Here is a 55537-nt window from a genome sequence, read left to right on the forward strand (position 1 = left end):
AAGATCCTGCAGCCCCGGACCGGCTATCGCGCCGGGATCGACCCGGTCCTGCTGGCCGCCAGCATTCCTGCCAAGCCGGGCGACACCGTGCTCGACCTCGGCTGCGGTGTCGGCGTCGCAGGGCTCTGTCTGGCCCGGCGCGTATCCGGGCTCCACCTGACGGGTCTGGAACGTCAGCCCGCCTATGCCGACCTCGCCAGGGCGAACGGCGCGGCGAACGACCTGCCCTTCGAGGTGGTCGAGGGCGATCTGTTGGACATGCCGCGCACCCTGCGCGACCGCCAGTTTCACCACGTCTTCGCCAACCCGCCCTATTTCGACCGCGCCACCAGCACCGCCGCCACCGATCCGGGCCGCGAAGGCGCCATGGGTGAGGATACCCCCCTCGCCGCCTGGGTGGCCGCCGCGGCGAAACGCACCCGGCCCAAGGGCACCACCACCTTCATCCAGCGCGCCGAGCGTCTGCCAGAGCTTCTGTCCCACGCCGCAGACCACCTCGGCAGCCTCCAGCTTCTGCCACTGATTCCCCGCCCCGGACGCCCCGCGCGACTGGTCCTTCTGCGCGGACGGCGCGGTGGACGGGCCGCATTTCGGCTGCATGACGGCTGGTGCCTGCATAATGGGCAGCACCACGTTAACGATTGCGAAAACTACACACCGGCAACGGCTTGCATCCTGCGCGACGGCGGGGAAATGCCTTTCCCGGACTGATTTAGGCAAGTTGTAGCTAAATCCCGCCACCCGATTTTGCGTACGCAGCGTGACAGATTACATGTTTTGTGCTGCACTATCCCGTGCACATCAGAAAGAGGAGACGCATTCATGGCTTTGAGTTCGCACGTCGAGGAACTGAAAAAGAAACACCAGGCTCTCTCGGAACAGGTCGAAGCGGCACAGCGTGCCCCGGGCACACCAGACCTCGAAATCTCAAGCATGAAGAAACGGAAACTCCGGCTGAAAGAAGAAATCGAACGACTTTCCCATTAACATGTCACGCAAAGTCTGATCGGGATGCGCCCTCGCGGCGCATCTCGTGATCACGCTGGCCTCAGCGGGATCAACTCCAATCTGGCCGTGGTCTCGAACCCCTTGGCGGTTTCGGCCAGCATCCAGTCGCGGAACGCCTTGATCTGAGGCTTGTCTTCCGCACCCTTGCGGCAGACGAACCTGAATTCCGCGCCGCCGCTGATTGCCTTGCCATAGGGGGCCACCAACCGCCCTTCCATCACGTCCTTGATGACCAGCGCCCGGCGCCCCAAAACCACGCCCACCCCGGCCAGCGCAGCATCCATAGCGTGATCGCCTTGCGAGAACCTCGGGCCATGCGGCTCTACCGGGTCGACGCCAACCGCCCGGAACCACGCCGCCCAATCCGTCGGCGGGTCCAGGAAATCGATCGACTGGTCCACGATCAGCACCGCCTCGCGCAGGCTTTCTGGCGTCGGATATCGCTCGGCCAGCGCGGGCGTCATAACCGGCGTTACCCATTCTTCGGCCAGCGGCAGCGAATACAGTCCCTTGTCCGGCCCCTGGCCGAACCGGATCGCTACATCCACCTGGTCGCGGTCGAAATCCATCAGCCGCAGCGACGCCGAGAATCGCAGCTCGATCTCTGGATGCGCTTGCGCGAATTCATACAGCCGCGGCGCCATCCACTTGGCGGTAAAGGCCGGCCCCGCCGTCACCGTCAACGTGCTGCCGTCCAGTTCCCGCCGTGTCGCCGCCCAGGCCGCCGACAGCGCCGAGAATCCGTCGCGGCACCCCGGCGCCAGCGTTTCGCCTGCCTGCGTTAACTCCACCGCCCGGTTCAGCCGCCGGAACAGCGGCGCCCCCAGATGCTCTTCCAGCGACTTTATCTGAAAAGACAGGGCGGCCGGCGTCACGTTCAACTCCGCCGCGGCCTTCTGGAACGACATGTGCCGCGCCGCGGCCTCGAAGGCGCGCAAGGCGGTAAGAGGGGGCAGGCGATCACTCATGTCAATAAAGTATAACTTAACCGAAGACGTGAAAAGTCTCGTTTGTCGCCTGCACTGAAAAGGCTCATGTTGAACCCAGTCAAGTTTACCTGAAAGGTACGGCCATGATCGAGACCGCCTCTGATGCAAAGACCCGCGACGCTTACCGCGCCGCACACTACCAGCGCAGCCGTTTTTTCGGTGAAGTCTTCGGCTGGCTCGCCCGCAAGCCTTCTTCCAGGTGATCGTTGCAGGTCTCTGGAAACAGAAAGGGCCGGTTCCCCTGACCGGCCCTTTCGCATTCGATAATTTCAGCGCACTTCAGACGAAGAACTGCGCCCCGTTGGCCGAGATCGTCGAGCCGTTGATGAACCCCGCATCGTCCGACGCCAGGAAGGCCACGCAGCGCGCGATCTCTTCAGGCTCGCCCAGGCGGCCCGCCGGGATCTGGCCGATGATCGATTCGCGCACCTTTTCCGGCACCGCCATCACCATTTCCGTGGCGATATAGCCGGGGCAGACCGCGTTCGCGGTAATTCCCGCCCGCGCCCCTTCCTGTGCCAGCGACTTCACGATGCCAAGGTCGCCCGCCTTGGTCGCGGCATAGTTCACCTGCGCGAACTGGCCTTTCTGACCGTTGATCGAGCTGATAACGATCACGCGTCCGAACTTGCGCTCGCGCATCCCGGGCCAAACCGGGTGCACGGTGTTGAACACGCCCGTCAGGTTGGTGTCGATCACGTCCTTCCACTGGTCCGGCGTCATCTTGTGGAACGGCGCGTCACGGGTGATGCCGGCATTCGCCACCACCACGTCGATCGGCCCCAACTCGGCCTCGACCGTCTCGATCCCGGCCTTGGACGCGTCGTAATCGGCCACGTTCCACTTGTAGGTCTTGATGCCGGTCTCATCGGTGAACTTCGCCGCGGCCTCGTCGTTGCCCGCATAGGTGGCGGCCACTTCGTAACCTTCCGCCTTCAGTTTCTTCGAAATGGCTTCGCCGATACCGCGGCTACCGCCGGTCACAAGGGCAACTCTCGCCATGGGAATCCTCCAGTCTTTCTGTTCAGTGTTGGGTTGCTTGGAAACTTTGCTACTCATCTCACGCACAAATCGCAACATTGTTGCGCAATTCTTTTTGTCGCGCGGCACTCATCCGCCATTCAGATACGCCTCCGCGTCTTGTTGCCCCAGTGACCAGGTCTCGCGCAGCTTCTGCGGATCGGTAAAGTCGATCTTGTCGGCCGGCGTCTCCTCGGATGGCCAGACATAGACCCGCCCCGGCACATCGGGCAGCTTGCGGTACTGCCGCGTCAGCAGCACCAGCGTTTCGCCCTCATCAGGCTCGGGCAGGGGTGCCTGGTCGGCCATGCCGCCGTCAACCACGCGCCGGTCACCCCAAAGCGGCGGCTCGAACACCGGCGGAATCACCGCCGCCGCGTTCACCAGTTCCACCAGCCGGCCGTCCCGCGCCGCCTGGTTCGCATCCACCAGCTGCGCCGCCAGGCCCATCTTCTCGGCCCAGTCGAAATGTGGGCTGCCCTTCACGTGCAACTCCGCCTCGTAGGCCGCGGCCAGCGCGGTGCCCGTCATCGTTGGATTGCCCGTCGAAGGCGGATGCGCGATCTGGATCTGAAAGGCCGGGCCGTCCGCGACCCGTGCGCAGGCTGCCTTGTCCAGCACCGTTTCCACTACGTCGCAATAGATCCGCTGATGCGGCGTGATGCCCTCCTCATCTGCGGCGAACAGATCGAGATTGTGATCCCGTTTCTCGAACGCATCGCACATCTCGTCCAGCAGCCGCCGCTCGATCCCGGCGATCCATGCGGCACCGGCCAAGGCCCCGCCGCTGACCCCGGTCACGCGCTCGGGCGTGAACTTGCGCTCCTGTTCCAGCCGGGTGATGAACCCGCCCTGCCAGAAACACCGCAACCCACCGCCGGAAAACACGATCTGAGGGGGATTGTCGGGCAGCTTCATCAAGGATCATCCGTAGGCCTGGACAGAAAAACAGGCCCCACGGGGCCTGCTTCCTATTTTTAAATCAGCATCTTAGGGCCGCTCTATGCACATGGCCACGCCCATTCCGCCGCCGATGCACAGCGTGGCAAGGCCCTTCTTGGCGTCGCGGCGCTTCATCTCGAACAGCAGGGTGTTCAGCACACGGCAGCCCGAGGCGCCGATCGGGTGGCCGATGGCAATCGCGCCGCCGTTCACGTTCACGATCGACGGGTCCCAGCCCATGTCCTTGTTCACCGCACAGGCTTGCGCAGCAAAGGCCTCGTTGGCTTCCACCAGCTCCAGGTCGTCGACGCTCCAGCCCGCCTTTTCCAGCGCCTTGCGGCTGGCATGGATCGGGCCCACGCCCATGATCGACGGGTCCAGACCGGCAGTCGCATAGGACGCGATCCGCGCCAGCGGCTCGATCCCGCGCTTCTCGGCATTCTCGGCGCTCATCAACAGCACGGCGGCCGCACCGTCATTCAGGCCCGAGGCGTTGGCCGCTGTGACCGAGCCGTCCTGCGTGAAGGCGGGGCGCAGTTTCTGCATCGCTTCCATCGTGGCGCCGTGGCGGATGTATTCGTCCTTGTCCACGACCGTCTCGCCCTTGCGGGTCTTGACGGTGAACGGGATCACCTCGTCATCGAACTTGCCCGCCTTCTGTGCCGCCTCGGCCTTGTTCTGGCTGGCGACGGCGAACTCGTCCTGCTGGTCGCGCGTGATCTGCCACTTGTCGGCGACGTTCTCGGCGGTCTGGCCCATGTGATAGCCGTTGAACGCGTCCCACAGCCCGTCGCGGATCATCGTGTCGATGTATTTCATGTCGCCCATCTTGTGGCCCGAGCGCAGATGCGCGGCGTGGGGGCTCAGGGTCATGTTCTCCTGTCCGCCGGCGGCCACCACATCGGCATCGCCCAGCTGGATGTGCTGCGCGCCCAGCGCCACGGCCCGCAAGCCCGAGCCGCAGACCTGGTTGATGCCCCAGGCCGCGCTTTCGATCGGCAGGCCGGCATTCACATGCGCCTGGCGTGCGGGGTTCTGGCCCTGCGCCGCCGTCAGAACCTGGCCGAGGATGGTTTCGGAAACCTCGGATTTGTCGATGCCTGCGCGCTCGACGATGGCTTCCAGAACGGCCGCGCCAAGGTCATGCGCCGGGGTGTTGGCAAAAGCGCCGGAAAAAGAGCCGACAGCGGTCCGTGCTGCCGAGGCGATAACAACGTTGGTCATAGTGTCCTCCACCAATTCTTGCTGGCCGAGGATCGCAGGCCTGCACATCACGTGCAGGCCCCGGATTCCCCGCATTGCGCAGGGTGTACCGCAGTCGCCGCAGCGCGGCAACTGTAGCCGTTGTCACAGGTCAGGCGATCACCGCTTCCTGGGCAGTTTCCAGCCATGGCGGCTGCACCGTGGGTGCGCCGAAATAGTAGCCCTGAAGACAATCCATGCCGATGTTGTGCAAAAAGACGGCGTCGTTGGGGCGCTCCACGCTTTCGGCGACGGTCACCATGTCGAACTGCTCGGCAATCGAGATCAGCGCCCGCGTCAACACCTGGTTGTCCGGGTTGTCGGCGATCCCGCGGATGAACTGCCCGTCGATCTTGAGGATGTCGAAGTAGAAATCCCTCAGGTACCGGAACGAGGTGAACCCGGCACCGAAATCGTCCAGCGCGAAACTGATACCTTTCTTTTGCAGGCTGGCCATGAAGTTCACCACCAGTTCCGGCACCAGCATGGCAGAGCTTTCCGTGATCTCCAGAATCAGGCGCTCGCCCAGGGTCGGGTCGTGGCCCAACCCGCGCTTCAGCGTGCGCATCCAGCGCGGATAGCCGATCGACCGGGCCGACATGTTGATCGACAGGCGGATATCGGGATGCTCGCGCAAGGTGCGGATTCCCTTTTCCAACGACAGGCAATCGACGATCCGGCCCGTCTCCATGGTCTCGATGACATGAATGAACTCCCGCGCCGGAATGATCCGTCCGGTTTCATCCAGCACCCGCACCAGCCCCTCGTAAAAGGCCGGCCTGTCCTGCCGCCCCGACGGCACCACGGCCTGGTAGGCCAGCATCACGTGGCCGTGCCGCACCGCCGCCTCGACCATCCCGATCACCGACTGGTCCCGCCCCGACACCGCATAGGCCAGGGGGTTGTCATGCCCCGACGGGACATTCGCCCACTTCAATCTCTTGTCACCCATGAAACTCTCCGTACTCCACAGCCGCCCAATAAGCGCCACGCAAGCTAAGGAATTGTTAAACCGGGCATTTGAGTCATACTGTCCGCTACAGACGAAACCGGGGGCGTGAACCATGGAAAGATGCGGCTGGGTCGGCACCGATCCCATCTACGAGGACTATCACGACACCGAATGGGGCGTACCCGAGTGGGACAGCCGCGCGCTGTGGGAAAAGCTCATCCTCGACGGCTTCCAGGCCGGTCTCAACTGGATCACCATCCTGAAGAAGCGCGACAACTTTCGTGAAGCTTTCCAAGGGTTTGACCCGAATCTCATCGCCACCTGGGGCGAGGATGACGTGCAGCGTCTTCTGGGCGATCCCGGCATCATCCGCCACCGCGGCAAGATCGAGGCCACCATCGCCAACGCCCGCGCCTGGCAGACGATCGAGGCCGAACAGGGCTTTGACACCTACCTGTGGTCCTGGACGGGCGGCGCGCCCTTGCAGAACCGCTGGGCCAACCTTGCCGAGGTCCCCACCGAGACCGAAATATCCCGCGCAATTTCGAAAGATTTGAAGAAACGCGGCTTCAAGTTCTGCGGCCCCACCATCGTCTATGCCTTCATGCAGGCCGTGGGCATGGTCAACGACCACATCATCACTTGCCATCGCCACGCCCCCGTGGCCGCCATGGCAACCCCGCCACGCTGAACTTTGCCTGCGCGAAAGCTTGCCCCCGTCGCGGCTCTGGCCTAGACCGGATCCAACGATTTCAGGGGAGGCCCAGATGACCAAATTCGACAAAAGCAAACTGCCCAGTCGCCACGTGACCGAAGGGCCCGCGCGCGCACCGCATCGCTCGTATTACTACGCGATGGGCATGACCGAAGAGGAGATCCACCAGCCTCTCGTCGGCGTCGCCACCTGCTGGAACGAGGCCGCGCCTTGCAACATCGCCCTCAACCGCCAGGCACAGGCCGTCAAGGGCGGCGTGAAAGAGGCCAAGGGCTCCCCCCGCGAGTTCACCACCATCACCGTCACCGACGGCATCGCCATGGGCCACGAGGGGATGCGCTCCTCGCTCGCCTCCCGCGAAGCCATCGCCGACACCGTCGAGCTTACCATGCGCGGCCATTGCTATGACGCCATCGTGGGCCTTGCGGGCTGTGACAAGTCCCTGCCCGGCATGATGATGGCCATGGTCCGCCTCAACGTGCCGTCGGTCTTCATCTACGGCGGCTCGATCCTGCCGGGCAAGGCCCCCCAGATCGACGAGATCCCCGAGGAATTCCGCACCCGCGACCTGACCGTGCAGGACATGTTCGAGGCCGTGGGCTGGAACCAGAACGGCACCATGTCCGACAAGGCGCTCGACGCGCTCGAACGCGTCGCCTGCCCCTCGGCGGGCGCCTGCGGCGGCCAGTTCACCGCCAACACCATGGCCTGCGTGTCCGAGGCGATCGGCCTTGCCCTGATGAACTCCTCCGGCATGCCCGCACCTTATGAATCCCGCGACCAGTATGCCGAGGCGTCGGGCCGCGCTGTCATGGATCTGCTGGAAAAAAACATCCGCGCCCGCGACGTGGTCACCCGCAAGTCCATGGAAAACGCCGCGCGCGTCGTCGCTTGTACCGGCGGCTCCACCAACGCCGGGCTTCACCTGCCCGCCATCGCGCATGAGGCCGGGATCGAGTTCTACCTCGACGATGTCTGCGAGATCTTCCGCGACACGCCCTACTTCGTCGACCTGAAACCGGGCGGGCAATACGTGGCCAAGGATCTCTACGACGCGGGCGGCATTCCCGTGGTGATGAAGGAACTGCGCAAGGCGGGCCTCATCCACGAGGATTGCATGACCGCCACCGGGCGCTCCATCGGCGAAGAACTCGACCGCATCGAACGCGAGGCCGACGGCAAGGTCATCTACTCCATCGACGCGCCCCTCACCAAGACCGGCGGCGTCGTCGGCCTCAAGGGCAACATCGCGCCGCAAGGCGCCATCGTGAAGGTGGCGGGCATCGCGCCCGAGCATCAGGTCTTCACCGGCCCCGCCCGCGTCTTCGAATGCGAGGAAGACGCGTTTGCCGCCGTGCAAAAGCGCGAATACGAAGAAGGCGAGGTGATCGTCATCCGCAACGAAGGCCCCGCAGGCGGCCCCGGCATGCGCGAGATGCTGGCCACCACCGCCGCGCTCTCGGGGCAAGGCATGGGCAAGAAGGTCGCGCTCATCACCGACGGCCGCTTCTCGGGCGCGACACGCGGCTTCTGCGTGGGGCACGTGGGCCCCGAGGCCGCCCATTGCGGCCCCATCGCAATGCTGAAAAATGGCGACATTATCACCATCGACGCGATCAAGGGCGAGCTTTCCGTCGATCTCAGCGACGCCGAACTGGAGGCCCGCAAGAAAGACTGGCCCGGCCCGCGCGAGACGATCTACGCCTCCGGCGCGCTCTGGAAATACGCCCAGCTCGTGGGCGAAACCTACAAGGGCGCCGTCACCCATCCGGGCGCCAAGGCCGAGCGTCACGTCTACGCAGACCTCTGAGCCGTCCCGTGCGCGCGCTCCGAACAATCTGGCTGGCGGCCCTGCTCTGGCCGCTGGCCGCCTGCGATGATGTGGGGGGCACCTCCGACGCATCCAACGTGGTCAGGGCGCTGTCGCTCTATGACGGCGCTGTCGTGGTGCGCGGCCCGCGCGGCTATTGCGTCGACGCCGACAACACCCGGCGCCAGCCCTCCAACCGCCTCGTCTTTCTCGGCAGCTGCGAGTCGCTCAGCGGCGAACCCGGCGTCACCGTGCCCCTGGCCCTGATCGTGGTCAACGTGGCCGACCGGCAGCCGGGCCGCGCCCAGCCCACGGCCGCCACCATCGCCGCCAGCGCCGCCCCGAAAAAGCCGCTGGCCGCGATAGATTCCGACGGTCTCGCGCTGGTGCATCTCGACGCGGGCGGCGAACTGGCCCTGCCCGGCGGCGACCCGCGCTACTGGCGCGGCGGCATGGTCATCAACGACCATTTCGTCAGCCTCGCGGTCTACGCCCCGGCCGGCAGCCGCCTTGCCGGAGCGGCAGGCCGGGGCTTCATCACCGACCTCGCCCAGACCCTGCGGGCCGCCAGCGCGCAGTAACCCAAGGCAATCAATGCATTGTTTCCAAACTCTGCTTAATGCTATGACAATGTCTCAGGGGCAGAGTGCGGCGAAACCAACCGGAAACGATCCACGACAATGGGGCTGAAACGTTCAGGACTGGATTGGCTGGCCCATCGGCGCGACCTGCGGCGATGGCGGCAAATCGCGCGCGAGGCCACGTCGATGACGCTGGAACAACTTCGCGCCGAACGCTCCGAGGCGCGCAAACTGCGCTATCACCTGAACGAGTTGATCAGCCACGCCGACAATCGCCTCGCTCTCCCCATGATCGGCTCCCACGCCTTTCCCAAACCGCATGGCACCGACTGGTCCTGGCGTCCCGCGATCTGGCGCGAACCGCTGGCCGTACCGGGGCAATCCTCGGTCCTCAGCAAGACGCAGTTGGGCCACGAGCTGACGCTGTTTCACGACTGTCAGCATTCCGAGCTGTCGCTGCGCCAGTTGCGCAACACGCGCGAGGCCGATCTTGCGCCTTTCGGCCTGCGCATGGATGTGTTCAGCTTCGACGGCTCCTTCCTGTCCCTCGTGCTCGACCTGCCCGCGGCAGCAGTGAGCGGGTTGCAGTCCCGCCACCTCATCCGCATGGACACCATCGTCGAGATGGAAAAACCGCTGGAAATCTTCGCCCGGCTGAACATCAAGCACGGCCCGAACACCGAACAGATCGTGCGCGAATTGCCGCTGCACGAAGAGGATATCATGGTCGAATTCGACCTCGCCTATTCCAAGCTGAACGAAAAGCGGATCGAACGGGCCTGGGTCGACCTGATTTTCGAGAACCCGCAGATGAGCCAGGTCATCCTGCGCGACCTCACCTTCAGCCGCCGGCCCCGCGCGGAATTCTAGGAGGCCCCCATGCAAGAACTGACATTGACCAAGACGCGCCTCTTCGAAGGCGTCTGGGAAGGGGTCATCACCGGCGCCGGCGACCGCCGCCCGGACGTGTCGGTGACGCACCTGCAAGACACCATCGCCGGGGTCGAGGTGATCGAGAAACCCGAAGAACAGGCCTGGGTCCTGCGCGTCCCCATCCCGGCCGACCGCATCGCCGATGGGGTGCAGACCTTCCTGATTTCCGACACCGGAACCGGCGCGGCCCTGGGCAGCTTCTCCATCGTCTCGGGCGATGCGCTGGCCTACGACATCCGCGCCGAGGTGACGCTCCTGCGCGAAGAGCTTGACATGCTCAAACGCGCCTTCCGCCGCCACTGCCTGGAGACGATGTAGGTCCGCTGGGTGGGACTTAGCGGACGTTCTGTTCTGACGGTGAGGAGACGCACATCGACGGGCCGTGGTACGGCGAACCGACGATTGTGATGGGCAGTTTATGCCTGCAAAGCACATCCAACCTGAGAGCGTGGCACTTCACCGGCGAAATCGCCGTGCCGGGGGACGGCTCGGCGATGCGCGGCGGGCTTCGCCCTTGTTCCGCGCAGGCGCTTTGTGAGTGTGGCAGCTATGAGCTCGTTCCCGGCTTTCGCTGCCAGCCATAACCCCGACTAGCCGTCCTTGCCCAGCTTCACCACGTTCACCGGCTCGTCCGGCGCCAGCTCCTCGAAGTCGAAATTGTCCAGCTTCGCCGCGCGCTTGCCCGCACGCTCGGCCGCGGTTGAAATCCCCTCGACGTCCCGCCGCGCCTGGTCGAAATGCGTCTCCAGCTTGCCCGCGCGTTCCAGCACAAGTTCGACGTCGCGGTGCAGCTGCCCCAGCATCTTGCGTATGGCCCCCGCCTGTTCGCGCATCCGCGCGTCCTTCAGGATCGCGCGCATCGTGTTCAGCGTGGCCATGCAGGTGGTGGGTGACACGATCCAGACCCTCGCGGCGAACCCCTCGCGCACCAGTTCCGGGAAATTCGCGTGCAGCTCGGCATAGACCGCCTCGGACGGCAGGAACATCAGCGCGCCATCCGCCGTCTCGCCATCCAGGATATACTTGTCGGAAATATCCCTGATGTGCTTCTTCACCGAGGTGCGCAGGAACTTCGCCGCCTCGTTCACCTCGTAGTCGCTCTTGGCATTGCGCAGTGCTTCATAGGCCTCCAGCGGGAACTTGCTGTCGATCGCAATCGGCCCCGGCGGGTTCGGCAGGTGAATGAGGCAATCCGCCCGCCGCCCGTTCGACAAAGTCGCCTGCAACGAATAGCTGTCCGACGGCATCGCCTTGCTGACGATGTCGGTCAACTGGATCTCGCCAAAGGCCCCGCGCGTCTGCTTGTTCGACAGGATGTCCTGTAGCGTCAACACATCGCCCGACAGCTTGGTGATATTGTCCTGCGCCTTGTCGATGGCGCTCAACCGCTCCTGCAATGCCGTCAGGCTGGTCGCCGTCTGCTTGGACGAGCCATGCAGCGTTTCGCGCATCCGCTCCTGCATCTCGGTCAGCGCCCGCTGGCTGCGCATCGCGTTGTCCGCCAGCCGGTCCTGCATCTGCTGTTGCACGCCCGCCAGCCGCTGTTCCACCATCTGCGCCAGCTGGGTCTGCCCGCTGGTCGCCGTGTCGCTGACCATCTGGATCGAACTGCGCAGCCCCTCCTGCCCGTTGGCCAGGCTCTGCACGTTCTGCCCCAGGTGCCCCAACTGCTGCGCCAACGGCTCCGTCGCCCGCGCCGTCCGCGCCGCGGCCCTGAGCGCGAGTATCACCAGCAGCAGGATCAACAGCACCACGGCGCCCGCCGCCAATGCCGCCATCACCAGCGGATCGTCCAACGCGTAAGTCGTCTCGCCAATCGTAATCATGTCCGTCCGAACAGCCGCTCTATATCGCTCAGTTTCAGCTCCACGTAAGTGGGCCGCCCATGGTTGCATTGCCCGGAATGCGGCGTCGCCTCCATCTCGCGCAGAAGCGCATTCATCTCTTCCCCGCTCATCCGCCGCCCCGACCGGATAGAGCCGTGGCAGGCCACCCGGCTCAGGATCGCCTCGATCTTCGACTGAACGTGCAGCGCTTCGCCCATATCGGCCAGCTCGTCCAGCACGTCGCGCAGCATCCTGCCCGCGTCACAGGGCCCCAGGATCGCCGGCGTCTCGCGCACAGCAATGCTGCCCGGCCCGAACGCCTCGATCACCAGCCCCAGCCGCGCCAGCTCCTCGGCCATGTCCAGCAGCAACCCCGCCTCACCGCTACTCAACTCCACGATCTCGGGGATCAACAGCGCCTGGCTGGCCACGCCGTTCTCTGCCATCTGCCGCTTCAGCTTCTCGTAAACCAGCCGCTCATGCGCCGCATGCTGATCCACGATCACCATCCCGGTCTCGGTCTGGGCCACGATGTAATTCTCGTGCACCTGCGCCCGCGCCGCCCCAAGCGGCAGCGATTGCGGCGCCACGGCGTCTTCGGCGGTCTCCACCACGTCCGGCTCCACCCGCCCGGACCACGCGCCCTGCATCTCGGCAAAGCCCGCCTCCGGCGCCTGCATCCGGTAGCTTGCCGTACGCGCCGACGCCCCGGGCCGGTCCATCTGGTACACCCGTGCGCCGCCCACCTGAGGCACCGGCTCGGGCCGCATCGCCCCCAGAGTCGCCCCCGCCACGGTGGTCGACGCCCGGTGCCCAGCCTCCGCCAGCGCATGACGCAGCCCCGACACCAGCAAGCCCCGCGCCACGCCGGGGTCACGGAACCGCACTTCGGATTTCGCCGGGTGCACGTTCACGTCCACCAGCTTCGGCTCACATTCCAGGAACAGCGCCGCCGCCGGATGCCGATCGCGGCTGAGAAAATCGTGATACGCCGCCCGCAGCGCGCCATAGAGCATCTTGTCCCGCACCGGCCGCCCGTTGACGAACAGGTACTGCGCCACGCTCGACCCCCGCGAATAGGTCGGCAACGCGGCATAGCCCGTCATCGCGACCCCCTCGCGCTCGGCCTCGATGCGCAGCGCGTTCTCGGCGAACTCCCGACCCAAAACCTGGCTCAACCGCCCGTGCAGCGCATCGAACAGATCGCCAGTCTCTGCATCGGCGCGAAACACCGTGCGCGGCTCGCGCCCCTCGCTCACGTCGCGCAGGGTGAAACTGACGAAGGGTTCGGCCATCGCCAGCCGCTTGATCACGTCGCCCACCGCCTGCGCCTCGGCCCGGTCGGTTCGCATGAATTTCAGCCGCGCGGGCGTGGCGTAGAAAAGGTCCCGCAACTCCACCACCGTGCCCCGGTTCAGCGCCGCGGGCTTCACCGCGCCGATACCACCACCCGCGACGGAAATCTCGACCCCGTCAAAGCCGTGCGCCCGGCTGGTGATCGTCAGCCGCCCGACCGCCCCCAGGCTGGGCAGCGCCTCGCCCCGGAACCCGAAGGAATGGATGTTCAAAAGGTCCGACCCGTCGATCTTCGACGTCGCGTGCCGGCTCAGTGCCAGCGGCAGGTCCGCTTCCGTCATTCCGCAGCCATCATCCCGTACGCGGATCAGGGTCTTGCCCCCATCGGCAATATCCACCTCGATCCGCCGCGCGCCTGCATCCAGCGCATTCTCCACCAGTTCCTTGACCGCCGAGGCCGGGCGCTCCACCACCTCACCGGCCGCGATCCGGTTGATCGCCGTTTCCTCAAGCTGCCGGATGACAGGCCGCTCCTGGCTTATATTGGGGCTGATTTCGTTCATACCGCTATACCTAGCATGGCCTCGCACGATTCTGCTAGGTCCGACTGCATCATCCAAAGCTTCCGACAGAGCTTTTCCTACGATCCGGTCAGTCCCGGCATTCAAACGACAACCACGCCGCGGGAACCCGTGCGGTAACCCCGTGGTTTTCCCTCAAACGCCAAGCCCATGAAAGGCCATCCCATGAAATCCGAAACCATCGGCGCCGCCACGTTTGAAACCTGGAGCATCGACGAGGTCGCCGACGCCTTCGCCGCGAACGAAATCGTCCTGATCGACGTCCGCACCATTCCCGAATACGCCTTCCAGCATATCGAGGGCGCCATGCTCTTCCCCATGCCCTTCTTCGACGCCAACAAGCTGCCCGGCCAGTCCGACAAACGCATCGTCCTGCACTGTGGCTCCGGCCTGCGATCCGAAAAGATGGCCCGCGCCGCGATCGAGGCCGGCATCGACCGCATCGCCCACATGGAGGGCGGCTTCGGCGCGTGGAAAGAGGCCAGGAAGCCCTATATCGGCACGTCCATGAGCACCGGAGGGCCAGAGCGGGTCAATACCTGATCCGGGCGGGTCTCCGCCATGCGGGCAGGCTTTGCGCTTGATGCCGCGCCGCACCTCGCCTATGCCCGCCGAAAAGATGTGGCACGAGGCGTACCATGACACTATCCACTCTCCGGCTACTCGACAAACTGATCCTCGGCATCGTCGTTGCCGTTCTGGTGCTGACCGTCGGCGTCTACGTCTACAGCACCGATTATTTCTCGCTCACCTATGCGCGCGAGGACGGCTTCGTCGAATACGGCACCGCGATCTTCCTGTTGTTCGCCAGCTTCGTGCTGATCGGAAACGCCCGCTCTCTCAAAGCCCGCGGCGCAGTGCTCGCCTTCGCCTGCACCCTGTTCTACGCCCTGCTCTTCTTCTTCGCCGCGGGCGAGGAGATTTCCTGGGGCCAGCGCATCTTCGGCTGGGAAACCGGCGAGACCTTCCAGCAGATCAACAAGCAACAGGAAACCAACCTGCACAACCTGATCGTGCCCACCCCGTGGGGCGATTTCCACCTCGCCAAGACGCTCTTCGGCCCGATTCTGACGCTGATCCTGCTGGTCTACCTCGCCGTCCTGCCCTTGCTCTACCCGCGGGTCGGCTGGATCAAGCGCACCGCCGATCGCATCGCGGCCCCGGTCCCCGGCACCCGTCACGCCGTGCTCGCCATCGCCGCCAGCCTCGTGATCGCCGCCATCGACGTTTCGCGCAAATGGGAGGTCTACGAACTCGTGTTCAGCCTGCTGGCCACCTCGATCTTCCTGCTGCCCCAGAACCGCGAGCACACGACCTGAGCCAGCCAATCAGATGATCTCGTCCTCGTCGTAAAGCGGCGCGGCGTCCATATACGCCGCCGCGCCCTCCGCGGCATGTTCGGCCCGAGGGGTCTCGGCGATGTGGAATAGCGCCTCGCCCTCGTAGACCGCCGGCATGTTCGACCGCCCGATCACGATGCCCACCTCCGCGCAGACCACCTCCCGGTCAGTCTGTCCCATCGGGTCGCTGACCGCACCCAGCACCGTGCCCGGCTCCACCGCGTCGCCGATCGCCTTGTAGCCGCGGAAAACGCCGCCCACCGGCGCCCGGTACCAGTGCGAGGTATTGGCCACCACCGGCACGCTGCGCCGCTTCGGCACGCCCTTGGACCCGATCATGCCCAGCCGCCGCATCACCCGCAGACAGCCGCTCACCCCGGCCCGCACCGCCAGTTCGTCGAACCGCAGCGCCTCGCCCCCCTCGTAAAGCAGGACGTCGACGCCCTCCTCCTCGGCCGCCAGCCGCAAGCTGCCCTCGCGCAGCTTCGAGGCCATCATCACCGGCGCGCCAAACGCCTCTCCCAGCGATTTCAGCCGCTCGTTTCCCGGCGTCAGGCGGATCTGCGGCAGGTTCGTCCGGTGGATCGCCGCCGAATGCAGGTCGATCCCCACATCCGCGCGCCGCACCACCTCTTCCATGAAGATATGCGCCAGCCTTGACGCCATGCTGCCTTCCGCGCCTCCCGGGAAACAGCGGTTCAGGTCGCGCCGATCGGGCAGATAGCGGGAATGATTGTGAAACCCGAACCCGTTGACGATCGGCACTGCCAGCAGCGTGCCCGCCATCCCCTTCAACGGCGCGGCTCGCAACAACCGCCGCACGATCTCCACGCCGATCACCTCGTCGCCATGGATCGCCGCCGACACGAACAGAACCGGCCCGGGCCGTCGCCCGTGGATCACGTGCACCGCCAGGCTCACCGGCGTGTGGTCCGACAGCGTGCTTACCGGCACGTCCACCGTCATACGGGCGCCGGGCTTCACCACCTGCCCGCCGATCTCGAAAGGGTCTCGCTTCGCCATGCCCGGCTATGTCGCCCAAAATCCGGGCCCTGTCCATAACCGACAGGCCGGGCAACCGCCGAGGCGCACAGCGCAAGTCGGTACCGATCTGCCCGTTCCATGCTAATGTGATCCCGGCAATGGGCGAAAGGGACCACATGACCGGCAACATGAACGGCCTTTACGGCAGCGCGGCCCAACAAAAGTTGCAGGCGGCGACACTGGCGGCAGCGGACAGGCTGCGCGACACACCCGGCGCGGTTTTCGCCGCCCGCATGGCCGGCACGGACGACCCCGACCACTTCGGCTGGGACAGGATCGAGCAAATCCTGCGCGACCAGGGCGCGATCACGTTCCGCATGACCCCGACGGAAGACTGCCCTGACATCGAGAGCCGCCTGGCCGAGATCGGCTGCACCATAAGCTGGTGGGACGTGTTCGACGGCCCGCGCGACAGTATCCGCGCCGCCTGCGACGACGCGCTCGGCCAGGCGCGGGACGATCTGGTGCCGGCCGCGCCATCCGGTCCCGACGATTTCGCGTTCTTCGAAAAGGTGCAGGATTTCATCGCCCGCTGCGGCATCGCGCCCTACCCTGCGCAGGTGCTCTCGGGTCAGACGGGGCCTGCCGCGCTCGCCGTGCTCACCGACCCGGCAGACGGCGCCATCGCTGCCACCGCCTTTGCCTACTTTCCCTACAACGCCCATGGCCCGCATCACGCCACCGCCTGGGCCGGGCTCGTGGCGGTGCACGAGGATCAGCGCAAACGCGGCATCGGCGTCCGGGTCAATGCCCTTGCCCTGCGCGCGGCGGTGGACGATCTCGGCGCCGAGCGGGTGCAGCAATTCGCGCGCACCACCAACCTTGCCTCCTGCCGGATGATCGAACGCTGCGGCCTGCGCCTGCGCCGCGACGTGCGCTCGGGCATCGCCCAGCCCGAGGGTGCTCAAAGCTTCACGCGCTGACCTGACTAACCCCCGCAGCTTCTTCCTCTGGCCGGAAATATCCCGGGGAGGAGGTCGAAACCCCGGTTTCGATCGGAGGGGCAGCGCCCCTCCGACCCAATATCCTGCGCGGCGCAGCCGCACATTTTAGTAGCGCCCGGCCGGATCAACCCGGCAGCTTCGCCATCCGCAGATACGGCAGCACCGTGTTGAACTCCCCGAACTTGGCCTTGGCGTCCTCGTCGCTGACCGAGGTCGGGATCACCACGTCCTGCCCCACGGTCCAGTCGGCGGGCGTCGCCACGCCCTGCCCGGCGCTGGTCTGCAACGCATCGAGCGCCCGCAGAACTTCGCCGAAATTGCGGCCCACCGTCATCGGATAGGTCATCGTCAGCTTCAGCTGCTTGTCCGGCCCGATAATGAAGACCGAGCGCACCGTGGCGCTGTCAGCGGGCGTGCGGCCATCGGGCAGGTAGGCCTCGGCGGGCAGCATGTCGAAGGCCTTGGACACCTCCAGCCCGTCATCGGCAATGATCGGAAAGCCCGCCTTCGCGCCGCCGGCGGTCTCGATGTCGCCCTTCCATTTCTTGTGATCCTCCACACCGTCGACGCTGACGCCGATCACCTTCGTGCCGCGTTTCTCCCACTCGTCGGTCAACCGCGCGACGGCGCCGAACTCGGTGGTGCAGACCGGCGTGAAATCCTTGGGATGCGAGAACAGGATCGCCCAGCTGTCGCCGATCCAGTCATGCAGGCTGAACTCGCCCTGGTCGGTGGTCACTTTCAGGTCGGGAATGGTGTCGTTGATCCGCAGTGCCATGAGGCATCTCCTTCGTGTTGAAAAACGGCTCTTCGCCATCAACATAGGAAGGCGGCGGCGAAAACAACACCCACCTCTTGCGGCATCCCGCCCCCTATGGTCATCTGCGCGGCAATTGACCGGCGGAAATGCCCGGTCCGAAAGGAAAAGCAATGATCGAGAAGAAACAGTTCTACATCGACGGCGCCTGGGTCGACCCTGTCGCGGGCACCGATCACCACGTCATCGACCCCTCGACCGAAGACCCCTGCGCGGTGATTTCATTGGCCGGCGAGGCTGATTGCGATGCCGCCGTCGCCGCCGCCAAATCCGCCTTCCCCGGCTGGATGGCCACCCCGGTGTCCGAACGCATGGCCCTGGTCGAGAAACTGCGCGAGATCTACAAAACCCGCTCCGAGGACATGGCCCGGGCCATCAGCTTGGAAATGGGCGCGCCCATCGACCTCGCCCGCGCCCAGCAGGTCGGCGCCGGCGCGTCGCACATGAAGGCCATCCTCAAGGCCGCGTCGGAATTCGACTGGATTGAACCCCTCGGCGATCACGCCCCCGACGACCGCATCATTCACGAGGCCGTGGGCGTCGTCACCATGATCACGCCGTGGAACTGGCCGATGAACCAGATCTCGCTCAAGGTCATCGCCGGTCTGCTGGCGGGCTGCACCATGATCCTGAAACCGTCCGAGGAATCGCCCCTCTCGGCCCTGCTCTTTGCCGAGATGATCGACGAGGCGGGCTTTCCCAAGGGTGTCTTCAACCTCGTCAACGGCGACGGTGCGGGCGCGGGCACGGCGCTCACCGGTCACGCGGACGTCGACATGGTCTCCTTCACCGGCTCGTCGCGCGCCGGGCGGCTCATCTCCAAGAACGCCGCCGACACGCTCAAGCGGGTTTCGCTGGAACTGGGCGGCAAGGGTGCCAACCTGATCTTCGCCGATGCCGACGACAAGGCCGTCAAGCGCGGCGTCCTGCATTGCATGAACAACACCGGCCAGTCCTGCAACGCGCCGACCCGCATGCTCGTGCAGCGCGAGATCTACGACCAGGCCGTCGAAACCGCCGCCGAAACGGCGGGCAAGGTCACCGTCGGCCCGGCGTCCGAGGAAGGCCGCCACATGGGCCCCGTGGTGAACGAGACCCAGTTCAACAAGATCCAGGACCTGATCCAGAAGGGCATCGACGAAGGCGCGCGCCTCGTGGCCGGCGGCACCGGCCGCCCCGACGGCCTCAACCGCGGCTTTTTCGTCAAGCCGACGATCTTCGCCGACGTCACCAACGACATGACCATCGCGCGCGAGGAAATCTTCGGCCCGGTCCTGTCGATCATCCCCTTCGAGACCGAAGAGGACGGCATCCGCATCGCCAATGACACGCCCTATGGCCTCACGAACTACGTCCAGACCCAGGACCCCGCGCGCGCCAACCGCTGCGCCCGCGCCCTGCGCTCGGGCATGGTGGAAATGAACGGCCAAAGCCGCGGCCTCGGTTCGCCCTTCGGCGGCATGAAACAGTCCGGCAACGGCCGCGAAGGCGGCAAATGGGGGCTCGAGGACTTCCTCGAGGTCAAGGCGGTTTCCGGCTGGACCGAAGGCGCCTGAGGCGCATGGAGGTCCACGTCTTCGTGTTGCACCTCGTCCGGGCTTCGGCCCGGCGGGACAACGCGCAGGCGCTTCTGGCCGACGCCCGCGAGATCGGCGGCATGAAAGGCCAGATCTGGCCTGCCGTCGACGGCTCGGCCATGTCCGCCACCGATCTGTCGGCCAGCGTCGGAGCCGCGCTCTTCGAGCCAGGTTACCCGTTCCCCCTCAAGGCGGGCGAGATCGGCTGCACCCTGTCGCACCGCCAGATCTGGGCCGAGCTTCAGATGCGCGACGCCGGCGCCGCCCTGATCCTCGAGGACGACGCCGAGATCGCCCCCGACACGTTCGAGGCTGCACTCAACCTTGCCAGTACCCATATCGACAAGCTCGGCTATATCCAGTTCCAGACCCGCGCCCCCAAGGGCCCGTCGCGCCTCGTCGACACGTCCGGTGACTGCCGCCTCGTGGTGCCGCAACAGGCCGGGCTGCGCACCACCGGCCAGATGGTCAGCCGCGCCGCAGCCGCGCACCTGCTGGCGCTGTCCAACCCGTTCGACCGCCCCGTGGACACACTCATTCAATCGCACTGGCACACTGGTCTGCGCCCCGCGATGATCTACCCCTCGGGCCTTGCCGATATCGGGGAAGAGCTCGACGGCTCCACCATCCAGGCCGGCGACAAGCCCTGGACGGAAAAGCTCGTGCGCGCGTTGCACCGCACCCGCTACCGCGCCGCAGTCGCGCGCCTCTCACGCCGCAGCGCCGCGCCCGCCAGGGGCGGTTTTGCGCCGAAGGATGCCCATGACGACTGACCGCATCATCACCCGCCTCTTCGGTGGCGCCGGCAACCAGATGTTCCAGTATGCGGCCGCCCGGGCGCTGGCCGACAAGCTCTGCTGCGACTTGCAGGTCGACAACCGCTACGTCGCCGGCTCCGCCGACCGCGGCGACTGCTTCACGCATTACGCCGATGCCCGCTTTACCCGGCAAGGGCCCCTGCCGCCGGCCAAGTCCGATGGCTGGCTGCGCTATGGCCTCTGGCGCGCCTTCGGCACGTCGCCGAAAATCTACCGCGAGAAAACGCTGGGCTTCGATCCGGGATTACTGGAATTGACGCCGAATGTTTACCTGCACGGCTACTGGCAGTCCGAACGTTATTTCACCGACATCGCCGAGCAAATACGCGCCGACCTCACCTTCACCACTCCGCTCGATGGCCCCAACGCCGACATGGCCGCGCGCATCGCCGGGGCCGCCAATCCCGTCGCCCTCCATGTCCGGCGCGGCGATTACATCGCCACCGGCGCCTATGCCGCCATGACGCCCGACTATTACCGCGCCGCCGCCCGCCACATCGCCGACACCACCGGCCGAAGCCCTACCTGCTTCGTCTTCTCCAACGATCCCGCCTGGTCGCGCGACAACCTCGCCCTGGGCTTCGAAACCGTGGTGGTCGACCTCAACGACGAGGCCACCGGCCATTTCGACCTGCACCTGCAAACCCTCTGCGCTCACAACGTGATCGCCAACTCCACCTTCTCGTGGTGGGCCGCCTGGCTGAACGCCAATCCGGACAAGATCGTCGTCGCTCCCAAAACCTGGTTCACCTCGCCCGCGCTCTCCAACCCCGACCTCATCCCCGACCGCTGGACACGTCTGTAGGGTGGGGTTCCACCCCACCTTCCCCCACAGGACGAAACCCTCTACACACCCCACATGACAATCACCCCCGATATCGCGCAGGCCACCTTCGTGCCCGAGACCGTGCATAAGCGTGATATCTTCTCGGAAACCATCTCCGGCCACCTCGGCGGCCACCCCGATTTTCCGGTCGTCCTGCGCAAGCTCGACACCGTGCCGCTCTACGCCCGTCCCCTCTCGCGCTGGCTGGCCGCCAAGGAAACCCGCGGCCTCCGCGCCGTACAGGGCATCGAAGGCTGCCCAACGCTGATCCGCGCCGATCGCGTCGGCCTTTTGCGCAGCTGGACCCAAGGTACGCCCCTCCAACTCGCCAAGCCCACCGACCCGGAATGGTACCGAGACGCCAAGCGCCTGCTTCGCCAGATGCGCCGCGCCGGGGTCGCGCATAACGACATCGCCAAACCCCAGAACTGGCTGATGACCCCCGACGGCCGCGCCGCCGTCATCGACTTCCAACTCGCCTCGGTCCACGCCCGCCGGGGCAAGCTCTTCCGCCTCCAGGCGCGCGAGGACCTGCGCCACCTGCTGAAACAGAAACGCGCCTACGCGCCGCATTTGCTGACGCCCTCCGAGCACCGCATGCTCGCGCAGAAATCCCTGCCCTCGCGCCTCTGGATGGCCACCGGCAAGCGGCTCTACAATTTCATCACAAGGCGGCTCATGAACTGGTCCGACGGCGAAGGCACCGAGGACCGGCTGGAGCGTGACGGCCCCGCCCTGCGCAAGGCCCTGCTCGACCACCCGCAGATCACCGACATCGCCCTTTGCACCTTCGCCCTGCCGGCCAAGGGCGTCGGCCTCTACGCCTTCGTCGAAACCCCGCTTTCGGCTGCAGAGGTCACCAAACTGGCCCCCGCACCAAAGCCCGAGCACATCCAGACCGTCCCGGCCCTGCCCCGCCGCCCCGACGGCACCGCCCGCCTCGATGCACTCACGCTCATCGCCACCAACCGGCTCGACGAACTGGACCGGCTTCTAGCCGACGACCCCGATCTCGCAACCACGCTGAAACCCATCGTCGCGCAGCGCCTCAACCTGACCGACCGCGTCCTGCGCGTCTGAGTTTCAGAACACTCGCAATCCGACCGCCCGGCCAGGCGAACGCCGCGCCTCAGAACGGCGCCTTCCGGCGAAAGACCATCCCCGCCCCGCCATCCGGGTGCCGCAGCCGCAACTCCTCCGAATGCAGCATCAGCCGCTCGTGCTCCAGCGCCGCGCCCTCGGCATAGAACGGATCGCCCAAAATCGGATGCCCAAGGGCCCGCATATGCACACGCAGCTGATGGCTCCGCCCGGTCTTCGGCATCAGTCGCATCCGGGTCTCGCCCTGCCCGTATCGCTGCACCCGCCAGTCCGTCACCGCCGCCTTGCCGGTCTCATGGCATACTTTCTGCCGGGGCCGGTTCGGCCAGTCCACGATCAACGGCAGGTCGACCGTCCCGGTCCGCTCCTCCACCCGGCCCCAGACCCGCGCGGTGTAGATCTTCTTCACCTGACGTTTCTCGAATTGCAGCCCAAGATGCCGCTGCGCGTGGGGCGTCAGGGCAAACACGATCACACCCGACGTGTCCCGGTCCAGCCGGTGCACCAGCAAAGCCATGGGAAACGCCTCCTGCACACGCGAAAGCAGGCAATCGGCCAGGTGCGGCCCCTTGCCCGGCACGCTCAACAGGCCGGACGGCTTGGCCACCACCAGGACCTCGTGATCCTCGTGCAGCACCTCCAGCGGCGTCGTCGGCGGGTCATACTCGGACATGGCCGCCGCATACACCAGCCCCGCCAGCCGCGCCAGCCCCGTCGCTGACCCGGGGCCTCCTGGCCCTTTTCCTCTGGCAAAAAATATCCCCGCCGGAGGCTCCGACACCTCCCATCTTCACCCCGGGCGAAATATTCCGCGTCACCACCTTCACCCTTCCGCGCCCCGGCGCTAGGTTGCCCCCATCTGATACGACGAAAGCACCCACCTTGGCGGAACTCATCCTGGTCCGGCACGGGCAGGCCAACAGCCATGCCACGGACGAAGACAGCTACGACCGGCTCTCCCCTCTGGGCACCGACCAGGCCCGCTGGCTGGGCGAGCATATCGCCGCCACCAATCCCCATTTCGACCGCGTCCTTACCGGTACGCTGCAGCGCCAGGTCGACACCGCCCGCCACATGGGCGTCACCGTCACCACGCGGGACCCGCGCCTCAATGAGCTCAGCTATTTCGCCCTCGCGCAGGCCGCCTTCGACGCCCACGCCATCCCGGTGCCCACCGACCCCTCGGAATTCGCCCACCACCTGCCGCGGGTCATCACCCTCTGGACCCAAGGCCACCTGCCCGGCGTCCCGGAAAGCTTCGATGATTTCGCCGCCCGCATCACCGATGTACTGACCGAGCAATGCGCCGACGCGGGCCGCACCCTGCTGGTCACCTCGGGCGGCGTCATCGGCATGGCCATGCGCCACGTGCTCGACCTCGACAACACCGCCATGGCCCGGGTCATGCTGCAGATCAACAATTCCTCGATGCACCGTCTCAGCTACGTGCACGACACGCTGATGGTCGCGGGCTTCAACGGCATCCCGCATCTCGACCGCCCCGACCGGGCCCATGCCCGCACCTATGTCTGAAGGACCCCGCGCATGAAATTCTACTACGCCCCCGGCACCATTTCCGTTGCCACCGGCCTGCTTCTGCAAGAGGCGGGCGTGGACCACACGCCCGTCGCGCTCAGCTTCGCCGATGGCGACCAGACCAAGCCCGACTACCTCGCGCTCAACCCCAAGGGCCGCGTGCCGGCACTGGTGACCGATCAGGGCATCCTCACCGAGACCGGCGCCATCGCCGAATATATCGCCACCCTCGCCCCGGACAAAAACCTCGTGCCCGCCGACCCGTGGCAGGCCGCGCAGATGCGCAGCATCTGCTATTACCTCGCCGCCACCATGCATGTGAACCACGCCCACGGCCCCCGCGGCATCCGCTGGGCCGACAGCGACGCGGCGCTGGCCGACATGAAGGCCAAGATGCCGCAAACCATGACCGACAGTTGCACGTTCATCGAAGATACCTGCGCCTTCGCCCCCTTCGTGATGGGCGAGACCATGACCATCGCCGACCCCTGGCTGTTCGCCATCTGCTGCTGGCTCGAGACCGACAATGTCGACGTGGACCGCTTCCCCAGGATCAAGGCCCACCGCGCCATGATGGCCGCCCGCCCCTCGGCGGCCGCCATCCGCGACTATGGCCTGCTGACGAAGGACTTCGCATGACCCATCTCTGGCTCCGCGCCGAACAGCGCGACAACGAAGACCGCACCGGCCTCACCCCCGACGGCGCCGCTGCCCTCATCGCGCAGGGCATGAAAATCAGCGTCGAGGACAGCCCCGACCGCATCATCCCCACCGACCGCTATGCCGACGCGGGCGCCACCATCGTGCCGCAGAACTCGTGGCCCGACGCCCCGCGCGACGCCATCATCTTCGGGCTCAAGGAACTGCCCGACGACGGCACGCCCCTGCTGCACCGCCACATCATGTTCGGCCACGCCTTCAAGGGTCAGCATTCCGGCCGCCGCCTGCTGGACCGCTTCAAGGCAGGCGGCGGCACGCTCTACGATCTTGAATACCTGGTGGATGAGCAGGGCCGCCGCGTCGCCGCCTTCGGCTACTGGGCGGGCTATGCCGGCGCCGCCGTCAGCCTCTTCGCCTGGGCCGCGCAGCAACAGGGCCAGACCTGCGGGCCCGTGTCCGCCTATCCCGACAAGAACGCGCTTCTGGCCGATCTGGCCCAAACGCTCGACGCCACGAACCACGAACGCCCTTCCGCCATCGTCATCGGCGCGCTTGGCCGCGTCGGCACCGGCGCGGCCGACCTCTGCACCGCGATGGATGTCACCCCCACCAGATGGGACATGGACGAGACCGCCCATGGCGGCCCCTTCCCGGAAATCCTGGATCACGACCTTTTCCTCAACTGCATCTTGGCCCGCCCCGGCACGCCGGTCTTTGTTTCGAAAAACGCCCTGAAAGCGCCCCGCCGCCTGACCGTCATCGGCGACGTCGCCTGCGACCCCGACAGCGATTACAACCCCGTGCCGGTCTATTGCCAGGCCACCACCTGGGACGCGCCCGTGACCCGCGTGCACGACGCGCCCCCGCTTGACGTCATGGCCATCGACAACCTGCCCTCGCTCCTGCCGCTGGAATCCTCGCAGGACTATGCCAGCCAACTCTTGCCATCACTGAAAACACTGGACAAACTGGACGCCGGAGTATGGGCGCGCGCGGAACAGACGTTCCGCGCCCACGTTTGAAGGGGGCACACACATGACAATCCACTGGTGCGGCACCGGCCTTTCGGCGGTGCCCGGCCTGCGCAGGCTGATCGAGGCGGGCCACGAGGTCACCGTCTGGAACCGCTCCCTGGACAAGGCCGAAGCGGCGGTCGGAGACCTGACGAACCGCATCCGCGCCTTCGATTTCGACATGTTGTCGGCCGAGGTGCAGGAGGGCGACATCACCGTCTCCATGTTGCCCGGCGACTGGCATGTGCCGATCGCCGAGATGTGCATCAACAAGGGCGCACACTTCGTCTCAAGCTCCTACATCGCGCCCGAAATGCGCGCGCTCCACGCCAAGGCGCTCCTGCGCGGCGTTTCGGTGGTCAACGAAATCGGCCTCGATCCCGGCATCGACCACCTGATGGCCCATCACCTGATGGCCGACTACCGCGCCTCGCACGCGTTCAACCCGGAAAACGACCTCTCCTTCCTCAGCTATTGCGGCGGCATCCCGAAAAACCCCAACCCGTTCCGCTATAAATTCAGCTGGTCCCCCCTGGGCGTGCTCAAGGCCCTGCGCTCGCCCTCCCGCTCTATCCGCAACTTCTCGGAACTCAACGTTCAACGCCCGTGGGATGCGCTCGGCACCTACACCGCCCCCCTGCCCACGCCCGAGACGTTCGAGGTCTACCCCAACCGCGACAGCCTGCCCTTCCTCGACGATTACGGCTTCGAACCAGCCTGGCGGGTCAAGGAGTTCGTCCGCGGCACGCTGCGCCTCGACGGCTGGTCCGACGCCTGGTCGGATGTCTTCGCCGAGATTGAAACGCTCGAAGGCCCCGAAGGCGAGGCAAGGCTCAAGGAAATGTCAGGCCAGTTCTGGCGCGACAACGCCTATGGCGAGGACGACCCCGACCGCGTCGTGCTCTGCGTCGACCTCAAGGCCGAGCGCGGCGGCGAAGCGGTCTGGCACAAGACCTATGTGATGGATGCCTGGGGCGACGCCCGCGGCACCGCCATGTCGCGCCTGGTTTCGATCCCCGTGTCCCTCGCAATCGAGGCCGTGGCCAACCGCGAAATCCCCGCCGGCGTCAGTCCGGCCCCCAGCGACCCGAGACTCGTGGAACGCTTGCTGCAAGAGGTCGACCGCCTCGCCCAGCATCTTCAGGTGGTCGACCACCTCGCCTGAGGCGCCCGCGACACGCGTAGGGTGGGCGAAAGCCCACGCGTCCTCCGCCGTCCCGAAACCCGCGCGTCAGAACTGGTAAGATACCCGCAGCCGGTAGGTCATGCCGTCGACGCTGCCGGAAGGCGATACGTCGTCGAACTCGTGGTACAGCGCGTCCGCGCCCGCGACCCACGTTTCGCTCAGCTTGAAATCGACCCCGGCACCGGCCACCCAGCCCCAGCCGTCCAGGCTGACGCCGCCGCCGCCACCGGTCATGTGCGCGGCACCCGCCGTGCCATAGACAAAGGCGCTGCCGGTATCCACACCCGCCCGCAGCCGCAGACGCGCGATCGTGTCGACATCGGTCGTGTTGAAGGAAATGTCGGTAAAGTCGATATCCCCCTCGACGCCGTAAACCAGCGTGCCGCGATCCCAGTTGTAGCCAACATGCAGACCACCCAGAAACCCGTCATCGCTCTGACTCGGCACGTTGGCCCCGGGCACAGCGATGCCGCTCAGATCAAGATCGCCGAAACCCAGCTGCACACCGGCATAGGGTCCGGCCCAGTCCGACACCGGCACGGGCGGCGGCGGCACGTAGGGATCCGCCGGCGGCGTAAGGTTGCCCGCCAGTGCGGGGGCGGCCGTGATTGAAACGATGGCTGCGACGACGACAGATGCTTTCATTTCATCCTCCTGAAAACGCCTTTGCCCCGGACCATATCACATTCCGCGCCGTTTCGGGCGCTCTCCGGGCTGCCGGCTGCAATTTCCCGGCCCCGCGGGCAAAGGCGCAACACCGCGTAGGGTGGGTGAGAACCCACCTCTGGTGGGTGAAAACCCACCTCTGGTGGATGCAAACCCCACCACGCCGCGAAAATCACCCGCCGCGCACCAGGTCGTCCTCGTCGTCCTGCGCCGACAGGCCCAACTCGTCCAGCCCGTTTTCTAGATGATCCGACACATGCGGCGTACCCAGCAGGTAATCCGCCGTCGGCGTCGTCGCCTCGTCCCGCGCGGTCGCCTTGGCCTCTTCCAACTCGTCGGCCCCGAAACTGCCGCGCCCAATCCACATCAGCGCCACCAGGCTCGCCTGCTCCTCCTCGGCCAGCCGCTCGATGAAGGCCCGCAATTCTCCCTCCGCGCGGTCCAGTTCGCGCGACATAAGGATCACCTGGGCCACCTTGTAAGTGCTGATATCCAGCATGTCCCGACCTCCTTTTCCGGCTATCAGTCTACCGGAAACATGGTCTCATAGACAGGCCGCGACCTTGATCTCACGCAAACAGGCGGAAATACAGCCAGTTGGGCAGGAACCGCGCACCGCGGAAGACCAGGCTGAACCAGCTGGGGAAATTCCGGTCGAACGCGTTCTCGTCGTTCATCAGTTCGAACATCACCTGCGCCGCGCCCTCGGGCTCCATCAGCCCCGGCATCCTGAAATCGTTCTTGTCGGTCAGCCGCGTGCGGATGAACCCGGGATTGGCGCATTGCACCACCACGCCCGTCCGCCACAGGTCCGCGCGCATGCTCTGGGCCAAGGACATGATCCCGGCCTTGCTCGCGCCATACCCGATCGCCCTCGGCAACCCGCGAAACCCCACCAGCGAACCGGTCATCACGATATGCCCGTGATCGCGCGCGACCATCTTGGGCACCACGTGGTTCAGCACGCGCACCGTGCCGGTGAAATTCACATCCGCCATGGCGGTAACCTGCTCGGGCTCCCACTCGGTCGCCTTCATCGGCCAATAGACCCCGGCCAGCGTCACAACCCCGTCGATCTCTCCCACCTCTTCCACGGCGGCCTTCACGCTGTCCTCGTCAGTGACATCCACGGTCACGCAACGCGCCCGTCCCGGCAGCATCTCCGCCACCTCTTTCAGCCGGTCCTCGCTGCGCGCCGACAGGATCACTTCCGCCCCCACCGCGCTCAGTTTCCGTGCCAATGCCGCGCCCAGCCCTTCGCTGGCGCCCACCAGCCAATAGCGTTTTCCAGTCCAGTCCATTATGCCGCTTTCCGAATGTCCGTGTCGTCCAACTTTTGCAAGGTTGCCACAAGCTCGGCGACCTTGATCCCATACTTGCGAAACTGACTGCGGTTCACAATGGTTCCTCCCGGCGTCAGGTACATCCAGTCCTCGACGCTCAGAACATGACCACCCGCCGCGTCCGGCAGACGAATATCATAGCACAGCTGCACCGCCGCCCCCGCGTGCCGGCCCTGCCCGGTGCCGATCACGTCGTCGGCCTCGGCCCGGATGCGCCCGTCATTGCCCAGCTCCAGCCGCCACTCACGCTCCTGCACCGTGCCGCTGTCATAGGTGAACCGCTCGGCCATCACGCCCCTGTTGCCCTCCCAGCGCGCATCGAACCGGGCGGAGAACCGCGACGCCACGCGCCCTAGCGGCCCATAGATCACGCCTTCACAGCGCATCGCCCCGTTCAGATGCTGGCGCAGGTCGAACCGCGGCAGCGTCTCGGCGTAATCCTCGACGCTCTGCGCCCGGAACCCGGCGAAACGGTTACGCAGCACACCGATCCCGGTCGCCAACGCCGCGCCGCACATGATCAGAAATCCTTCGAACATCATCGCTGTCTCCCCGCTTCAACCATCGTCCCCACGGGCGCGTCCCCGCCCCCGGGCACCGTTGCCAGCAGCGCAATCGCCGCCACTTTCAGAACACAGGGCACCGCCCCGTAAAGCAGGCTCAGCGCCCACAAGGCTTCTTCGGAGTTCTCCTGCCCCGAGACATAGCCGACCGTCTCCAGAAGCGGCAGCAAGCCCACCGCCGCGATGGCCAGCGTGATCTTCGACACGAAAAACCACAGGCTGAACCCTTCGGCCGCGCCCGGCGACACCTCCGCCATGCGGTCCGCGAACAGCGCCGGCAACAGCGTCATGTCTGCCCCCAGCGCCACGCCGGTCAGCACGCAGATCACCGCAAAGGCCCAGACATCCCCCGCGCCCAGCATCACGGCAAAGCCGAAGGCCGCAATCGCCAGCACCATCGCCCAGATCAGCACCCGCCGCGCGCCATAATTCTCGGCCAGCTTGCCCCACATCGGCGCCGCCGCAGCAGCACTCAGGAAGAACACCAGCAGCAGCGGCCCTTCCCAGCCCGGCGCCGCCAGCCGGTCCTCGACATAGAACAGGAACAAAGTGCTGCTCACAGCCACCGGCGCCGAGTTGGCCAGCGCCACCAGCAAAAGACGCCGCGCCTTCGCATCGCGCAGCACCGTCCCCAGTTGCGAGGTCACGCCTTCCTCGGGCGGCCGCCCGCGCCACTCGGTCCCCATCGCCCACAGCGCCACCAGCCCCAGCCCGGCGAACGCCACCGCAAAGGCCGCGTACCCGCCCACCGCCACGGGGGCCACGGCGGCGGCACAGATCCCCAACAGCGCCCCGGTCTCGCGCCACCGCGCCACCCGCAGATGGCCGCCCTGGCCCATGTGGCCCGCCACCGCCACGCCTTGCGCGTAGAAACAGATCGTCAGGTAGCTGAACGCCGAAAAGACCAGCGTCAGCATCACCGCGAACCACCACAAGGGCGGCAGCATCGGCTCCACCGCGAACAGCCCCAGCATCCCCGCAATCATCGCGGCCCCGGCGATCAGCACGGTCACTCCGCGATAATGCGAGGTCATCGCAGAAACCCGCCCCAGCAGCGGGTCCTGCACGAAGTCCAGCAACCGCAGCACACCCAGGACAGTGCCCAATGCCGCCAGCGACACGCCGTATTCGTCGACGAAAAACTTCGGCGCATGCATATAAAGCGGAAGCCCCGCCGCCGACAGCATCGCCGCGAAGAGCGCAAAGGCCGGCAGTCGCGGCGCTTTGCCCACGTCGCTCATCGGCTCACTTCCTGCGCAGGCGGCTCGGGCCGGTTCTGGAACCTGGCCCCCTTCCACCACAGCTTCAGCGCCTGCCAGTGGATCAGCGCCAGCACCCTGCGCGAGCCCAGCGGCCGCCGCGCCAGCGCCTTCAGCACACCAGCGGTCGTCAACGGCTTGCGATCCCCCACCAGCGTCGCGATCACCCCGCCCTTGCCCCGGCTCAGGTCGATCCAGATCCCGATCCGGTCGGGCCGGATGTCGAACCGAAAGGTATACTCCCCTTGAATCGTCTGGAACGGCGAGACGTGAAACACCTTCCTCGCCCGCAGCCTGTCCTCGGGGCCGATGGGACTGCGATCATCGTGGTGGCACAGATAGGAATGCCGGTCGCCATAGGTGTTGGTGACTTCCGCGATCACCACCATCAGGTCATCCGCCGCGTTATAGCACAGCCAGAACGCCACCGGGTTGAAGATATGCCCCAGCACCCGCGGCTGGGCCAGCAGCTCGATCCGCACCGGCGCCGCGAACTGGTGCGCCTCCAGCACCTCGCGCACCCAGGCCGCGCCGCGCCCCTGCCCGGGCGGACCTCCATGATCGCGGTCGCGCAGGCTGAAGAGGCCGGCCCGGTTGCGCCCGAACACCCGGCTGGGCGGCAGCGCCGCCTCGGCATCCACCATCACGTAATCTATGCTATAGCGAAACGCGTTGCGGATATCGCCCTTGCGCCCGTGCCACGTATGGCCTGCGATATGATCCGCACCGCTCAAGCCGCCAGCGCCGCCTCGCGCGCCAGCATCGCGTCCGCCACGTCGCAGGCGCTCGACAACCCGTCCTCGTGAAACCCGTTCTTCATCCACGCGCCGCAGTACCACGTGCCGTTCGCGCCGTTGATCCGGGCCACCTCGGCCTGCGCGTGCAGCATGTCCATGTCATAGACGGGGTGCCGCAGCACGCAGCTGTCATAGATCTTTTCCTCCCTGATCGGCCGCGTGCTGTTCAATGTCACGAAATGCGGGTCGTCCATCGGGATGGGCTGCAGGCTGTTCATCCAGTAGGTCAGATCGATCTGCCCATCCCGCCGGGCCGGGCCCTCCATGTAGTTCCAGGACGACCACACCGCCCGCCGCTTTGGCATCACCGACGTATCACAATGCAGCACAACGTCGTTGGGCTGATACTTGACCCGGCCCAGCGCGCGCTGCTCTTCCGGGGTCGGGTCGGCCAGCATCTTCAGGCTGTCATCGCCATGGGTGGCGAAGATCACCTCGTCGAATGTCTCCCATACGCCGCCCCGCGCCCGCAGCTCGACGCCGCCATCGAACCGCCGAACGGCGGCGACCGGCGCGCCGGTCCTGATCTCCACCCCCGCGCGTTCCAGCCATTTGGCCAGGCGATGCACATACTGGATCGAACCGCCATCGACCGTGTACCACTGGTGCTGCCCCTCGTACCCCAGCAGCGCATGGTTCTCCATGAACCGGATCAGCGCATGGGCCGGGAAATCCATCACCTTCTCCGTCGGCGTCGACCAGATCGCGCCGGTAAAGGGGCTCAGATACCGTTCGCGAAACCACCGCCCCATCCCCATCGTCCGCAACAGTTCACCGATGCTGGCCTCGGGATAGGCCTCGGCGGTGCGGACAGCCCGGGCATTGAACCGGAAGATATCGCGCAGCATCATCCACATGCGCGGGTCCAGCACGTTGCGCGTCTGGGCAAAAAACGCCTGCGCCCCGTCCAACCCATATTCGAACCGCGAGTTACGAAACGATGCGCCAAAGCTCATCTTGCTCTTGACCACCGGCACGTCCAGAACGTCGAAAAGGTTCGCCAGGTTGGGATAGTTGGCATAATTGAACACAATGAATCCGGTATCCACCGGCTGCGTTCCGTGCTTCCCGGCCATCTTCGTGCGGGCATGGCCGCCCAGCCGCGCCGCGGCTTCGAAAACCGTGACATGGCAGTCCCCGGCCAGCCGCCACGCGGCCCCCAATCCACTGATCCCCGCGCCGATAACTGCGACTTTCTTGCGCGTCAGCGCAACTTTCTTGACTGGCATTCCGTGTAGTACCTTTGATTACCCCTGTCTAAGGTACGACCGTGCGCCGGAATCGGATGCAAAGAAAATGTCTGAATTTTTTGATCCGACCCGTCAGCGGTCGCGTAGCAAGGATATGTTCAGTGACGCTGACGCCATCGAGATCACCGGCGCCCGTGCCGACGCCCCGCCTCAAGCGGGCGTGCTGTCGTCCTTGCGTGGCAACGGCAAGAGTATTGAAGCGGTGATCGAGAAGACGGAAGAGCATACCCAGGACTGGGCGCACATTATCGCCCGAATCCGCGATCAACGCGACCGGGCCGCCTTCCGGCGCCTGTTCGCGCACTTCGCCCCCCGGATAAAGGCCTTCCTGATGAAGTCGGGCACCGATGCGTCACTGGCCGAAGAATGTACGCAGGAGGTCATGGCAACCCTCTGGCAGAAGGCCCACATGTTCGATCCAACCCGCGCCAGCGCGGCGACCTGGATCTTCACCATCGCGCGGAACCGCCGAATAGACGCGATCCGCAAGCAACGACGCCCCGAGCCCGAGGATCTGCCCTGGGGCCCGGAGCAGGAGCCGGACCAGGTCGATGCCCTGGCCCTGCAACAGGAGAGCGAAAAACTGGGCGCCGCCATCGCGCAGTTGCCCGAGAAACAGAAGGACCTGATCGAAAAGGCCTATTTCGGCGACCTCTCCCATACCGAGATCGCCGAGCAGACGGGCCTCCCGCTCGGGACCATAAAATCGAGGATCAGACTGGCGCTGGATCGCCTGCGCCACCAGATGAAGTGAAACCGACGATGACAGACACGATCAGACACCACCTGAGTGACAAGTTGCTCATGGGCTATTCCGCAGGCACCCTGCCCGAGGCGTTCAGCCTCGCCGTGGCCTCGCATGTCTCCATGTGCGACGAATGCCGCGCACGGCTCGCCGCCTTCGATGCGGTTGGCGGCGCCCTGATGGAAGGCTGTGGCGATGCCGACCTGTCGGATACCGCCTTCAGTGACACGCTGGCTCGCATTGACGCGATCGATCTGCCCGTCCCCGAACCCACCGTGCATGCGACCGGCACTCTGCCCCGTCCCGTGCAGGAGTACATTGGCGGCGACCTCGACGCGGTCAAATGGAAATCCGTCGGGATGGGCGTGAAACAGGCAATCCTTCCCACCTCGAAAGAGGCCACCGCCCGCCTGCTCTACATCCCCGCCGGTGCCGCCGTGCCCGACCACGGCCACCGCGGCACCGAACTGACGCTGGTGCTGCAGGGCGCCTTCGCCGACGAGGTCGACCGCTTCGGGCCCGGCGACATCGAAATCGCGGACGAGGACCTCGACCACACCCCCGTGGCCGAGATCGGTGCCGACTGCATCTGCCTCGCGGTCACCGACGCGCCCCTGCGCTTCCGCGGCCTCATTCCACGCATCGCGCAACCGTTCCTGCGCATCTGACCTGTCGAGCCGGTCAGCGTCGCCGATGAAATCATTGGCCTGCCACTCCACCAGGCCTTTCGGTTTTAAGGTGGTACCTCATTCGGGCCTTGATGGAAGCCTACTTTGGAATCGCAGTGTTCGATGCCGCCGAACATCGAAGATCGGTTTTGCGCAACTCCTGTGCTAATGTTCCCACATGTCGAAAACAGAAAAACCAACTCATTCCTCGAGCACAAATCCCTATATTCCGAAGGGTGATGGGGACGAGGCCGTGCAAGCTTATATTTCCGCTATGCCAGGCTGGAAGAGTGCCCTCGGCAAGCAGATCGACGAAACAGTAGAGAAGGTCTTTCCAGAGGTCCGCAAGCAGGTGCGATGGAACACGCCGTTTTACGGGAAAGAAGACGGATGGTTTCTTGCGATGTATTGCTACAAGAATTACGTGCAAATTACCTTCCTGACAGGTTCGTCGCTCGACCCTGTGCCGCCCAAGGCATCCAAAGACGAAGGCACCCGGTATCTTGATATTCACGAGGACGAAGCTTTCGATGCCAGGCAACTTGCAAGCTGGGTTCGGCAGGCCCTGACGCTCCCTGGTCGGAATCTATAGACTGCACCGTTTAGGTCTAAGCCCGATACGCCCGCTACCTGTTCGTCTGGTCGGCTCTTCGCGCTTTCAATCATGCCCGCTCAACGCGGAACATGGCCGATCCGGGCCAATGCTACTGGATGCTGCGACGTTGGGACGGACAGCAGGCCCCGAACCCGCGCAGAGCGACATACGGTGACTGACTCTACGTCATTAACCGCATTAAATTCGCGATGGGTGAACATGACACCGACGCGATGCAACCCGAATACCGACGCGATACCGACATGGCTTTTAAGACCGTCAGAGGCATTAATTCTTCGCGTATCTCTGCACGAAATTCCGCAGGATCATCTCCGGCGCGAAGACGTCCGCCGCCCGGCACATGGCGATCAGACCATCGGCATCCTCGGGCGGAAAATAGCCCCGGTCGCGGTAGATCCTGATACGCGTCTCAAAGCCGTCCGCATCCGCCTCCGGGTGGAACTGCGTGGCATAGACATGCTCTCTGTACCTCACCATCTGGTAGGGGCACGCCTCGGACCTCACAAGATGTACGCATCCGTCCGGCAGGTCCTGCAATGCCTCCTTGTGACCCACGAAGGCATCGAACGCCGTCGGCACACCGGCCAGCAACGCGTCCTCCCTGCCGTCAGGCGTGACTTCGCAGGCCGAGGTGCCCACCGCCTCGCCAAACGCCCGCTTGTCGACATCGCCCTTCAGGTGCGCACCCAGGATACCGATCCCGTAACAGCATCCAAGGAAAGGAAAATCCCGCGTCGTCACCTGTGGCATCAGCCCCAGCACATCCGCCTCGATCCGCGCCTCGACCTCGGATTTGTCTTCCGGCGCGTCGCTGACACAGCCGGGCCCGCCGCCAACGATCACGCCAGAAAAATCATCAAGTTCAATATCTTCCGGCAACCTCTCCTGATCCATCCGGATCCGGCGCGTGTCGCCCGCCTTCAGCCCGCCCTTGCGCAGGATCGCGGCAAATTCATCATCCGCGGCCTCTGTCTCGGGCCGTAATTGCAGGATCAGGAAGGGCTTGATCATCGAGCTTTCTCCGGTCTCTCTTTGTCCATTGGCCCCATTCCGGCCCCCGGGTCAACCCGTCGCCCTCCCTTGACCCCGCGCGGCAATCCAATACCCTGCGCAGACCCCGGCCCGCCGCGAAGGACCCAATGGTGCAGCGCCCCTACAGCCCTGTTTTCAGGCACTTATTCACGCAATCCTGCGGGAGGCGGTCATGAGCCGTTCGCTCAGTCTCGCCGCCTATCTTGCCTATGCAAGGCGCGGCCCCGCGCGCGGTCACTCACCCACGGCACCGCGACCGCCGGGCCGGCTGCTCTGGGCCCACGCTGCTGACACCGGCCATACCGACGCGCTCCTGCAACTCTTCGACCGGCTGCGCCTGCACCGGCCCAACCTGTCGCTTCTGCTCACCACCGCCGGCCCCGTGCCCGACACCCCCTTCAAGGCCCGGACCGAGGTCATGGTCGAGCAACTCCCCGAGGACACCGTCGCCAACGCCACTTCCTTCCTTGACCACTGGCAACCCGACCTCGCCCTGTGGACAGGCGGTGCTCTGCACCCCGCGCTGATGGACTGCGCAGCCGAGCGGGGCATCCCCATGGCCCTGATCGATGCCACCGAAACCGCCATGTCCCGCCCGGCCTGGCGCTGGTTTCCCGACCTGCCCCGCGCCCTTCTGCGGCAGTTCGAGTTCGTCATGGCCCGCGACGAGGCATCGGCCCGCTACCTGCGCCGCATGGGCGTGCCCGAGCGCGCCCTCTCGGTCACCGGCCCCCTGCTCGAAGGCACCGTCTCGCTGCCCCATAACGAAACCGACCGCACCGATCTCGCTGCCCTGCTGCTCGGCCGCCCGATCTGGCTCGCCGCCATGCTCCGCCCCGAGGAGATCGGCACGATCCTCGCCGCCCACCGCGAGGTCAGCCGCTTTTCCCACCGCACCCTTCTGATCGTCGTTCCCGACACGCCCGAAGTCACGACGCCCTTCACCGACGCCCTGGCCGAGGCCGGGATGCGTCATATCGCCTGGTCGACCGGCACCTTTCCCGACGAAACGACACAGGTCATTCTCGCCGACACCCATGGCGAAATGGGCTTGTGGTACCGCCTTGCGCCAATCACCTTCATGGGCAGCTCGCTGGTCTCCGGCGCCCATGGCTGCGACCCGAACGAGCCTGCCGCCCACGGCTCCGCCATCCTCTACGGCCCCAATATCCGCCGCTACCTGCCCAGCTATTCGCGCTTTGCCGAGGCCGGCGCCGCCCGGATCGTGCGCGACGCCGAAACGCTGGCCGCCGCCGTCAAACGCCTGATCCCTCCGGATCAATCCGCTGCCATGGCCCATGCCGCCTGGGAGGTCGCCTCGCGCAGCGCCGAGTTGACCGACCGGATCGCCGATCTTCTGAACGACCGGCTCGACCGGCTGGAGGTCCGCTGATGCGTGCGCCCGCCTTCTGGGACACCCCGCCAGACCGCCCGTCCCTGCGGGCCCGCCTGCTGTCGCCCTTGGGCGCGCTCTATGCCCGTGCCACCGCCCGCCGCGTGGCCACGGCGCCCGACTACCGCGCGCCCGTCCCGGTGATCTGCGTCGGCAACATCAACGCGGGCGGTACCGGCAAGACCCCCACGGTCATTGCCCTCGTGCAACACCTGCAGGCGCGCGGGCGCACCCCTGCCGTCATCTCGCGCGGTCATGGCGGCAGTCTCGACGGTCCCGTCGAGGTGAACGAGCGCAGCCACACCGCCGCCGAGGTCGGCGACGAACCCCTGCTGATCGCTGCCTTCACCCGTACCTGGATTGCCCGAGACCGGGCACTTGCCGCCGAGGCCGCAGCCACGTCCGGCGCCGACGTGATCATCATGGATGACGGCCTCCAGAACCCGTCAGTGGCCCGCGACCTCTCGCTCGTCGTCGTCGACGCGGTCAAGGGCTTTGGCAACGGCCGCTGCATGCCCGCCGGCCCCCTGCGCGAACCCGTAGAGGTCGGCCTCGATCGCGCCGATCTGCTGCTGTCCATCGGACCCGACGCAGCCCAGATCGAGTTTCGCAAGACATGGGGCCACGTCATCCTGATACCCCATGTCGCCGGCAGGTTGGAGCCGCTGCAAACCGGAATGGACTGGACTGACACCCGATTTCTCGCCTTCGCCGGCATCGGCCACCCCGAGAAGTTCTTCGCCACGCTCCGCGGTCTTGGCGCGACGCTCTCGCGGGCCGAGGCGCTGGACGATCACCAGCCCCTGACCGAAGCGCTGATGACCCGGCTAGAAAACGAGGCGGCACTCATCCATGCCCAGCTTGTCACCACCGAAAAGGATGCAGTCCGCCTGCCCCCGGCATTCCGCCGCAAGGTGTTGACCCTGCCGGTTCGCCTCAGCCTGTCGGATTGGTCACCGCTGGACAAGAAACTCGACGCCCTCGGCCTGTGACCCGGCTTCTTCTTGGCCTAAACACTCAAACCAAAGAATAAAGCGTGTCGAAGCCACACGACCGGATCACGCCGGATCATCCTCGCCAAGCTTGGGCGAGGGCCGCACCAGCGACAGGTCCGCGTCCGAAAACCGGATCGGGCTGCGCACGCCCGGCACGCCGTCCACCTCCACCCGCATGCCGCGCGCCTGCACCTGGGGATCGGCGAACACTTCCGCCATGTCGTTGATCGGTCCGACGGGCACACCTTGTGCCTCACATGCGGATTGCAGGTCGGCCTTGCTCAGACGCTTTGTATAGCTGGTCAGCGCTTCGGTCAGTGTGTCGCGATGCGCCACACGGTCAGCGTTGGTAGCATAGTCCGCTGCCGCCTTCACCTCCGCCGCGCCCAGCACGTCGCAGAACCGGCCGAACTGCGCGTCATTGCCCACCGCCACGATCAGGAAACCGTCAGAACATTCGAACACCTGGTAGGGCGCCAGGTTCGGATGCTGGTTGCCCAGCCTTTGCGGAGGCGTGCCCGTGGCAAGGTAGTTCATCGCCTGGTTCGCCGTCACCGCCACCGCCGTATCCAAGAGCGCCATGTCGATATGCTGGCCCTTGCCCGTCGCCTGCCGCTGGTGCAGCGCGGCAAGGATCGCGGTGCTGGCATAGACGCCGGTGAAGATATCGGTCACCGCGACACCGACTTTTACCGGCTGGCCCTCGGGCTCGCCCGTCATGCTCATCAGCCCCGACATGCCCTGGATGATGTAATCGTAGCCGGCCTTGCCCGCGTAGGGCCCATCTTGCCCGAACCCGGTGATCGAGCAGTAAATTAACCCCGGGTTTACTTTCGTAAGGCTAGAATAATCCAGCCCGTACTTGGCCAGCCCGCCAACCTTGAAATTCTCGATCAGGATGTCGGCCCCGGCTACCAACTCACGGACACGGGCCTGCCCCGCCTCGGTGCGGAAATCGGCCGTGACACTCTGCTTGCCGCGGTTGCACGAATGGAAATAGGCGGCGGAGCGGTCGCCGTCGCGCTCGATAAAGGGCGGTCCCCACTGGCGTGTATCGTCACCGGCGGGGCTTTCCACCTTGATTACGTCAGCGCCCAAGTCGGAAAGCACCTGCCCGGCCCACGGGCCGGCCAGGATCCGCGCCAATTCGACGACCTTCAGCCCGGCCAGCGGCGCGGGCTTCATTCGGCCAATTGTTCGTCGATCATCGCCTTCAACTCGTCATAGGACATGTTGGAATGCGTCTCGCCGTTGATCACCAGCGTCGGCGTCGAGGTCACGTCGTCGGCTTCGGCGTTCTTCTGGAACCATGCCACCAGCGTCTTGGCCTTGTCGGCGTCGTTCAGACAGGAATCCAGCTGATCGTCGTCCAGCCCCGCGACCTTGCCGATCTTGCGCAGCCGCTCGGCAATCGCCACAGGGTCCTGACCGTCGCCGATCCAGTCCTTCTGCTGGTCATAAATCATCTCGGTGATGCCAAAGAACCGTTCTTCGCCGCCGCACCGCGCCACCATCGACGCCCACAGGCCGTACCGATCGAAATAGACGTCGCGATAGGTGAAATGCACCTTACCTTCGTCGATATACTCGGATTTCAACTGCTTGAACTGGTTCTCGTGGAAATTCGCGCAGTGCGGGCAGGTGAAGGATGCGTATTCCACGATCTTCACAGGCGCGCTTTCCTCGCCCAGCGTCATTTCCACGATCGAGGACGTGTCGATCTCTTCGGCCGGCGCGTCCGACGCCTCTTGCGCATTGGCGGCGCCCGGCAGGTCGATCACACCGCTGCTTTCGGTGGGTTTTCCGGTCTGCCCGCTCAGCCACCAGCCGCCGCCGGCCGCCAGGACAAGGGCCGCGGCCCCGGAAAGAAGCACGTTTTTCATCTCATCACCTTACGATTTCTGCGTGTTGCTTTTCGATAGTACGTTCCGACCCAGCTTTTCCAGCGCATCGCGCAGCCCGTCGTCGCCGACCGGCTGCGCCAGCCTGGCGGCGGCGGCCACAGTCATCTCGCTGGGCGCGGGCTTTTCGACCGCCTTCGGCCGGTGCTCGAAACTGGCCTGCCCCTCGGCAAAGCCGGTGGGCGCGGTCTGCGTGATCTGCACCCGCGCGATGGCGTTATAGCCATAGGCGGTGTTCACCCGCGCGCGCAGCGTTTCCTTCTGCATCTCCAGCATCGGCGCCTGTGCGCCCGTGGTCAGCACGACCAGCGTCGCACCGAACCCTTGCCGTGCATAGCTCACCTTGACCGGGCGGCAGATGGCGGCGATCTCTTCGCCCGCGATCTCGGGCCAGTGGGTCACCACGCGCGACACGGCAAAGCCCCGGCTTTCCGAGGCTTTCCGGATCTGCGCCCCCAACAAGGCGCCGCTGCGCTTGAAGCCTTTCGTCGTGCCCCGATATGCGGGCATGGCTGACCTCCCGTTTCCTCGCCCTAATGTAGGGGGTAAGAGGATGAACGACAAACGCAAAGCTGGCAAAGGCAGTATAACAGATGCGTGACAGCGAGATGAGCGCCAAGCTGCTGGAGTGGTACGACCGCCACGCCCGCCAGATGCCGTGGCGCGTGCCTCCCGATGCGAAAAAGGCCGGCGTGCGCCCCGATCCCTATGCCGTCTGGCTGTCGGAGGTGATGCTGCAACAGACCACCGTCGCCGCGGTCAAAAGCTATTTCGAGCGGTTCACCGCCCTGTGGCCCACCGTGACCGACCTCGCCGCGGCAGAAGATGCGCACGTGATGGGCGAATGGGCAGGCCTCGGCTATTACGCCCGCGCCCGCAACCTGCTGAAATGCGCCCGCGTCGTGGCGTCCGAGCATGACGGGCAATTCCCCGGCACCGCCGCCGAGTTGCTGAAACTGCCCGGCATCGGCCCTTATACTGCCGCCGCTATCTCGGCCATCGCCTTTGATGAACCCTCCGTCGTGGTGGACGGAAATGTCGAGCGGGTCATGGCCCGCCTGCACGACATTCACACCCCTCTGCCCGCCGCCAAGCCCGAACTGACAGCGGCCGCGGCCTCACTCACGCCGCATACCCGCCCCGGCGACTATGCCCAGGCGGTGATGGACCTTGGCGCCACCATCTGCACGCCCCGCTCGCCAGCCTGCGGCATCTGCCCGTGGCGCACGCCCTGTATTGCCCGCAAGAACGGCACGCAGGCCGACCTGCCGAAAAAGACTCCGAAAAAGGCCAAGCCCACCCGCCTCGGCATCGCCTATGTCGCCCGCCGCGCCGATGGCGCCTGGCTGCTGGAACGCCGCCCCGACAGCGGCCTTCTGGGCGGAATGCTAGGCTGGCCCGGCAGCGACTGGTCCGACGCGCCCACCCCCGCCCCGCCGCTCGACGCCGACTGGCAGATGCTCGGCGCCGAAGCGCGCCACACCTTCACCCATTTCCACCTGCGCCTGAAAATCGCCTGGGCCTGCCTTGGCCCGGGGGCGGGCAATCCCTCCGACTCAACCCAATTTGTCCCCGCCCATGCGTTCAAGCCCGGCGAGTTACCCACCGTCATGCGCAAGGTTTTTGACTTGGCCCGCGAACCCCTGCAAAACTGCGGCCAGAACCCGCGCTGAGGCGATTTGCGCAATCGCCCGCCCGCGCGCCGCTTTATAATCGGGGGGCAAAAAGGCGAAGGCCATGCAGACCACCACGCCCAAGTATCTTCCCGCCGAGAAGGTCGAGACGCTGAAGCGCGCGTTGCCCTTCTGGGCCGCCTTCTCGCTCGTGCCGCTGGCGATCATAAGCGCCACCCAGGGCGGCTGGACCGTCATTCTGCTGCCGCTCTTTACCTGGTACTTCTTCGCTGCGCTCGATGCCGTTATGGGGCTGGAGCTGGACAACCTGAACCCCGAAACGCGCGAGCGGCACATTCGCATGTACACCCTCGTGACCGTGCTCTGGCCGCCGGTGCAGTTCTGCCTGCTCTACTGGATGATCTGGTACGCGACCGGCCCCAGCGACGCACATCTGAATGCTCTGGAAACCATCGTGTTGTTCTTCGGCATGGGCGTGATTTCCGGCACGGTTGGTATAAATTTCTCGCACGAACTCATGCACCAGAAGGGCAAGGGCGAGCGCTTCCTCGGCGATACGCTCCTGTCGATGGTGCTCTATTCGCATTTCCGGTCAGAACACCTGCAAGTCCACCATCGCCATGTCGGCACCCCGCGCGATCCGGTGACGGCCCGCTATAACGAAGGCTTCCACCGCTTCTTCCCGCGCGTCCTGCGCGAAAGCCTGGTCTCGTCGTGGGAGGCCGAAAAGGCCATGCTGGCCCGCAAGGGCAAACCGTGGTGGGCCCTCAAGAACCCGTTCTGGAAGTATTGGGCGCTGCAAGGCTTCATGCTGCTTCTCGCCGCGCTGATCGGCGGCTGGATTGGTCTCGCGCTCTTTGTCTGGCAGGCATTCATCGCGATCTGGCAACTGGAATTGGTGAATTACGTCGAACATTACGGCCTCACCCGCAAGCACCTGGGCGACGGCAAGTACGAGCACGTCAAACCCCAGCACAGCTGGAACGCCGCGCAGAAGGCGTCGAATTGGCTGCTGATCAACCTGCAACGCCATTCGGATCACCACTACAAGCCCAACCGCCGCTTTCCGCTGTTGCAGAATTACTCCGAGGACGAGGCGCCGCAATTGCCCTTTGGCTACCCTGTGATGACCGTGGCCGCGATGATCCCGCCGCTCTGGCGTCGGGTGATGAACCCGCGCGTCCGCCGCTGGCGCGAGAAATATTATCCGGAGATCACCGACTGGAAGCCCTATAACAAGGCCCTGAACCCGCTACCGCGGTAGCATCTCATTTCCGCGGCGCGCGGCCTTTCCTGTCACCCCAGACGGTTCTGCGTCGTCGCCATCGTATCCACCACGCCATCCTCGATCACCACGCCGAACAGCCGCTCAGCTTCTTCAACCGAGTACCGGCCCAGCCGCACATCTTCGACCACAAGCTGCGTGTCACGCTGCATCGGATCGCCATACCCGCCGCCGCCCGGCGTTTTCACCCGAACCCGGTCGCCGGGGCCAAGCGGAATGTCCTGCTCCTTCGACAAGTGCGCGGGCGTATAGGGCACGCCCGCCTGCCACACCGTCACCTCGTTGGGCGCGCCGTCGCCGCCGCCCATCGCGCCCTGCGGTCCGAACCGACCGTGATCCATCACAAAGCTCGCCTTGGCCTGCCCGCGCCGTAACTCCACCTCGTAATCGAGGCCGAACCCGCCGCGCATCCGCCCGGCCCCGCCCGACCCCTCGCGCAGCGCGTAGCGGTGGTAGAGCACCGGAAAGGCCTGCTCCATGATCTCCACCGGCGGCGCCTTGGAAATGCCGATTGTGGAACAGCCGTTGGTGATCCCGTCCCCCTCGGCCCACCCGCCATAACCGCCGCCCGACAGCTGGTACATCACGAAATCCCGCCCCTTTGCCGGGTCATGTCCGCCCAGCGCGAAGTTACCGCTGGTCCCCGCCGGCGCCGCCGTCACCCGCTCGGGCAGCGCCTGAACCAGCGCGGCGAATACCGCCTCCGCGATCCGCTGGCTCACTTCTGCGGCGCAGCCCGACACCGGGCGCGGATACTGCGCATCCAGGAACGTGCCTTCGATGCCCGTCACCTCCAGCGGCTCGAACGCTCCCGCGCTGATCGGCACGTCGGGAAAGATATGCCGCATCGCAAGGTAGACCGAGCTCAGCGTCGTCGCCCGGACCGAATTCATCGGCCCAAGGCATGGCGGCGCCGACCCGGTGAAATCGAACACCAACCCCTCGGCCTCCCGCGTGACCGTCAGCCTTATCGCCAAAGGCTCATCGACCACGCCGTCGCTGTCGATCCACGCGACGGAGTCGTAAGCTCCGGCCGGAATCTCCTGGATGAACCGCCGCATCTGCTGCGCAGCGCGGTCCCGCAGCGCGTCAATCGCCGCCTCGACCACCTCGTCGCCATAACGGTCCATCAGTGCGTCCAGCCGCTCGGCCCCAAGGTCCAAAGCCGCGGCCTGCGCCCGCACATCGCCGATCCGCTGATCGGCCACGCGGATATTGGAGCAGATGATGCTGTAGATCTCCGCATCCATCTTCCCCCGCTTGAACAGCTTGACCGGCGGCAGGCGCAGCCCCTCCTGTTCCACCGCCGTGGCACTGGCGGAAAAGCCTCCGGGCACCGCACCCCCGGTGTCGGGCCAATGCCCGGTATTCGATAGCCAGCAGAACAGGCGATCGCCGCGATAGAAGGGCCGCGCAAACCGCACGTCCATCAGGTGCGTGCCACCCAGATAGGGATCGTTGACGATATAGATATCCCCCGGCTCCGGCGCGCCCACGCGGCCGTCCCCAATCATCTCGATCAACGTCGCCGTGGAATATTGCATGGTGCCCACGAACACCGGCAGGCCACCCGCGCCCTGCGCGATCAACGCCCCGTCGGCAGCGGCGTATATCCCGTCCGAACGGTCATTCGCCTCGGCAATCACCGGCGAAAACGCCGCCCTTGAAAACGCCAGGTCCATCTCGTCGCAGACCTGCTGCAACCCGGCCTGGATGACCGACAGCGTGATCGGATCCATCGTCATGGCGCCTCTACCACGGCGATCAGGATATTGCCATGCGCGTCTCCCGTCGCCACGCAGCCCGGCTCTATCAGCACGGTCGTGTCCATCTGCGCCACGAGCCCCGGCCCTTCGAGACGAAACTCCGGCGGCAGGTGGTCGCGCCAATAGATCGGCGTCTCGTACCAGTCGTCCTCGAACCGCACCCGCCGCGATCCCTGCCGGGCCTCCTGCAGTGTCGCCTTCCGCCCCGCCGGGTCGACAAGTACCGACAAATCCAGCGGCGCCCGCTCTCCGATGACCGAGCAATTGGCGTTCACCACATGCGCGCGAATCTCGGGCAGCCGCACCTTGAAGCGCGCGAAGTAGACATCCTCGAACAGCGCCTGCAGCTCCTCCGGCGTCACGTCCGGCCGCTCCAGCGGAACGCGCAGCAGGTGGGTCTGCCCGGCAAACTGCATGTCCACGCTATAGACATGCCGCACCCCGGTCATCGCCACGCGCTCGCGGTCCAGCATCGCCTTGCCCGCCGCCGCCTGCCCGGCGAATACCGCCGCCAGTTCGCCCGCCTCCAGCGCGTGGACAGGCCTGTTCACCGTCTGCACGAAATCATGTCGCAGGTCGGCCACCACGCAGCCCAGCGCGTTGGTGATCCCCGGCCGCGCCGGCACCAGCACGCGCGGCACACCCAGTTCCCGCGCCAGAGCACAAGCATGAAGCGGCCCCGCCCCACCAAAGGCGAACAGCGCGAAATCCCGCGGATCGGCCCCCAGCGACAGCGACACCATGCGAATGGCCCCCGCCATCTTGGTGTTCGCCATGCGGATCACCGCCAGCGCAGCCTCGGTCACGTCCAGACCCAGCGGCTCGGCCAAGTCCCGGGCAAAAGCCTGCGCCACGTCGCTTGCCGAAACCGCGCCGCTTTTGACCAGCTTGGCCGCATCCAGCCGTCCCAGGATCAGGTTGGCGTCCGAGATCGTTGGCCGCGTCTCGCCGCGTCCGTAACAGATCGGGCCCGGATCGGCCCCGGCACTTTCCGGCCCCACATCCAAGAGGCCCGCCGCGTTGACCTTCGCGATGGACCCGCCCCCGGCCCCCACCGTGCGCACGTCCACCATCGGCACGTGAATGGGCATGGCGTACTCGATCTCGATCTCGTGCGACACCGGCGGCTCGCCCCCCCGGATCAGCGCCACGTCGGTCGAGGTGCCGCCCATGTCATAGGTGATCAGGTTCACCACCCCGGCCTGCCGCCCGGTATAGGCCGCCGCCATCACGCCCGAGGCCGGGCCCGACATCACCGTCTTCGCCGCCTCGCGCGCCACCAGCCGGGCCGAGACCATGCCGCCATTGCCGTTCATCACCAGAACGTCGCGGTCGTATCCGCCCTCCGACAGGCTGTCTGTCAGCCGCTTCAGGTAGCGGTCCAGGATCGGTTGCACACTGGCATTCACCGCCGCCGTCACACCCCGCTCGTATTCCCGGCTTTCCTGCAGGATCGCATGGCCCAGGGTGATATGCCCGTTGGGCCAGACCTCAGCGATGATCTCCCCGGCGCGCAGTTCATGCCCGGGGTTGGCATAGGCGTGCAGGAAATGCACCACCACCGCTTCACATCCCTCGGCCAGCAACCGCTCCGCCGCCATCCGCACCGCGTCCTCGTCCAGCGGCACCACGACTTCACCTGCGGCATCCATCCGCTCCGGCACTTCGATCCGCAGGTCGCGCGGGATGATCGGGGTGAACTGCCCCGTCATGCCATATGCTTGCGGCCGTGTCCGCCGCCCCAGCTCCAGCACGTCGCGGAAACCTTGCGTCGTGATCAGCCCGGTTCGGCTCAGCTTGCGTTCCAGCACCGCGTTCGTCGTCGTGGTGGTGCCATGCACGATCAGGTCGATCGCCTCCAGCTCCGCCTCGGCCGCCGTCAGCGCATCCATCACGCCGAAGGCCTGGTTCGCGACCGTGGTCGGCACCTTGGCCAACTTCACCTTGCCGCTGGCCGGATCAAGCTGCACGAGATCGGTGAACGTCCCGCCTACGTCGATCCCCACGATCGTGCCCTTCTGCCGGTCTGTCATCGTTCTCCCTTGCCTGCACCCGGATGGAACGTCCGCGAGAGGCCGGCAAAAGTCAATCTCGGGGACACACCCGGCACCTTTCCCCGAACAAATCGTCACATTCGTTCCCTAACTTGTGCTAATGGAAGCTCCGGCAGAGGCGGCAAAAGCCTCGCCACGGAAAGAGGACACAACAATGCTCAGCGAATTCAAAGACTTCATTGCCCGCGGCAATGTCATGGACATGGCCGTCGGCATCATCATAGGCGCGGCGTTCACCGCCATCGTCTCGTCCATGGTGGCCGACCTGATCAACCCGATCATCGGTCTCTTCACCGGCGGGCTCGATTTCACCAACAACTATATCGTCCTGTCCGGCGACGTGGCCGAGGGCGCCTCGCTCGACGCCGCGCGCGAGGCCGGTGCGGCCGTCTTCGCCTGGGGCGCTTTCGTCATGGCCGTGATCAACTTCCTGATCATCGCATTCGTCGTGTTCATGCTGGTGCGCTACGTGAACAAGGTGAAGGACGCCGCCTTCAAGCAAAAAGAGAAGGAGCCCGAAGCGGCCCCCGGCCCGAACGAGATCGACCTGCTCGTGGAGATCCGCGACGCGCTGAAGGCTCGCTGAGGCCAGATTCTCGGAACTCCGAAATCGGCGGGCCCGGTGAAAGCGCCCGCCTGCCGCAACGCCGTTTCGGCACCCCACCGCTGCCGGCGCAGATCGCTCTGGTCATTGCACTCAATACGCCTATTCTCCGCCGCAGGGTATCTCGTTCCGGGTTGTGGACATGTACGACATCATCGGGGCCAACGCCCCTGTCATCGCGCTGGTTCTCCTCGCTCTTCTCTTCGTCGCCTTCACGCTTGAAAAATACCCGCCAGAAGTGACCGCCGCCGGCGCCGCCGCGCTCTTCATCATCCTCGGACTGGTGCCCACGGACGAGGTGATGGATGTCTTTTCCAGCTCCGCCCCCATCACCATCGCCGCCATGTTCGTGGTGTCGGGCGCATTGGTCCGCACCGGCGTTCTGGACGCCATCGCCGGGCTGGTCATAGGCCGCGCCAAGGACCGGCCGCTCCTGGCGATCGGCATCTTCATCTTCGCCACCATCGCCGCCTCGGCCTTCATCAACAACACGCCCGTCGTGCTGGTCCTGATCCCCGTGGTCATGCGCCTCGCCGCCAGCCTGAACATCGCCGCGACCCGATTGCTCATCCCGCTCTCCTATGCCGCCGTGCTGGGCGGGACCTGTACCCTCATCGGCACCTCCACCAACCTTCTGGTCGACGGTGTCGCGCGCGAGGCCGGGCTGGACGCGTTCTCGATTTTCGAAATTGCCCCCGTAGGCATCACCGTCGCCGTCGTCGGGGGGGCCGCGATGATGCTGCTCGGGCGTTTCCTGCTTCCTGACCGCAGTTCGCACAAGGGCGAGGCCGAGTCGTCCGAAACCGCATTCCTATCCGAGATCACGGTGCTGGGCGACTCCCCCATGATCGGGGTGCCCCTGTCCGAGATAGCCGATTTCCAACGCAACAGCATCCGCGTTACCGGCCTGCGCCGAGGCAGCCAGATCGTGCGCAGGGACCTGGCCGATCAGGTCATCGCAAGGGGCGATGCCGTCATCCTGCTCGCCCCCACCTCCGAGATCCTGACCTTTTCCGAAACGCCCGGCCTGCGCGTCGGCCTGCGCCGCACGGTCGAGCTTGACCCCGAGGCCGAGGTCCGCGTGGCCGAGGCCATCGTCACCCCGTCGCGCCGCAGCACCGGCGTTCGCATCGCCGACCTCGCACTCGGACGCCGGGCCGGCATGCGCGTGCTTGGTGCGTTCCGTGCCGGCCACATTGCCGGAGCCGACCTTTCGGGCGTGCGCCTGCGCCCCGCCGACAAGCTGCTGCTCGAAGGCAGCGCCGAAGGCTTCGAGGAATTGCGCAAGTCAGGCGATGTGGTCTCGGTCAGCGAACCGGGCGGCCGCGCGTTCCGACGCAAACAGGCGCCAGTTGCGATCCTGACGCTTCTCGGTATCGTCGGCCTTGCCGCTTTTGACGTCATGCCCATCGGCATCCTCGCCCTTATCGGCGTCGCCGCCATCCTCGTACTGCGCTGCATCGACAGCGATGAGGCATGGTCGTCCATCGACGGCTCGATCCTTGTACTGATCTTCGCCATGCTGATCGTCGGCGCCGGGCTGGAACATACCGGCGCAGTGGAACTGCTCGTCGCCGCGCTCACCCCGTGGCTGGAGGGCCTGCCACCTTTTCTCACCCTGCTGGCGATCTACACCGTCGGCTCGATCCTGACCGAAGTGGTGACCAACAACGCCGTAGCCGTCATCTTCACCCCCATCGTCGTGGCGCTGGCCAGCCAATTGGGCGTCGACCCCCGCGCCTTTGTCGTCGCCGTCATGTTCTCCGCCAGCGCCAGCTTCGCCACGCCCATCGGCTATCAGACCAACACGCTTGTCTACGGCGCCGGGAACTACCGCTTCACCGATTTCCTTAAGGTCGGCGTGCCGATGAACATCATCGTCGGCCTGACCGCGACGTTGGCCATAAGCTTTTTCTTCCCACTCTGATTACGTCGTTCGGCGCCGCATTCCTTGTCCCTGCCACGACTTACGCCGCGCGAATCCCGTTGGAGTCTCGCCGGCGATTGACGACAACAATACAACCCTGTATCTATCCATGCAGCCCTGTACGGAGACGCCAATGCCCGCCACCCAGACAGAGGACCGACAAATCCGCCTCACGCGCGACGATTGGATCAGCGCGGCCCTTCGCCTGCTGATCGACAGCGGCATCGACGCGGTTCAGATCACAGTTCTCTCCCGCTCCCTCGGCGTTACACGCGGCAGCTTCTACTGGCACTTCGAGTCCCGCGAATCGCTGCTCGACGCGCTTGTTCATCGGTGGCGCTCCCGCAATACCGGCGTCATCGTCGACGCAGTCTCGAAGGCCGACAGCCTTGATAACGGCATCCTTGCCCTATTCGCCGTCTGGACCGATCACAGCCGTTTCGACCCCAAGCTCGACCAGGCGATCCGCAATTGGGCGCGTTACGACGACGCCCTGCGCATCCGCCTGAAAACCGAGGATGACGCCCGGATCGACGCCGTCGCTGCCATGTTTGAACGCTTCGGCTATCCCCAGCCCGAGGCATTCATCCGCGCACGGGTCATCTGCTTCACCCAGATCACCTATTACGCGCTCGATATCGCCTCCGAGGAAACCGAGGCTCAGCGGATGAGCTATCTCGAAGCGTATTTCAGGTGCTTTACCGGGCGCGACATCCATCCCGCCACGGCGGACGCCTATCGCGACATGCTGATTCGCGGGGCGACCCCGTCATGAAAACGCAACGCTCCGGCGGCCGCCGCGGCCGTGCCGCCAGATGCGCCTCTGCGGCGGAACAGAGCTTCGACGCCGCTTGGCGTCAATGGAAACGCCCCTACCCGCCCATCGAACAATTCAGTACTGACGAGATCGAGGCGATCCACGAAACCTCGCTGCGGGTCCTGCGCGACATCGGCATCAAGGTTCTCAACGACGAGGCCCGCGCGCTCTACCGTTCCGCCGGCATGACCGAGGTGGACGACAACATCATTCGCTTCGACCCCGACACGCTGATGGCGCTCATCGCCCACGCGCCGGGCGAGATCACCTTGCACAGCCGCAACCCCACCCGCACGCAAACCCTCGGCGGTCCGAACGTGGGAATTACCACCTCCGCCGGGTCGCCCAACTGTTCCGACCTGAAAGGCGGCCGCCGCCCCGGCACGCAAGTGGACTTTGATAATTTCTGCAAGGTCGCTCAGGCCTTCGACGTGATCCATTTCATCGGCCCGGTGGTCGAGCCGCAGGACATCGCCCTCGGCTTGCGACATCTGCATATGACCCGCTCCATCGCCGCGCTGACCGAAAAAATCCCCTTCGTCTATTTCCGCGGACGCCAGGCCATCGCCGACAGCTACGAGATCCTGCGCCTCGCCCACGGCCTCAGCCCCGATCAGTTTCGCAGCACGACGGTCAGCTATTCCGTCGCCAACTCCAACTCGCCTCTGCAACTGGACGCCCTGATGTGTCGCGGCATCATCGACTCGGCCCACGCGGGCCAGATGATGATCCTCACGCCCTTCACGCTGGCCGGCGCCATGGCCCCGGTGACGATCCCCGGCGCGCTGGTCATGCAGAACGCAGAAGCGCTCGCGGGCCTCTGCCTCTCCCAGATCGTCCGCCCCGGCGCGCCTGTCTGCTACGGCAGCTTCACCTCCAACGTCGACATGCGCAGTGGCGCCCCCGCCTTCGGCACGCCGGAGTACGTCAAGGCCGCCTTCGCCTCGGGCCAACTCGCGCGGCGTTACAACCTACCCCTTCGCTCGTCCGCGCCCACCGCCTCTAACGCGCCGGATGCGCAAGCCACCTACGAATCGCAGATGTCGCTCTGGGGGGCATTGATGGGCGGGGCCAACCTGATCCTGCACGGCGCGGGCTGGCTGGAGGGCGGGCTGACCATCTCGGCCGAGAAGTTCATCATCGACGTAGAGGTGCTTCAAATGTTCGCCGAGCTTTTCAAACCGGTCGAGGTCAACGAGGCGGCGCTCGCCTACGACGCCATCGCGGACGTCCGTCACGGCGGTCATTTCTTCGGTACGCAGCATACGCTGGACCGGTTCGAGACGGCCTTCTATTCGCCATTGCTGTCCGACTGGTCCAATTACGAGAATTTTCGCGACAGGGGCGCGGTGGAGACGACCGAACGCGCCAACCGCATTTTTTTCAAGACGCTCGCCGCCCACGAAAACCCGGCCATGCCGTCGGACCGGCTGGAAGCCATCGACGCATTCATCGCGAAACGCACCGAAGAAGGGGGCGTGGATCTCGAGCAGTGAAAGTCATTTCAGGCGGGATCGAAGGCGCAGGCCCCCGACATCTTCCACAACTCGAAGGGTTCGCTGGGCCGGCTTATCCGCAGTAGCCCAGCGGGCGCCCGTTGCAGAGCAGTTCCGGCAGGATGAAGTCGCGCAGCGAGATGAGGGCAACGAAAGCCACCAGCGGCGCGAGGTCCAGCGGCCGTGTGTCCGGCAGTATGCGGCGAATGGGCTGATAGATCGGCTCCAGCAGGCGGTTCAGGCCGTACCAGATCTGGCCGACGAACTGCTGGTTCAGGTTCAGGACCTGGAAATTGATCAGCCAGCTCATGATGATGTGGATGATCATGATGAAGAACACCACGTCCAGAATGAGCCCGATGGGACCTGCGATTGCCTGCATCTGGAAAACCTCTTTCTTGCTGCGCGGAATAGGTAAGCGTCATGGCGGGATTCCGCAAGCTTTACGCGAGGTTGTGGTTGACGTGGAGGTGAGTTGCGTAAAGACCACCCGCAAAAGGAGCGCCCGATGTACCCCGTCATCCGCATGTTCTGGCAGCTTTACAAGCACCGCAACTCGCCGCCCCTGGCGCCGACCGGCACGCATGTGTCGCGGCATGTGTGCCTGCCGTGGGATATCGACTTGTGGATGGAGCTGAACAACGGACGCACGCTGACATTCTATGACCTGGGGCGCATTCCGCTGGCCCGGCGGGTCGGTCTGGTCGATGTGCTGAAGAAGAACCGCTGGGGGCTGACCATGGCCGGGGCGAGCGTGCGGTATCGTCGCCGCATCCGGGTGTTCGAGACGGTCGAGATGCGGTCGCGCGCGGTCTGGTGGGACGACCGCTTCGTCTATCTTGAACAGTCGATGTGGAAAAAGAACGGCGAATGCGCCAACCATATCGTCTATCGCTCGGCCGTGACCGGCAAGGAAGGGATCGTCCCGCCCGATGATGTGATGACGGCATTGGGTGGCCAGGTCAGCCGCCCCGAGGCGCCCGAATGGGTGGCCGCGTGGATCGAGGCGGATGCCAAGCGGCCCTGGCCACCGATGCAGGACTGACGCGGATAGCGGCAGGAAGGGCTTGCCACCGCCCCGCGAAGCGCGTTTGATCGGCCCCAAACGAGGGGGCGAGATGGCAGAGGTTTCGGAACGCAAGCGGATCTGGGGCTGGTTCTTTTTCGATTGGGCCAGCCAGCCCTATCACACCCTCTTGGTGACCTTCGTCTTCGGGCCGTTCTTTGCCGCGGTAGCCTCCAACTATTTCCTTGGCACGGGGCTGGCGGAAGAATCGGCGGACGCGCGGGCGCAGACCCTCTGGTCGTGGTGCCTGGCGTTGTCGGGGCTGGTGATCGCCTTCGGCGCGCCGGTGATCGGGGCGATGGCGGATTCGGCCGGGCGGCGCATTCCTTGGATGCTGTTCTTTTCGGTGCTTTACGCGGTGGGCGCCGCGGGCCTGTGGTGGACCACTCCCGACGGATCCAACATGATCGCAATGCTGGTGATGTTCGGAATCGGGTTCGTCGGTGCGGAATACGCGCTGATCTTCGTCAATTCGCAGCTGCCGTCCGTAGCAACGGCAGAGGATGTGGGGTCGACCTCTGGCAGCGGCTTTGCCTTTGGCTACCTCGGCGGGCTGGTCTCCTTGGCGATCATGCTGGTGTTCTTTCAGACAATGGACGGGGGCCGCACGATCGTCGGGCTGGAACCCGCGCTGGGGCTGGATGCGGGCAAGGACGAGGACAAACGCGTCGTCGGGCCGCTGACCGCCGTGTGGTACGTGATCTTCATGATCCCCTACTTCCTGTGGGTGCGTGATGCCGACACCGCGCCCAAGGGAGCGGGATTCGTGGGCGCGATGGCTTTGCTGAGAAAGTCGCTGGCGAACCTGCCCAATCGCCGCAGCCTGCTGGCTTACCTGGGATCGTCGATGTTCTATCGCGACGCGCTGAACGGGCTCTACAGCTTTGGCGGCACCTATGCGACGCTGGTGCTGAACTGGTCGATCGTGAAAGTGGGGATCTTCGGCATCGTCAGCGTCATCGCCGCGGCGGCGTTCAGCTGGGTCGGCGGCCGGCTGGACCGGCGGTACGGCCCAAAGCCGGTCATCGTGGGCGCGGTGTGGATCCTGATCGGAGTGTGCGTCACGATCGTCAGCATGGACCGCACGATGATTTTCGGCATCCCGCTGGAAGACGGCTCGGCCCTGCCCGACATGGTATTCTTCGGCTGCGGCATCCTGATCGGCGGTCTGGGCGGCACGCTGCAAGCGGCGAGCCGGTCGTTGATGGTGCGACACACGGACCCGGCGGTGCCGACCGAAAGCTTCGGCCTTTACGGTTTGTCGGGGCGGGCGACGGCCTTTGTCGCACCCGCGCTGATCGGCCTTGTCACCTATATCAGCGGAAGCGCGCGGATCGGGGTCACGCCGCTCATTCTGCTTTTCCTCGTGGGGTTGATATTGCTACGCTGGGTTCAGGCAAAAGGGGATAGTGAAACATGGTCCGTATCGTAAAGCCGGTCCTGCTGGCGCTGGTGCTGGCAGGGTGTGGCGGGTCCACGCAGGAGGCGGAGGACGCGCAGCCCGCGGTTCTGTCGACGCAGAACATTCCGGCGGAAATGCGGGGGGTACAGGCAAAGCAGTTGTTCGGCGCCAAGCGGAGCGGCTCGCAACAGGCGGCGGCGCCCTATGGCGGCTATTCCAAGGGATGTATGGCCGGTGGTGTGCAACTGCCGGAAACGGGACCCACCTGGCAGGCGATGCGGCTGAGCCGGAACCGCAACTGGGGCCATCCCGAGGTGATCGACTTCATTCAGAAGCTGTCGCGATTTGCCGCGACCCAGCCGGGCTGGAACGGGCTATACGTGGGCGATATCAGCCAGCCTCGGGGCGGGCCGATGCTGACCGGCCATGCCAGCCACCAGGTGGGGCTTGATGCAGATATCTGGCTGCGGCCGGCGAACAACCTGAACCTCAGCCGGGCGCAGCGGGAAAGCCTTTCGTCGATTTCACTGCGGCGGGCGAACGGGGCCTACACGAACAACAATTACAACCGTACCCATCACGAGATCATGAAGGCCGCCGCGCAGGATCCGCGGGTGGCGCGGATCTTTGTCTTTCCGGGGGCCAAGGTGCGGATGTGCGAGGAAGAGACCGGCGACCGCAGCTGGCTGCGCAAGATCCGGCCATGGTACGGCCACCACTATCATTTCCACGTGCGGCTGAAATGCCCGCGCGGGGCGAGAGGATGCGTCGACCAGGCCGCACCGCCGGCGGGCGATGGCTGCGCCGATGCGCGCCAATGGCAGAGAAATATCCTGAACCCGCCGCCGCCCGACCCCGACGCGCCGCCGCCCAAGCCGCGGCGCGAACTGACCATGGCGGATCTGCCGGCGCAGTGCCTGGGCGTGCTGCAATCGGAGTGAGGTCTTGCGGTTCTGCCGCAAAGTGACTAGGCGCAGGCCCCTGATATAGACGCGTATCGGGGGCCTGTGCGCATGACATCCAAGATCCTTCCCGGTGTTCTGGCGATGGCGGCGATTGTCGTCGCGTCGAACATCCTGGTGCAGTTCCTGTTCGGCCAATGGCTGACATGGGGGGCATTCACTTACCCGCTGGCGTTCCTGGTGACGGACGTGATGAACCGCATCTATGGCCGCGCGGCGGCACGGCGGGTGGTGCTGGCGGGGTTCGTGGTGGGGCTGATCTGTTCCTTCATCGGGACGCAGATTTCGGGGGAGTTCGGGCCGCTGGTCACATTGCGGATCGCGCTCGGCTCGGCCGTGGCGTTTCTGACCGCGCAGCTTCTGGATATTGCGGTGTTCGACCGGTTCAGGGCGGGGGCCTGGTGGCGGGCGCCGGTGGTGTCGTCGCTGATCGGGGGCAGCGTGGACACGGCGCTGTTCTTTACCATCGCGTTTTCGGCCAGCCTGACATTCCTGGAGCCGGGCAACGATGTGGGGTGGGCCGGAGAGGCGCTTCCGCT

Annotated in this window: 57 protein-coding genes (2 of these 57 running past the window's edge); 33 read left to right on the forward strand and 24 right to left on the reverse strand. The window is 65.5% G+C overall.

The features are described 5' to 3' along the window. Both RBB31_RS06940 and RBB31_RS06945 read left to right on the forward strand, forming a co-directional pair. Positions 1 to 711: the 3' portion of a tRNA1(Val) (adenine(37)-N6)-methyltransferase gene (locus RBB31_RS06940; protein WP_306128539.1), read on the forward strand. Its footprint begins 45 nt before the window's first position; 711 of the gene's 756 nt are visible here — the last part of the coding sequence; its start codon lies off the left edge, out of view; its stop codon occupies positions 709 to 711. A gap of 111 nt (positions 712 to 822) precedes the next feature. Next, positions 823 to 987, forward strand: coding sequence for a YdcH family protein (locus RBB31_RS06945; protein WP_306128540.1), 165 nt, complete (start codon positions 823 to 825; stop codon positions 985 to 987). A 50-nt stretch (positions 988 to 1037) separates the two neighbouring features. Here RBB31_RS06945 and RBB31_RS06950 read toward each other — a convergent pair whose 3' ends face one another. The 5 genes from RBB31_RS06950 to RBB31_RS06970 all read right to left on the reverse strand — a co-directional run bounded on the left by RBB31_RS06950 (position 1038) and on the right by RBB31_RS06970 (position 6153). Beyond that, positions 1038 to 1976 (reverse strand): transcriptional regulator GcvA, encoded by a 939-nt coding sequence (locus RBB31_RS06950; protein WP_306128541.1) that lies wholly within the window; start codon positions 1974 to 1976, stop codon positions 1038 to 1040. Between the two features lie 300 nt (positions 1977 to 2276). Then, complete coding sequence (gene phbB / locus RBB31_RS06955) at positions 2277 to 2999, reverse strand: acetoacetyl-CoA reductase (RefSeq protein WP_306128543.1); 723 nt, start codon at positions 2997 to 2999, stop codon at positions 2277 to 2279. A 108-nt stretch (positions 3000 to 3107) separates the two neighbouring features. Beyond that, entirely contained in the window at positions 3108 to 3938 is an 831-nt protein-coding gene (locus RBB31_RS06960; RefSeq protein ID WP_306128544.1) for a patatin-like phospholipase family protein, read from the reverse strand. Between the two features lie 69 nt (positions 3939 to 4007). Then, on the reverse strand, positions 4008 to 5183 hold the full coding sequence (locus tag RBB31_RS06965) for an acetyl-CoA C-acetyltransferase (protein ID WP_306128545.1): 1176 nt from the start codon (positions 5181 to 5183) through the stop codon (positions 4008 to 4010). Positions 5184 to 5313: 130 nt separating this feature from the next. Then, a complete protein-coding gene (locus RBB31_RS06970; protein WP_306128546.1) occupies positions 5314 to 6153 on the reverse strand; it encodes an EAL domain-containing protein in 840 nt (279 codons plus the stop codon). A 112-nt stretch (positions 6154 to 6265) separates the two neighbouring features. Here RBB31_RS06970 and RBB31_RS06975 point away from each other — a divergent pair, with 112 nt between their 5' ends. The 5 genes from RBB31_RS06975 (at position 6266) to RBB31_RS06995 (ending at position 10510) form a co-directional block, all read left to right on the forward strand. Then, positions 6266 to 6844: a DNA-3-methyladenine glycosylase I gene (locus RBB31_RS06975; RefSeq protein WP_306128547.1), complete on the forward strand. Its 579-nt coding sequence runs from the start codon at positions 6266 to 6268 to the stop codon at positions 6842 to 6844. Between the two features lie 76 nt (positions 6845 to 6920). Next, complete coding sequence (ilvD, locus tag RBB31_RS06980; protein ID WP_306128548.1) at positions 6921 to 8678, forward strand: dihydroxy-acid dehydratase; 1758 nt, start codon at positions 6921 to 6923, stop codon at positions 8676 to 8678. A gap of 8 nt (positions 8679 to 8686) precedes the next feature. After that, positions 8687 to 9259, forward strand: a complete 573-nt coding sequence (locus tag RBB31_RS06985; protein ID WP_306128549.1) for a hypothetical protein — start codon at positions 8687 to 8689, stop codon at positions 9257 to 9259. Positions 9260 to 9358: 99 nt separating this feature from the next. Further along, complete coding sequence (locus tag RBB31_RS06990) at positions 9359 to 10129, forward strand: DUF6478 family protein (protein ID WP_306128550.1); 771 nt, start codon at positions 9359 to 9361, stop codon at positions 10127 to 10129. Positions 10130 to 10138: 9 nt separating this feature from the next. Continuing rightward, the gene (locus RBB31_RS06995; protein WP_306128551.1) at positions 10139 to 10510 is read left to right on the forward strand and encodes a hypothetical protein; all 372 of its coding nucleotides are present in this window, start codon (positions 10139 to 10141) and stop codon (positions 10508 to 10510) included. Positions 10511 to 10782: 272 nt separating this feature from the next. On the opposite strand, the gene RBB31_RS07000 is transcribed toward RBB31_RS06995, so the two are convergent. After that, positions 10783 to 12018 (reverse strand): DNA recombination protein RmuC, encoded by a 1236-nt coding sequence (locus RBB31_RS07000; protein WP_306128552.1) that lies wholly within the window; start codon positions 12016 to 12018, stop codon positions 10783 to 10785. Next, a complete protein-coding gene (gene mutL, locus RBB31_RS07005) occupies positions 12015 to 13877 on the reverse strand; it encodes a DNA mismatch repair endonuclease MutL (RefSeq protein ID WP_306128553.1) in 1863 nt (620 codons plus the stop codon). Before mutL ends, RBB31_RS07000 begins: the two co-directional genes overlap by 4 nt. Positions 13878 to 14060: 183 nt before the next feature. Here mutL and RBB31_RS07010 point away from each other — a divergent pair, with 183 nt between their 5' ends. Next, entirely contained in the window at positions 14061 to 14438 is a 378-nt protein-coding gene (locus RBB31_RS07010) for a rhodanese-like domain-containing protein (RefSeq protein ID WP_306128554.1), read from the forward strand. Between the two features lie 95 nt (positions 14439 to 14533). Next, entirely contained in the window at positions 14534 to 15214 is a 681-nt protein-coding gene (locus RBB31_RS07015; protein ID WP_306128555.1) for a hypothetical protein, read from the forward strand. Between the two features lie 9 nt (positions 15215 to 15223). Here the strand turns inward: RBB31_RS07015 and RBB31_RS07020 are convergent, their stop codons facing one another. Next, positions 15224 to 16258 (reverse strand): succinylglutamate desuccinylase/aspartoacylase family protein, encoded by a 1035-nt coding sequence (locus RBB31_RS07020; RefSeq protein ID WP_306128556.1) that lies wholly within the window; start codon positions 16256 to 16258, stop codon positions 15224 to 15226. A gap of 119 nt (positions 16259 to 16377) precedes the next feature. On the opposite strand from RBB31_RS07020, the gene RBB31_RS07025 reads away from it, so the two are divergent. Further along, positions 16378 to 17202 carry a GNAT family N-acetyltransferase gene (locus RBB31_RS07025; protein WP_306128557.1) on the forward strand — a complete coding sequence of 275 codons (825 nt, stop codon included), beginning with the start codon at positions 16378 to 16380 and terminating at the stop codon, positions 17200 to 17202. Positions 17203 to 17347: 145 nt separating this feature from the next. Here RBB31_RS07025 and RBB31_RS07030 read toward each other — a convergent pair whose 3' ends face one another. Beyond that, positions 17348 to 18001, reverse strand: a complete 654-nt coding sequence (locus RBB31_RS07030) for a peroxiredoxin (protein ID WP_306128558.1) — start codon at positions 17999 to 18001, stop codon at positions 17348 to 17350. A gap of 152 nt (positions 18002 to 18153) precedes the next feature. Between RBB31_RS07030 and RBB31_RS07035 the strand changes: the two genes are divergently transcribed. The 4 genes from RBB31_RS07035 to RBB31_RS07050 are packed head-to-tail and all read left to right on the forward strand — an operon-like array spanning position 18154 to position 22341. Further along, a complete protein-coding gene (locus RBB31_RS07035) occupies positions 18154 to 19596 on the forward strand; it encodes an aldehyde dehydrogenase family protein (protein WP_306128559.1) in 1443 nt (480 codons plus the stop codon). 5 nt (positions 19597 to 19601) lie between these two features. After that, positions 19602 to 20390, forward strand: coding sequence for a glycosyltransferase family 25 protein (locus tag RBB31_RS07040; protein ID WP_306128560.1), 789 nt, complete (start codon positions 19602 to 19604; stop codon positions 20388 to 20390). Beyond that, positions 20380 to 21240, forward strand: a complete 861-nt coding sequence (locus RBB31_RS07045; RefSeq protein WP_306128561.1) for an alpha-1,2-fucosyltransferase — start codon at positions 20380 to 20382, stop codon at positions 21238 to 21240. Before RBB31_RS07040 ends, RBB31_RS07045 begins: the two co-directional genes overlap by 11 nt. Before the next feature lie 54 nt (positions 21241 to 21294). Then, positions 21295 to 22341, forward strand: a complete 1047-nt coding sequence (locus tag RBB31_RS07050) for a serine/threonine protein kinase (RefSeq protein WP_306128562.1) — start codon at positions 21295 to 21297, stop codon at positions 22339 to 22341. A 49-nt stretch (positions 22342 to 22390) separates the two neighbouring features. On the opposite strand, the gene RBB31_RS07055 is transcribed toward RBB31_RS07050, so the two are convergent. Further along, positions 22391 to 23035, reverse strand: coding sequence for a pseudouridine synthase (locus RBB31_RS07055; RefSeq protein ID WP_306128563.1), 645 nt, complete (start codon positions 23033 to 23035; stop codon positions 22391 to 22393). 209 nt (positions 23036 to 23244) lie between these two features. Between RBB31_RS07055 and RBB31_RS07060 the strand changes: the two genes are divergently transcribed. The 4 genes from RBB31_RS07060 to RBB31_RS07075 are packed head-to-tail and all read left to right on the forward strand — an operon-like array spanning position 23245 to position 26736. Continuing rightward, positions 23245 to 23895 (forward strand): histidine phosphatase family protein, encoded by a 651-nt coding sequence (locus RBB31_RS07060; RefSeq protein ID WP_306128564.1) that lies wholly within the window; start codon positions 23245 to 23247, stop codon positions 23893 to 23895. Between the two features lie 12 nt (positions 23896 to 23907). After that, positions 23908 to 24537: a glutathione S-transferase family protein gene (locus RBB31_RS07065; RefSeq protein WP_306128565.1), complete on the forward strand. Its 630-nt coding sequence runs from the start codon at positions 23908 to 23910 to the stop codon at positions 24535 to 24537. Next, positions 24534 to 25580 carry a saccharopine dehydrogenase gene (locus RBB31_RS07070; RefSeq protein ID WP_306128566.1) on the forward strand — a complete coding sequence of 349 codons (1047 nt, stop codon included), beginning with the start codon at positions 24534 to 24536 and terminating at the stop codon, positions 25578 to 25580. Before RBB31_RS07065 ends, RBB31_RS07070 begins: the two co-directional genes overlap by 4 nt. 13 nt (positions 25581 to 25593) lie before the next feature. Further along, positions 25594 to 26736, forward strand: coding sequence for a saccharopine dehydrogenase family protein (locus RBB31_RS07075; protein WP_306128568.1), 1143 nt, complete (start codon positions 25594 to 25596; stop codon positions 26734 to 26736). Between the two features lie 66 nt (positions 26737 to 26802). On the opposite strand, the gene RBB31_RS07080 is transcribed toward RBB31_RS07075, so the two are convergent. From RBB31_RS07080 to RBB31_RS07110, 7 genes are all read right to left on the reverse strand, one after another. After that, a complete protein-coding gene (locus tag RBB31_RS07080) occupies positions 26803 to 27402 on the reverse strand; it encodes an outer membrane protein (protein WP_306128569.1) in 600 nt (199 codons plus the stop codon). A 193-nt stretch (positions 27403 to 27595) separates the two neighbouring features. After that, a complete protein-coding gene (locus RBB31_RS07085; protein WP_306128570.1) occupies positions 27596 to 27922 on the reverse strand; it encodes a DUF3775 domain-containing protein in 327 nt (108 codons plus the stop codon). A 70-nt stretch (positions 27923 to 27992) separates the two neighbouring features. Beyond that, complete coding sequence (locus RBB31_RS07090; RefSeq protein WP_306128628.1) at positions 27993 to 28727, reverse strand: SDR family oxidoreductase; 735 nt, start codon at positions 28725 to 28727, stop codon at positions 27993 to 27995. Further along, positions 28724 to 29305, reverse strand: a complete 582-nt coding sequence (locus RBB31_RS07095; RefSeq protein ID WP_371931302.1) for a DUF3833 domain-containing protein — start codon at positions 29303 to 29305, stop codon at positions 28724 to 28726. The genes RBB31_RS07090 and RBB31_RS07095 overlap by 4 nt, the downstream gene beginning before the upstream one ends. Continuing rightward, the gene (locus tag RBB31_RS07100; RefSeq protein WP_306128572.1) at positions 29305 to 30570 is read right to left on the reverse strand and encodes an MFS transporter; all 1266 of its coding nucleotides are present in this window, start codon (positions 30568 to 30570) and stop codon (positions 29305 to 29307) included. Before RBB31_RS07100 ends, RBB31_RS07095 begins: the two co-directional genes overlap by 1 nt. Then, entirely contained in the window at positions 30567 to 31322 is a 756-nt protein-coding gene (locus RBB31_RS07105) for a DUF1365 domain-containing protein (protein WP_306128574.1), read from the reverse strand. Before RBB31_RS07105 ends, RBB31_RS07100 begins: the two co-directional genes overlap by 4 nt. Continuing rightward, on the reverse strand, positions 31319 to 32614 hold the full coding sequence (locus RBB31_RS07110) for an NAD(P)/FAD-dependent oxidoreductase (protein WP_306128575.1): 1296 nt from the start codon (positions 32612 to 32614) through the stop codon (positions 31319 to 31321). The genes RBB31_RS07105 and RBB31_RS07110 overlap by 4 nt, the downstream gene beginning before the upstream one ends. A 115-nt stretch (positions 32615 to 32729) precedes the next feature. Between RBB31_RS07110 and RBB31_RS07115 the strand changes: the two genes are divergently transcribed. The 3 genes from RBB31_RS07115 to RBB31_RS07125 all read left to right on the forward strand — a co-directional run bounded on the left by RBB31_RS07115 (position 32730) and on the right by RBB31_RS07125 (position 34640). Next, the gene (locus RBB31_RS07115) at positions 32730 to 33389 is read left to right on the forward strand and encodes a sigma-70 family RNA polymerase sigma factor (protein ID WP_306128576.1); all 660 of its coding nucleotides are present in this window, start codon (positions 32730 to 32732) and stop codon (positions 33387 to 33389) included. Between the two features lie 8 nt (positions 33390 to 33397). Beyond that, positions 33398 to 34048 carry a ChrR family anti-sigma-E factor gene (locus RBB31_RS07120; protein ID WP_306128577.1) on the forward strand — a complete coding sequence of 217 codons (651 nt, stop codon included), beginning with the start codon at positions 33398 to 33400 and terminating at the stop codon, positions 34046 to 34048. Between the two features lie 178 nt (positions 34049 to 34226). After that, entirely contained in the window at positions 34227 to 34640 is a 414-nt protein-coding gene (locus RBB31_RS07125; RefSeq protein ID WP_306128578.1) for a DUF1801 domain-containing protein, read from the forward strand. A gap of 291 nt (positions 34641 to 34931) precedes the next feature. Here RBB31_RS07125 and RBB31_RS07130 read toward each other — a convergent pair whose 3' ends face one another. Next, positions 34932 to 35672: a glutamine amidotransferase gene (locus RBB31_RS07130; protein WP_306128629.1), complete on the reverse strand. Its 741-nt coding sequence runs from the start codon at positions 35670 to 35672 to the stop codon at positions 34932 to 34934. A 196-nt stretch (positions 35673 to 35868) separates the two neighbouring features. On the opposite strand from RBB31_RS07130, the gene RBB31_RS07135 reads away from it, so the two are divergent. Continuing rightward, on the forward strand, positions 35869 to 37089 hold the full coding sequence (locus RBB31_RS07135) for a 3-deoxy-D-manno-octulosonic acid transferase (RefSeq protein WP_306128580.1): 1221 nt from the start codon (positions 35869 to 35871) through the stop codon (positions 37087 to 37089). Further along, positions 37089 to 38081, forward strand: coding sequence for a tetraacyldisaccharide 4'-kinase (gene lpxK / locus RBB31_RS07140; protein ID WP_306128581.1), 993 nt, complete (start codon positions 37089 to 37091; stop codon positions 38079 to 38081). The genes RBB31_RS07135 and lpxK overlap by 1 nt, the downstream gene beginning before the upstream one ends. A gap of 66 nt (positions 38082 to 38147) precedes the next feature. Here the strand turns inward: lpxK and RBB31_RS07145 are convergent, their stop codons facing one another. The 3 genes from RBB31_RS07145 to RBB31_RS07155 are packed head-to-tail and all read right to left on the reverse strand — an operon-like array spanning position 38148 to position 40495. After that, the gene (locus RBB31_RS07145; RefSeq protein ID WP_306128582.1) at positions 38148 to 39269 is read right to left on the reverse strand and encodes a CaiB/BaiF CoA-transferase family protein; all 1122 of its coding nucleotides are present in this window, start codon (positions 39267 to 39269) and stop codon (positions 38148 to 38150) included. Beyond that, positions 39266 to 39967 (reverse strand): DsbA family protein, encoded by a 702-nt coding sequence (locus tag RBB31_RS07150; protein WP_306128583.1) that lies wholly within the window; start codon positions 39965 to 39967, stop codon positions 39266 to 39268. The genes RBB31_RS07145 and RBB31_RS07150 overlap by 4 nt, the downstream gene beginning before the upstream one ends. A gap of 9 nt (positions 39968 to 39976) precedes the next feature. Further along, on the reverse strand, positions 39977 to 40495 hold the full coding sequence (locus tag RBB31_RS07155; protein ID WP_306128584.1) for a DUF721 domain-containing protein: 519 nt from the start codon (positions 40493 to 40495) through the stop codon (positions 39977 to 39979). A gap of 83 nt (positions 40496 to 40578) precedes the next feature. Between RBB31_RS07155 and mutY the strand changes: the two genes are divergently transcribed. Further along, positions 40579 to 41658, forward strand: a complete 1080-nt coding sequence (mutY, locus tag RBB31_RS07160) for an A/G-specific adenine glycosylase (protein ID WP_306128586.1) — start codon at positions 40579 to 40581, stop codon at positions 41656 to 41658. Positions 41659 to 41722: 64 nt separating this feature from the next. Next, on the forward strand, positions 41723 to 42883 hold the full coding sequence (locus RBB31_RS07165; protein WP_306128587.1) for an alkane 1-monooxygenase: 1161 nt from the start codon (positions 41723 to 41725) through the stop codon (positions 42881 to 42883). Positions 42884 to 42915: 32 nt separating this feature from the next. On the opposite strand, the gene RBB31_RS07170 is transcribed toward RBB31_RS07165, so the two are convergent. Further along, positions 42916 to 44649: a hydantoinase B/oxoprolinase family protein gene (locus RBB31_RS07170; RefSeq protein ID WP_306128588.1), complete on the reverse strand. Its 1734-nt coding sequence runs from the start codon at positions 44647 to 44649 to the stop codon at positions 42916 to 42918. Then, positions 44646 to 46703, reverse strand: coding sequence for a hydantoinase/oxoprolinase family protein (locus RBB31_RS07175; protein WP_306128589.1), 2058 nt, complete (start codon positions 46701 to 46703; stop codon positions 44646 to 44648). The genes RBB31_RS07170 and RBB31_RS07175 overlap by 4 nt, the downstream gene beginning before the upstream one ends. A gap of 175 nt (positions 46704 to 46878) precedes the next feature. Between RBB31_RS07175 and mscL the strand changes: the two genes are divergently transcribed. The 4 genes from mscL (at position 46879) to RBB31_RS07195 (ending at position 51568) form a co-directional block, all read left to right on the forward strand. Next, positions 46879 to 47310, forward strand: coding sequence for a large conductance mechanosensitive channel protein MscL (mscL, locus tag RBB31_RS07180; protein WP_306128590.1), 432 nt, complete (start codon positions 46879 to 46881; stop codon positions 47308 to 47310). Between the two features lie 160 nt (positions 47311 to 47470). Continuing rightward, positions 47471 to 49255 (forward strand): SLC13 family permease, encoded by a 1785-nt coding sequence (locus RBB31_RS07185; RefSeq protein WP_306128591.1) that lies wholly within the window; start codon positions 47471 to 47473, stop codon positions 49253 to 49255. Positions 49256 to 49388: 133 nt separating this feature from the next. Then, entirely contained in the window at positions 49389 to 50030 is a 642-nt protein-coding gene (locus tag RBB31_RS07190; RefSeq protein WP_306128592.1) for a TetR/AcrR family transcriptional regulator, read from the forward strand. Then, entirely contained in the window at positions 50027 to 51568 is a 1542-nt protein-coding gene (locus RBB31_RS07195; RefSeq protein ID WP_306128593.1) for a trimethylamine methyltransferase family protein, read from the forward strand. The genes RBB31_RS07190 and RBB31_RS07195 overlap by 4 nt, the downstream gene beginning before the upstream one ends. 73 nt (positions 51569 to 51641) lie before the next feature. Here RBB31_RS07195 and RBB31_RS07200 read toward each other — a convergent pair whose 3' ends face one another. Further along, complete coding sequence (locus RBB31_RS07200) at positions 51642 to 51950, reverse strand: YggT family protein (protein ID WP_306128594.1); 309 nt, start codon at positions 51948 to 51950, stop codon at positions 51642 to 51644. Positions 51951 to 52076: 126 nt separating this feature from the next. Here RBB31_RS07200 and RBB31_RS07205 point away from each other — a divergent pair, with 126 nt between their 5' ends. The 4 genes from RBB31_RS07205 to RBB31_RS07220 form a co-directional block, all read left to right on the forward strand. Beyond that, positions 52077 to 52613, forward strand: a complete 537-nt coding sequence (locus RBB31_RS07205) for an acyl-CoA thioesterase (protein WP_306128595.1) — start codon at positions 52077 to 52079, stop codon at positions 52611 to 52613. A 73-nt stretch (positions 52614 to 52686) separates the two neighbouring features. Then, positions 52687 to 54066 carry an MFS transporter gene (locus tag RBB31_RS07210; RefSeq protein ID WP_306128597.1) on the forward strand — a complete coding sequence of 460 codons (1380 nt, stop codon included), beginning with the start codon at positions 52687 to 52689 and terminating at the stop codon, positions 54064 to 54066. A gap of 104 nt (positions 54067 to 54170) precedes the next feature. Then, on the forward strand, positions 54171 to 54977 hold the full coding sequence (gene mepA, locus RBB31_RS07215) for a penicillin-insensitive murein endopeptidase (RefSeq protein ID WP_371931306.1): 807 nt from the start codon (positions 54171 to 54173) through the stop codon (positions 54975 to 54977). A 72-nt stretch (positions 54978 to 55049) separates the two neighbouring features. Beyond that, on the forward strand, positions 55050 to 55537 hold the 5' portion of the coding sequence (locus RBB31_RS07220) for a queuosine precursor transporter (protein WP_306128600.1). The gene runs 136 nt beyond the window's last position; only the first 488 of its 624 coding nucleotides appear in the window; its start codon is at positions 55050 to 55052; its stop codon lies beyond the right edge, outside the window.

Source organism: Roseovarius sp. MMSF_3350 (genome assembly GCF_030733425.1).
Lineage (GTDB): Bacteria > Pseudomonadota > Alphaproteobacteria > Rhodobacterales > Rhodobacteraceae > Roseovarius.

Bases quoted from the DNA above. Each gene is read 5' to 3' on its own strand.
- RBB31_RS07070 (WP_306128566.1), top strand. From the start codon at position 24,534: ATGACCCATCTCTGGCTCCGCGCCGAACAGCGCGACAACGAAGACCGC.
- ilvD (WP_306128548.1), top strand. From the start codon at position 6,921: ATGACCAAATTCGACAAAAGCAAACTGCCCAGTCGCCACGTGACCGAA.
- phbB (WP_306128543.1), bottom strand. From the start codon at position 2,999: ATGGCGAGAGTTGCCCTTGTGACCGGCGGTAGCCGCGGTATCGGCGAA.
- RBB31_RS07195 (WP_306128593.1), top strand. From the start codon at position 50,027: ATGAAAACGCAACGCTCCGGCGGCCGCCGCGGCCGTGCCGCCAGATGC.
- RBB31_RS07200 (WP_306128594.1), bottom strand. From the start codon at position 51,950: ATGCAGGCAATCGCAGGTCCCATCGGGCTCATTCTGGACGTGGTGTTC.
- RBB31_RS07055 (WP_306128563.1), bottom strand. From the start codon at position 23,035: ATGTCCGAGTATGACCCGCCGACGACGCCGCTGGAGGTGCTGCACGAG.
- RBB31_RS07205 (WP_306128595.1), top strand. From the start codon at position 52,077: ATGTACCCCGTCATCCGCATGTTCTGGCAGCTTTACAAGCACCGCAAC.
- RBB31_RS07040 (WP_306128560.1), top strand. From the start codon at position 19,602: ATGGAGGTCCACGTCTTCGTGTTGCACCTCGTCCGGGCTTCGGCCCGG.
- RBB31_RS07000 (WP_306128552.1), bottom strand. From the start codon at position 12,018: ATGATTACGATTGGCGAGACGACTTACGCGTTGGACGATCCGCTGGTG.
- RBB31_RS07175 (WP_306128589.1), bottom strand. From the start codon at position 46,703: ATGACAGACCGGCAGAAGGGCACGATCGTGGGGATCGACGTAGGCGGG.
- RBB31_RS07020 (WP_306128556.1), bottom strand. From the start codon at position 16,258: ATGGCGAAGCGAGACCCTTTCGAGATCGGCGGGCAGGTGGTGAAGCCC.
- RBB31_RS07145 (WP_306128582.1), bottom strand. From the start codon at position 39,269: ATGAAGCCCGCGCCGCTGGCCGGGCTGAAGGTCGTCGAATTGGCGCGG.
- RBB31_RS07010 (WP_306128554.1), top strand. From the start codon at position 14,061: ATGAAATCCGAAACCATCGGCGCCGCCACGTTTGAAACCTGGAGCATC.
- RBB31_RS07085 (WP_306128570.1), bottom strand. From the start codon at position 27,922: ATGCTGGATATCAGCACTTACAAGGTGGCCCAGGTGATCCTTATGTCG.
- RBB31_RS07025 (WP_306128557.1), top strand. From the start codon at position 16,378: ATGGGCGAAAGGGACCACATGACCGGCAACATGAACGGCCTTTACGGC.
- RBB31_RS07015 (WP_306128555.1), top strand. From the start codon at position 14,534: ATGACACTATCCACTCTCCGGCTACTCGACAAACTGATCCTCGGCATC.
- RBB31_RS07210 (WP_306128597.1), top strand. From the start codon at position 52,687: ATGGCAGAGGTTTCGGAACGCAAGCGGATCTGGGGCTGGTTCTTTTTC.
- lpxK (WP_306128581.1), top strand. From the start codon at position 37,089: ATGCGTGCGCCCGCCTTCTGGGACACCCCGCCAGACCGCCCGTCCCTG.
- mutY (WP_306128586.1), top strand. From the start codon at position 40,579: ATGCGTGACAGCGAGATGAGCGCCAAGCTGCTGGAGTGGTACGACCGC.
- RBB31_RS07185 (WP_306128591.1), top strand. From the start codon at position 47,471: ATGTACGACATCATCGGGGCCAACGCCCCTGTCATCGCGCTGGTTCTC.
- RBB31_RS07065 (WP_306128565.1), top strand. From the start codon at position 23,908: ATGAAATTCTACTACGCCCCCGGCACCATTTCCGTTGCCACCGGCCTG.
- RBB31_RS06990 (WP_306128550.1), top strand. From the start codon at position 9,359: ATGGGGCTGAAACGTTCAGGACTGGATTGGCTGGCCCATCGGCGCGAC.
- RBB31_RS07165 (WP_306128587.1), top strand. From the start codon at position 41,723: ATGCAGACCACCACGCCCAAGTATCTTCCCGCCGAGAAGGTCGAGACG.
- RBB31_RS07190 (WP_306128592.1), top strand. From the start codon at position 49,389: ATGCCCGCCACCCAGACAGAGGACCGACAAATCCGCCTCACGCGCGAC.
- RBB31_RS07120 (WP_306128577.1), top strand. From the start codon at position 33,398: ATGACAGACACGATCAGACACCACCTGAGTGACAAGTTGCTCATGGGC.
- RBB31_RS07095 (WP_371931302.1), bottom strand. From the start codon at position 29,305: ATGTTCGAAGGATTTCTGATCATGTGCGGCGCGGCGTTGGCGACCGGG.
- RBB31_RS07170 (WP_306128588.1), bottom strand. From the start codon at position 44,649: ATGACGATGGATCCGATCACGCTGTCGGTCATCCAGGCCGGGTTGCAG.
- RBB31_RS07110 (WP_306128575.1), bottom strand. From the start codon at position 32,614: ATGCCAGTCAAGAAAGTTGCGCTGACGCGCAAGAAAGTCGCAGTTATC.
- RBB31_RS07075 (WP_306128568.1), top strand. From the start codon at position 25,594: ATGACAATCCACTGGTGCGGCACCGGCCTTTCGGCGGTGCCCGGCCTG.
- RBB31_RS07135 (WP_306128580.1), top strand. From the start codon at position 35,869: ATGAGCCGTTCGCTCAGTCTCGCCGCCTATCTTGCCTATGCAAGGCGC.
- RBB31_RS06945 (WP_306128540.1), top strand. From the start codon at position 823: ATGGCTTTGAGTTCGCACGTCGAGGAACTGAAAAAGAAACACCAGGCT.
- RBB31_RS06975 (WP_306128547.1), top strand. From the start codon at position 6,266: ATGGAAAGATGCGGCTGGGTCGGCACCGATCCCATCTACGAGGACTAT.
- RBB31_RS07050 (WP_306128562.1), top strand. From the start codon at position 21,295: ATGACAATCACCCCCGATATCGCGCAGGCCACCTTCGTGCCCGAGACC.
- RBB31_RS07100 (WP_306128572.1), bottom strand. From the start codon at position 30,570: ATGAGCGACGTGGGCAAAGCGCCGCGACTGCCGGCCTTTGCGCTCTTC.
- mepA (WP_371931306.1), top strand. From the start codon at position 54,171: ATGCGGGGGGTACAGGCAAAGCAGTTGTTCGGCGCCAAGCGGAGCGGC.
- RBB31_RS06965 (WP_306128545.1), bottom strand. From the start codon at position 5,183: ATGACCAACGTTGTTATCGCCTCGGCAGCACGGACCGCTGTCGGCTCT.
- RBB31_RS07150 (WP_306128583.1), bottom strand. From the start codon at position 39,967: ATGAAAAACGTGCTTCTTTCCGGGGCCGCGGCCCTTGTCCTGGCGGCC.
- RBB31_RS07035 (WP_306128559.1), top strand. From the start codon at position 18,154: ATGATCGAGAAGAAACAGTTCTACATCGACGGCGCCTGGGTCGACCCT.
- RBB31_RS07080 (WP_306128569.1), bottom strand. From the start codon at position 27,402: ATGAAAGCATCTGTCGTCGTCGCAGCCATCGTTTCAATCACGGCCGCC.
- RBB31_RS06995 (WP_306128551.1), top strand. From the start codon at position 10,139: ATGCAAGAACTGACATTGACCAAGACGCGCCTCTTCGAAGGCGTCTGG.
- RBB31_RS06950 (WP_306128541.1), bottom strand. From the start codon at position 1,976: ATGAGTGATCGCCTGCCCCCTCTTACCGCCTTGCGCGCCTTCGAGGCC.
- RBB31_RS07030 (WP_306128558.1), bottom strand. From the start codon at position 18,001: ATGGCACTGCGGATCAACGACACCATTCCCGACCTGAAAGTGACCACC.
- RBB31_RS07115 (WP_306128576.1), top strand. From the start codon at position 32,730: ATGTTCAGTGACGCTGACGCCATCGAGATCACCGGCGCCCGTGCCGAC.
- RBB31_RS07125 (WP_306128578.1), top strand. From the start codon at position 34,227: ATGTCGAAAACAGAAAAACCAACTCATTCCTCGAGCACAAATCCCTAT.
- mutL (WP_306128553.1), bottom strand. From the start codon at position 13,877: ATGAACGAAATCAGCCCCAATATAAGCCAGGAGCGGCCTGTCATCCGG.
- RBB31_RS07045 (WP_306128561.1), top strand. From the start codon at position 20,380: ATGACGACTGACCGCATCATCACCCGCCTCTTCGGTGGCGCCGGCAAC.
- mscL (WP_306128590.1), top strand. From the start codon at position 46,879: ATGCTCAGCGAATTCAAAGACTTCATTGCCCGCGGCAATGTCATGGAC.
- RBB31_RS06970 (WP_306128546.1), bottom strand. From the start codon at position 6,153: ATGGGTGACAAGAGATTGAAGTGGGCGAATGTCCCGTCGGGGCATGAC.
- RBB31_RS07155 (WP_306128584.1), bottom strand. From the start codon at position 40,495: ATGCCCGCATATCGGGGCACGACGAAAGGCTTCAAGCGCAGCGGCGCC.